Origin of the sequence: Streptomyces sp. NPDC098789 (assembly GCF_044759975.1) — a bacterium.
GTDB lineage: Bacteria > Actinomycetota > Actinomycetes > Streptomycetales > Streptomycetaceae > Streptomyces.
In genome coordinates, this window is the sequence record NZ_JBIWAJ010000027.1 from 1 (window position 1) to 57,671 (window position 57,671).

At 74.5% G+C, this 57,671-nt stretch carries 43 protein-coding genes and 1 pseudogene (1 of these 44 running past the window's edge); 24 read left to right on the forward strand and 20 right to left on the reverse strand.

All coding sequences use genetic code 11. The annotated features are described in order from the left end of the window. Positions 1–159: 159 nt before the first annotated feature. The 3 genes from ACIQWR_RS36720 to ACIQWR_RS36730 are packed head-to-tail and all read right to left on the reverse strand — an operon-like array spanning position 160 to position 2,861. Entirely contained in the window at positions 160–1,425 is a 1,266-nt protein-coding gene (locus ACIQWR_RS36720; protein ID WP_404018964.1) for a multidrug effflux MFS transporter, read from the reverse strand. Positions 1,426–1,428: 3 nt separating this feature from the next. Next, positions 1,429–2,073, reverse strand: coding sequence for an NAD(P)-dependent oxidoreductase (locus tag ACIQWR_RS36725; RefSeq protein ID WP_404018967.1), 645 nt, complete (start codon positions 2,071–2,073; stop codon positions 1,429–1,431). Positions 2,074–2,096: 23 nt separating this feature from the next. Next, positions 2,097–2,861, reverse strand: coding sequence for an MBL fold metallo-hydrolase (locus tag ACIQWR_RS36730; RefSeq protein ID WP_404018969.1), 765 nt, complete (start codon positions 2,859–2,861; stop codon positions 2,097–2,099). Positions 2,862–2,942: 81 nt separating this feature from the next. Here ACIQWR_RS36730 and ACIQWR_RS36735 point away from each other — a divergent pair, with 81 nt between their 5' ends. After that, the gene (locus ACIQWR_RS36735; protein ID WP_404018972.1) at positions 2,943–3,572 is read left to right on the forward strand and encodes a winged helix-turn-helix transcriptional regulator; all 630 of its coding nucleotides are present in this window, start codon (positions 2,943–2,945) and stop codon (positions 3,570–3,572) included. A gap of 258 nt (positions 3,573–3,830) precedes the next feature. On the opposite strand, the gene ACIQWR_RS36740 is transcribed toward ACIQWR_RS36735, so the two are convergent. From ACIQWR_RS36740 to ACIQWR_RS36765, 6 genes and pseudogenes are all read right to left on the reverse strand, one after another. Continuing rightward, positions 3,831–6,857, reverse strand: coding sequence for an alpha-mannosidase (locus ACIQWR_RS36740; protein WP_404018975.1), 3,027 nt, complete (start codon positions 6,855–6,857; stop codon positions 3,831–3,833). 97 nt (positions 6,858–6,954) lie between these two features. Then, entirely contained in the window at positions 6,955–7,764 is an 810-nt protein-coding gene (locus ACIQWR_RS36745; protein WP_404019142.1) for a carbohydrate ABC transporter permease, read from the reverse strand. 176 nt (positions 7,765–7,940) lie between these two features. Then, positions 7,941–8,894, reverse strand: a complete 954-nt coding sequence (locus ACIQWR_RS36750) for a carbohydrate ABC transporter permease (protein ID WP_404018977.1) — start codon at positions 8,892–8,894, stop codon at positions 7,941–7,943. A 71-nt stretch (positions 8,895–8,965) separates the two neighbouring features. Further along, a complete protein-coding gene (locus ACIQWR_RS36755) occupies positions 8,966–10,288 on the reverse strand; it encodes an ABC transporter substrate-binding protein (RefSeq protein ID WP_404018980.1) in 1,323 nt (440 codons plus the stop codon). A gap of 326 nt (positions 10,289–10,614) precedes the next feature. Beyond that, on the reverse strand, positions 10,615–10,995 hold the full coding sequence (locus tag ACIQWR_RS36760; RefSeq protein ID WP_404018983.1) for a hypothetical protein: 381 nt from the start codon (positions 10,993–10,995) through the stop codon (positions 10,615–10,617). 232 nt (positions 10,996–11,227) lie between these two features. After that, positions 11,228–11,524 (reverse strand): annotated as a pseudogene (locus tag ACIQWR_RS36765) (restriction endonuclease); the annotation flags it as partial. 268 nt (positions 11,525–11,792) lie between these two features. On the opposite strand from ACIQWR_RS36765, the gene ACIQWR_RS36770 reads away from it, so the two are divergent. Then, entirely contained in the window at positions 11,793–12,263 is a 471-nt protein-coding gene (locus tag ACIQWR_RS36770) for a universal stress protein (protein WP_404018985.1), read from the forward strand. 70 nt (positions 12,264–12,333) lie between these two features. On the opposite strand, the gene ACIQWR_RS36775 is transcribed toward ACIQWR_RS36770, so the two are convergent. After that, positions 12,334–13,254 carry a serine/threonine dehydratase gene (locus tag ACIQWR_RS36775; protein WP_404018988.1) on the reverse strand — a complete coding sequence of 307 codons (921 nt, stop codon included), beginning with the start codon at positions 13,252–13,254 and terminating at the stop codon, positions 12,334–12,336. A gap of 111 nt (positions 13,255–13,365) precedes the next feature. Further along, positions 13,366–14,013 (reverse strand): TetR/AcrR family transcriptional regulator, encoded by a 648-nt coding sequence (locus tag ACIQWR_RS36780; protein WP_404018991.1) that lies wholly within the window; start codon positions 14,011–14,013, stop codon positions 13,366–13,368. A gap of 232 nt (positions 14,014–14,245) precedes the next feature. Here ACIQWR_RS36780 and ACIQWR_RS36785 point away from each other — a divergent pair, with 232 nt between their 5' ends. The 9 genes from ACIQWR_RS36785 (at position 14,246) to ACIQWR_RS36825 (ending at position 23,830) form a co-directional block, all read left to right on the forward strand. After that, the gene (locus ACIQWR_RS36785) at positions 14,246–15,952 is read left to right on the forward strand and encodes a ricin-type beta-trefoil lectin domain protein (protein WP_404018994.1); all 1,707 of its coding nucleotides are present in this window, start codon (positions 14,246–14,248) and stop codon (positions 15,950–15,952) included. A gap of 336 nt (positions 15,953–16,288) precedes the next feature. Beyond that, a complete protein-coding gene (locus tag ACIQWR_RS36790) occupies positions 16,289–16,609 on the forward strand; it encodes a hypothetical protein (protein WP_404018996.1) in 321 nt (106 codons plus the stop codon). Beyond that, on the forward strand, positions 16,602–17,633 hold the full coding sequence (locus ACIQWR_RS36795; protein WP_404018999.1) for a polyprenyl synthetase family protein: 1,032 nt from the start codon (positions 16,602–16,604) through the stop codon (positions 17,631–17,633). Before ACIQWR_RS36790 ends, ACIQWR_RS36795 begins: the two co-directional genes overlap by 8 nt. Before the next feature lie 95 nt (positions 17,634–17,728). Further along, a complete protein-coding gene (locus tag ACIQWR_RS36800; RefSeq protein WP_404019001.1) occupies positions 17,729–18,919 on the forward strand; it encodes an oxygenase MpaB family protein in 1,191 nt (396 codons plus the stop codon). 91 nt (positions 18,920–19,010) lie between these two features. Next, positions 19,011–19,583 (forward strand): ECF RNA polymerase sigma factor SigK, encoded by a 573-nt coding sequence (sigK, locus tag ACIQWR_RS36805; protein WP_404019004.1) that lies wholly within the window; start codon positions 19,011–19,013, stop codon positions 19,581–19,583. Continuing rightward, positions 19,580–20,410 carry an anti-sigma factor domain-containing protein gene (locus ACIQWR_RS36810; RefSeq protein WP_404019007.1) on the forward strand — a complete coding sequence of 277 codons (831 nt, stop codon included), beginning with the start codon at positions 19,580–19,582 and terminating at the stop codon, positions 20,408–20,410. Before sigK ends, ACIQWR_RS36810 begins: the two co-directional genes overlap by 4 nt. A gap of 129 nt (positions 20,411–20,539) precedes the next feature. Next, entirely contained in the window at positions 20,540–22,144 is a 1,605-nt protein-coding gene (locus ACIQWR_RS36815) for a molybdopterin-dependent oxidoreductase (RefSeq protein ID WP_404019010.1), read from the forward strand. Positions 22,145–22,284: 140 nt separating this feature from the next. Continuing rightward, the gene (locus ACIQWR_RS36820; RefSeq protein WP_404019012.1) at positions 22,285–23,352 is read left to right on the forward strand and encodes an alpha/beta hydrolase; all 1,068 of its coding nucleotides are present in this window, start codon (positions 22,285–22,287) and stop codon (positions 23,350–23,352) included. Positions 23,353–23,512: 160 nt separating this feature from the next. Next, on the forward strand, positions 23,513–23,830 hold the full coding sequence (locus ACIQWR_RS36825; RefSeq protein ID WP_404019014.1) for a hypothetical protein: 318 nt from the start codon (positions 23,513–23,515) through the stop codon (positions 23,828–23,830). A gap of 71 nt (positions 23,831–23,901) precedes the next feature. Here ACIQWR_RS36825 and ACIQWR_RS36830 read toward each other — a convergent pair whose 3' ends face one another. Next, the gene (locus ACIQWR_RS36830) at positions 23,902–25,149 is read right to left on the reverse strand and encodes a putative Ig domain-containing protein (RefSeq protein WP_404019017.1); all 1,248 of its coding nucleotides are present in this window, start codon (positions 25,147–25,149) and stop codon (positions 23,902–23,904) included. A gap of 119 nt (positions 25,150–25,268) precedes the next feature. Continuing rightward, positions 25,269–26,162 (reverse strand): LysR family transcriptional regulator, encoded by an 894-nt coding sequence (locus tag ACIQWR_RS36835; protein WP_404019020.1) that lies wholly within the window; start codon positions 26,160–26,162, stop codon positions 25,269–25,271. Positions 26,163–26,819: 657 nt separating this feature from the next. On the opposite strand from ACIQWR_RS36835, the gene ACIQWR_RS36840 reads away from it, so the two are divergent. The 5 genes from ACIQWR_RS36840 to ACIQWR_RS36860 are packed head-to-tail and all read left to right on the forward strand — an operon-like array spanning position 26,820 to position 40,981. Beyond that, positions 26,820–33,794 (forward strand): SDR family NAD(P)-dependent oxidoreductase, encoded by a 6,975-nt coding sequence (locus tag ACIQWR_RS36840; protein WP_404019023.1) that lies wholly within the window; start codon positions 26,820–26,822, stop codon positions 33,792–33,794. Next, a complete protein-coding gene (locus ACIQWR_RS36845; RefSeq protein WP_404019026.1) occupies positions 33,787–38,508 on the forward strand; it encodes a beta-ketoacyl synthase N-terminal-like domain-containing protein in 4,722 nt (1,573 codons plus the stop codon). The genes ACIQWR_RS36840 and ACIQWR_RS36845 overlap by 8 nt, the downstream gene beginning before the upstream one ends. Continuing rightward, entirely contained in the window at positions 38,498–38,890 is a 393-nt protein-coding gene (locus ACIQWR_RS36850) for an acyl carrier protein (RefSeq protein ID WP_404019028.1), read from the forward strand. Before ACIQWR_RS36845 ends, ACIQWR_RS36850 begins: the two co-directional genes overlap by 11 nt. Positions 38,891–38,897: 7 nt before the next feature. After that, positions 38,898–39,719, forward strand: a complete 822-nt coding sequence (locus ACIQWR_RS36855; protein WP_404019030.1) for an alpha/beta fold hydrolase — start codon at positions 38,898–38,900, stop codon at positions 39,717–39,719. Next, the gene (locus ACIQWR_RS36860; protein ID WP_404019033.1) at positions 39,716–40,981 is read left to right on the forward strand and encodes a glycosyltransferase; all 1,266 of its coding nucleotides are present in this window, start codon (positions 39,716–39,718) and stop codon (positions 40,979–40,981) included. The genes ACIQWR_RS36855 and ACIQWR_RS36860 overlap by 4 nt, the downstream gene beginning before the upstream one ends. 51 nt (positions 40,982–41,032) lie before the next feature. Here ACIQWR_RS36860 and ACIQWR_RS36865 read toward each other — a convergent pair whose 3' ends face one another. After that, a complete protein-coding gene (locus ACIQWR_RS36865) occupies positions 41,033–42,235 on the reverse strand; it encodes an RNA-guided endonuclease InsQ/TnpB family protein (protein WP_404019037.1) in 1,203 nt (400 codons plus the stop codon). Positions 42,236–42,377: 142 nt separating this feature from the next. On the opposite strand from ACIQWR_RS36865, the gene ACIQWR_RS36870 reads away from it, so the two are divergent. The 4 genes from ACIQWR_RS36870 to ACIQWR_RS36885 are packed head-to-tail and all read left to right on the forward strand — an operon-like array spanning position 42,378 to position 47,924. Next, positions 42,378–44,330: a methyltransferase domain-containing protein gene (locus tag ACIQWR_RS36870; protein ID WP_404019039.1), complete on the forward strand. Its 1,953-nt coding sequence runs from the start codon at positions 42,378–42,380 to the stop codon at positions 44,328–44,330. Then, positions 44,327–45,247 carry a galactokinase gene (locus ACIQWR_RS36875; RefSeq protein ID WP_404019041.1) on the forward strand — a complete coding sequence of 307 codons (921 nt, stop codon included), beginning with the start codon at positions 44,327–44,329 and terminating at the stop codon, positions 45,245–45,247. The genes ACIQWR_RS36870 and ACIQWR_RS36875 overlap by 4 nt, the downstream gene beginning before the upstream one ends. A 50-nt stretch (positions 45,248–45,297) precedes the next feature. After that, positions 45,298–46,593: an alkaline phosphatase family protein gene (locus tag ACIQWR_RS36880; protein WP_404019044.1), complete on the forward strand. Its 1,296-nt coding sequence runs from the start codon at positions 45,298–45,300 to the stop codon at positions 46,591–46,593. Positions 46,594–46,604: 11 nt separating this feature from the next. After that, the gene (locus ACIQWR_RS36885; RefSeq protein ID WP_404019047.1) at positions 46,605–47,924 is read left to right on the forward strand and encodes an MFS transporter; all 1,320 of its coding nucleotides are present in this window, start codon (positions 46,605–46,607) and stop codon (positions 47,922–47,924) included. Here the strand turns inward: ACIQWR_RS36885 and ACIQWR_RS36890 are convergent. Beyond that, positions 47,909–48,688: a hypothetical protein gene (locus ACIQWR_RS36890; protein ID WP_404019050.1), complete on the reverse strand. Its 780-nt coding sequence runs from the start codon at positions 48,686–48,688 to the stop codon at positions 47,909–47,911. The two genes, ACIQWR_RS36885 and ACIQWR_RS36890, sit on opposite strands and share 16 nt — an antisense overlap. Positions 48,689–48,807: 119 nt before the next feature. Here ACIQWR_RS36890 and ACIQWR_RS36895 point away from each other — a divergent pair, with 119 nt between their 5' ends. From ACIQWR_RS36895 to ACIQWR_RS36905, 3 genes are all read left to right on the forward strand, one after another. Further along, on the forward strand, positions 48,808–49,251 hold the full coding sequence (locus tag ACIQWR_RS36895) for a MarR family winged helix-turn-helix transcriptional regulator (protein ID WP_404019053.1): 444 nt from the start codon (positions 48,808–48,810) through the stop codon (positions 49,249–49,251). Positions 49,252–49,315: 64 nt separating this feature from the next. Continuing rightward, complete coding sequence (locus ACIQWR_RS36900) at positions 49,316–49,891, forward strand: hydrolase (protein WP_404019056.1); 576 nt, start codon at positions 49,316–49,318, stop codon at positions 49,889–49,891. Positions 49,892–49,978: 87 nt separating this feature from the next. Continuing rightward, on the forward strand, positions 49,979–50,929 hold the full coding sequence (locus ACIQWR_RS36905; protein WP_404019058.1) for an SDR family oxidoreductase: 951 nt from the start codon (positions 49,979–49,981) through the stop codon (positions 50,927–50,929). Here ACIQWR_RS36905 and ACIQWR_RS36910 read toward each other — a convergent pair. Together ACIQWR_RS36910 and ACIQWR_RS36915 are read right to left on the reverse strand one after the other, a co-directional pair. Beyond that, complete coding sequence (locus ACIQWR_RS36910; protein WP_404019061.1) at positions 50,920–51,984, reverse strand: enoyl-CoA hydratase/isomerase family protein; 1,065 nt, start codon at positions 51,982–51,984, stop codon at positions 50,920–50,922. The genes ACIQWR_RS36905 and ACIQWR_RS36910 overlap by 10 nt on opposite strands. Positions 51,985–52,123: 139 nt before the next feature. Continuing rightward, positions 52,124–52,477, reverse strand: coding sequence for a hypothetical protein (locus tag ACIQWR_RS36915; RefSeq protein WP_404019064.1), 354 nt, complete (start codon positions 52,475–52,477; stop codon positions 52,124–52,126). A 339-nt stretch (positions 52,478–52,816) separates the two neighbouring features. Between ACIQWR_RS36915 and ACIQWR_RS36920 the strand changes: the two genes are divergently transcribed. Beyond that, entirely contained in the window at positions 52,817–54,367 is a 1,551-nt protein-coding gene (locus ACIQWR_RS36920) for an alpha/beta fold hydrolase (RefSeq protein ID WP_404019067.1), read from the forward strand. A 40-nt stretch (positions 54,368–54,407) separates the two neighbouring features. Here the strand turns inward: ACIQWR_RS36920 and ACIQWR_RS36925 are convergent, their stop codons facing one another. From ACIQWR_RS36925 to lanL, 3 genes are all read right to left on the reverse strand, one after another. After that, positions 54,408–55,199 (reverse strand): N-acetyltransferase, encoded by a 792-nt coding sequence (locus ACIQWR_RS36925; RefSeq protein ID WP_404019070.1) that lies wholly within the window; start codon positions 55,197–55,199, stop codon positions 54,408–54,410. A 162-nt stretch (positions 55,200–55,361) separates the two neighbouring features. Further along, entirely contained in the window at positions 55,362–55,484 is a 123-nt protein-coding gene (locus tag ACIQWR_RS36930; protein ID WP_404019073.1) for an ALQxL family class IV lanthipeptide, read from the reverse strand. 73 nt (positions 55,485–55,557) lie between these two features. Beyond that, positions 55,558–57,671, reverse strand: partial view of a class IV lanthionine synthetase LanL gene (gene lanL, locus ACIQWR_RS36935; RefSeq protein ID WP_404019076.1) — the 3' portion only. The gene runs 799 nt beyond the window's last position; 2,114 of the gene's 2,913 nt are visible here — the last part of the coding sequence; the start codon falls outside the window, past its right edge; the stop codon is at positions 55,558–55,560.

The window sequence follows — 57,671 nt, forward strand, 5'->3', positions numbered from 1 at the left end:
CGCACCCCGGCAAGCTCCCCAGCCCTCATACAACCAGCGAACTACCAGACACCCGACCTGACAAGACCCGCTAACAAAGCACTACTAGGGAGTGTTTCGTAAACGGTACGTCTGTCACGCTGATCGCGAATCACCCTGTTCGCCAGACGCAGGCCCGATTCACTGGATGCCGGCCCGTCTGCGATCGATGTGCCGGCGCGGTCGCCGGTGCCCGGCAGGTCCTTGGCGAGCCGGTCTGCGCGTGCGCTCACCGGGCATCGACCGGGTGAGGACGCCGAGTGCGAGCAGAGCGAGCGCCGGCAGCACGGCGACGAGGATTCCCATCGGCAAGGCGTCGGTGGCGCCACCCGCGCCGGCCAGCGGAGCGAGTGCCCCGCCGATCATGAACTGGCTGAAGCCGAGCAGCGCGGCGGCCGACCCGGCGTGTGCGCCGTGGTCGGCCAGGGCCTGGGCCGCGGCGTTCGGCATGACGAGGCCCACGCTGGAGACCAGGACGAACAGGCCGATCAGGAGCGCGGGCAGGGGTGCCCGTGTCAGCACCGCGCCCAGGACCGTGGTGCCACCGGCTGTCGCGCCCAGCAGACCGGCGAGCAGCAGCACGCGGGCGCCGGCCCGGGCCACCAGCCGGCCGCTGATCTGGGCGGCCGCGATGAGTCCGGCGGCGTTGACGGCGAACACGGCGCTGTACTGCTGCGGTGACAGGCCGTGGATTTCCTGCAGGACGAACGGCGAGCCGGAGATGTAGGCGAACATCGCTGCGAAGACCAGGCCGTTGGCCAGGACGTACCCGGTGAAGACCCGGTCGCTGAGCAGCTGCCCGACGACAGCCGGCAGCGGCTGGCGTGACGCGGAGGACCGGGTCTCCGGCAGTCCTGCGGCGGAGGCCGCCAGCATCACGGCGCCGAGTACGGCTAGGCCCACGAAGATCCCCGGCCAGGTCGTGACGCGTAGCAGCTGGCCGCCGAGGACCGGCGCGAAGACCGGCGCCAGGCCGGTGATCAAGGTCAGTGTGGAGAAGAGACGTGCGGTGCGGGTTCCGGAGGTGCGGTCGCGGACCATGGCGTTGGCGATGACGATGCCGAACGCCCCGCCGATGCCCTGGACCAGGCGTAGCCCGACGAGGGTCCGGACGTCGGGTGCCACCGCGCAGAGCGCGCTGGCGATCGTGTAGAGGGCGAGGCCCGCCAGCAACGGACGCCGCCGGCCGTAGATGTCGCTCAGCGGCCCGGCGATCAGCTGCCCGATGGCCAGCCCGGCCAGGCAGGCGGTGATCGTGAGCTGGGTGGCCGCGGCGCCGGCGCGCAGGTCGCCGGCGAGGTCCGGCAGTCCGGGCAGGTAGCCGTCGATGGACAGTGGTCCCAGGGCCACGAGCGCTGCGAGCAGGACGACGAATCGGGTGTGCCGGCCGGCGGCGTCATTGCTCACGGCTCAGTACGCCACGGTGATGCGGCGGCGGATCGCGGTGCCGCTCTCGATCGTGTCGGCCAGGGCGATCGCGTAGTCGGCGTACGAGATGCGGCTGTTGCCGTCGTCGTCGGTGAGCAGGGTGTCCCCGGCGCTGCGGTAGGCCCCGGTCCGCTCGCCCGCCGCGATGACTGCGGCGGGCGACACGTACGTCCAGTCGAGGTCGTGCACGCCGCGGTAGAGGTCGAGCGCTTCGGACTGGGCCTCGGCGTTGGCCTTCCACAGCGCGGGGAAGTCCGGGTCGTCCATGACCCGGGCGCCGGTCGGCGTACGGAGGCTACCGGCGCCGCCGATGGTGACCAGGCGGGTGACACCGGCTCGGCGGAGTCCGTCGATCAGCGCACGGGCGGCACCGACGATCGTGGCGCGGTCGTTCTCCTGGCCGATCCGGGGGCCGACGGCCGACAGTACGGCGTCGTGGGAGGCGGCGAGGCCGGCGACGGCGGCGGCGTCGGTGACGTCACCGGTGGTCACGGTCAGGGCCTTGTGCTCGATTCCGTCGATGTGGCCGGCTCGGGTGACCGCGGTGACGGTGTGGCCGCGGCGCAGTAGTTCCTCGGTGGTGGGCCGGCCGATGTTGCCGCTGGCACCGAACAGGACGATCTTCATGTGTTGCTCCTTGTTTCTGCTGGTCACAGGACGGGCTGGCCGTCGGCGACGATGGCCGCGGTGATGCCGCGCTCGTCGGCGGCGTGCTGGAAGCGCTGCTCGATGTCGGGTTGTTCGGTGTAGAACGGCGGGTTGTGGAACAGGCCGTAGTGCATGGCGCAGACGGTGTCGGCGCCAAGTGCGACGGCGGCCTCGACGCCCTGCTCGGGGGTCATGGTCGCCGGGACGTTGGCCGCGTAGCCCTCGAAGTGCGCGATGACGCCGTTGACCGGGACGAACGCGACGTCGAACGGGCCGTGGTCGCGGGCGATCTGCCACCAGCTGCCGTGCCACTGGGTGTCGCCGCAGTGGATGACCCGCCGGCCGGCGCCCTCGACGACCCAGGCGACCTGGTCACAGTCGTTGCCGCGCCAGTCCAGCGAGGTCACCGGGGTGACGGTCAGCTCTCCGATGCGGCGTGACCGGCCCAGGTCCTGGGCGACGGGGGTGATGCCCGCCTCGTGCAGCGCCGCCGCGCTGGGGGTGTGGCAGCCGATCGTGCCGGTGGCCGCGATCCGGGCGATCAGGTCGTGGTCGTAGTGGTCGGGGTGCAGGTGGGTGATGAGGGCGTGGGTGCCGGGCGGGGTATCGACCGGGTCGACCGGCCGGTGCGGCGGCCCCATCACCGGCGCCAGCGGAGCGACGTTCTCGAGCGGGTCGATCAGCAGACGGGTGTCGCCGAGACGGATCTCGACGCCGGCCCAGGCCAGCCGACGCACCGAAAGGGTGGGGGTCAGGGTGGGGGTCATGGGCAGCGACGCTAGACGGACCTTGTTGAGAAAGTCAACAAGAGAGTTTTGAATCTCAACACCGCGATGTAGGCTGGTGGCATGCGCACCTACGGGCAGTACTGCGGCATCGCGAAAGCACTGGACACCATCGGCGACCGATGGACCCTGCTGATCGTCCGTGAACTGCTCGCCCTGGGTCCTTGCCGGCACACCGACCTGCGCAACGGGCTGCCCGGGATCGCCAGCAACCTGCTGGTCGACCGGCTCCGCGAACTCGAGGAAGCCGGCCTGATCCGCCGCGAGGCCGCCCCGCCGCCGGTGGCCACCACCCTGTTCTCCCTCACCGAGCGCGGCCGCACGCTGGAGCCGGTGCTGCAGGAGCTGAGCCGGTGGGGCGTGCCGCTGATGCGTGAGCCGGGCGGCAACGACACCTTCCGCACCCACTGGCTGGACGTGCCCGCCCGGGCACTGACCGACCACTGCCCCGACCAGCCGGCAATCGCCCTGCAACTGCACGCCGATGGCAACGAAGACCTGGTCATCGAAGTCAAGGACGGCTCGGTGCACACACACGCCGGCCGGGTCGACCACCCCACCGCGTCACTGACCGGACCGCCGCACCTGCTGGCCGCGACTCTGCTCGGCGACCTCGATCTGAGCGCCGCGGTACAGCAAGGCCTGCGGCTCAGCGGCGAACGCGCGGCAGTAATGCGCATTCTGCCCCGCTGAACGTTCGCCGCCATGGGCGAGACCGAGCGGGAGAACATCCGCGAGGCCGCCCTCGAAGGACTCGACCCCGCGGCGGGCAAAGGCAAGCACGGCGGCCGACCCGCCGTCATCACCAAGGACATGCTGCACGCCGTGCTGCGCCGTCGGGCCCACGGGCGATCAAGGAGCGCCCCGCCTGACCGTGCGAGCGGGCCGCCCCCGCCCCGGTCGGTGTCGGCGGGGGCGGGGGTGGCTGCAGCGCGGGTCCGGCCGGTGCGGTCAGGCCCGGCGCAGGCGGACCGTGAGGATCTGGAACGGGCGCAGCGCGAGGGTGACCGCTCCGTCCGGCCCCGGCCCGGCGACCGCCGCGGATCCGGGCAGCGGGCGCTCCAGCAGATCGCTCTCGACCGCGGCCGAGACGGCGAAGCCGGGGGTCAAGGTGGCCCGCGCGCGCCCGCCGCGGGACTCGTAGAGGCGGACGATCACGTCGCCGCCGCGGTCCTCGGCCAGCTTGACCGCCTCGACGACCACCGCGTCGTCGTCCACCACGACCAGCGGGGCCACCGGGGCGGCGCCCCTGCGGCTGCGCTCGGGCAGGTTCAGCCAGTGCCCCTCGCGCACCGCGTCCCCGACCGCCGCGCCCGGGGCGAGCGAGAAGCGCAGCGTGTGCTCGCCCTGGTCGGTCTCCGGGTCGGGGTAGCGCGGAGCTCGCAGCAGGGACAGCCGGACCGTGGTGGTCTGGCCGCCGTCCGCGCGCACGTCACGGGTCACGTCGTGGCCGTAGGTGGAGTCGTTGAGGACCGCGACGCCCCAGCCGGGCTCCTCCGCGTGGATCCAGCGGTGGGCGCAGATCTCGAACTTCGCCGCCTCCCAGGAGGTGTTGGTGTGGGTGGCCCGGTAGACGTGCCCGAACTGGGTCTCGGAGGCGGTGCGTTCGGCCTTCACGTCGAGCGGGAAGGCGGCCTTGAGGAACTTCTCGGTCTCGTGCCAGTCCACCTCGGTGACGATGTCGACGGTCTTGGCGCCGGCCCGCAGGGTCATCGACTGGACCGCCTTCGAGGCGCCGAAGGAGCGCGTGACCCGGACCGTGACGGCCTGCGGAGTGTCCTCGCAGAGCTCCATCGCGTCCAGGTCGACCAGGTCGGTGACGTTGTTCCGGTAGAAGGCGTCGATGTCCCAGGCGTCCCACATGTTGGGGAAGTCGGGGTGGATCTGGAGCAGGTTCGCGGCCCCGCCCGGCGCCAGCGACTCGCGGCCCGCCTCGACGTCGTACGCCGAGACGATCAGTCCCCGGGCGTCGACGGCGACCCGCAACCGCCCGTTGTCCAGGACGTGGCCGCCGCCCTCCCGCTCGCGCGCGCTCACCGGCGCGGGCGCCGCGACGGCCGGCGCCGCGCCGCCGGCCGGGACTCCGCTCCGGGCGTGCGGGGCGCAGTTGAAGACCAGCTCGGTGCTCCCCTCGCCGGCCAGGGCGCGCTGGGCCGCGTCGGTGATCGCCTCCAGTTCCGCCCGTACCTTCGCGTAGGTCGCGCGGGCCTCGCGGTGCACCCAGGCGATGGAGGAACCGGGCAGGATGTCGTGGAACTGGTGGAGCAGCACGACCTTCCAGATCCGCTCCAGGTCCGCGTGCGGGTAGGAGAATCCGGGGACCCGGACGGCGGCGGTGGCCGCCCACAACTCCGCCTCGCGCAGCAGGGATTCGCTGCGCCGGTTGCCCTGCTTGGTCTTGGCCTGCGAGGTGTAGGTGCCGCGGTGCAGTTCCAGGTACAGCTCGCCGGCCCAGACGGGCGCGTCCTCGTACTCGGCGTGCGCCTTCTCGAAGAAGGCGTCGGGGCGCTCGATCTCGACCCGGGGCGAGCCCTCCAGATCGCGCTGGCGCCGGGCGCGGGCGAGCTGTTCGCGGGTGGGGCCGCCGCCGCCGTCGCCCCAGCCGAAGGGCGCCAGGGAGCGGGAACCGCGGCCCTTCTCCTGGTAGTTGCGGGCGGCGTGCGCCATTTGCTCGCCGCCCAGATCGCTGTTGTAGGTGTCGACGGGCGGGAAGTGCGTGAAGACCCGGGTGCCGTCGATGCCCTCCCACCAGAAGGTGTGGTGGGGGAACTTGTTCACCTGGGACCAGGAGATCTTCTGGGTGAGGAACCACTTCGAGCCGGAGAGCTTGACGATCTGCGGCATGGCCGCGGTGTAGCCGAAGGAGTCGGGCAGCCAGACGTTCTGGGTCTCGATGCCGAACTCGTCCAGGAAGAACTTCTTCCCGTAGAGGAACTGCCGCGCCATGGCTTCGCCGCCGACCATGTTGGTGTCGGACTCCACCCACATGCCGCCGACGGGCACGAACTGGCCGTCCGCGATCTTCTTCTTGATCCGCTCGAAGAGTTCGGGCCGATAGGTCTTGATCCAGTCGAGTTGCTGGGCCTGCGACATCGCGAAGAGGAACTCGGGGTGCTCGTCCATCAGGCCGAGCATGTTGGAGGTGGTCCGGGAGACCTTGCGGACGGTCTCGCGCAGCGGCCACAGCCACGCCGAGTCGATGTGCGCGTGGCCGATCGCGCTGATCCGGTGCGCCGAGGCGTTGGCGGGGGCGGCGAGGACCCGGGCGAGCCGGGCGCGGGCGGCGCCCGCGGAGCCGGGGACGTCGGCGAGGTCGACCGCGTCCAGGGCGGAGTCGATGGCGCGCAGGATCTCGTACCGGCGGGCGTCGCCCTCGGAGAGCTCCACCATCAGGTGGTGGAGGACTTCGAGGTCCTGGACCAGCTCCCAGACCTCGGTCTCGAAGACGGCGAGGTCCATCCGGGCGAGCCGGTAGAGGGGCTGGTCGCCACTGGTCTCGACGTCGCCCTCGTAGGTGACGCTGTGGTCGACCAGGACGGGGTTGGAGGCTCCCTCCACGTACCACTCGACGCGCTCGCCACCCTCGGCGCGGTCGGCGACGCGGACCCAGTCGTTGTAGGGGTTGAGCGCCTTGACCTCGACGCCGTCCGCCGTGTGGACCAGACCCTCGCACTGGAAGCCGGGCATCATGCGGTCGAATCCGAGGTCGAGCACGGCCTCGACGGTGCGCCCGGCCCACTCGGCCGGGACGGTCCCGGTGAGCCGGAACCAGGTGGTGCCCCAGGCCGGCCCCCACGTGTCCCCGACCGCGCAGGGCCCGTACGGCGCCGCCAGCCCCTCGGCCACGGGGACGGGCTCGCCCGGGGCCTCCCAGCGCTCCACGGTCAGCGGGACGGAGCGGGAGCGGACGGCGGGCTTGATGCGCTCCTTGAGGACGCGGCGGAGGCGGTGTTCGGTGATGCTGCGGTCGTCGTGCATGACGGCTGCTCCAGGTGAGGGGGCGGCGGTGGTGGGGGCGGGGGCGCGGTGGCGGGGGCGCGGTCGTTGTGGCGGGGGCGCGGTGGCGGGGCGGCGTTCAGGTCTTGACGGCTCCCTCGCCGACGCCCTTGAAGAAGAAGCGCTGGAGGGCGAAGAAGAGCAGCATCATCGGGATGAGCGCGGCCATCGCACCGGCCGCGATGATCCGCTGGTCGTTGACGGTGGTGGCGCCGGCCAGGGACTTCAGGCCGAGTTGGAGGGTGTAGTGGTCGCTGTTGGTCAGGACCAGCAGGGGCCACAGGAAGTCGTCCCAGGCACCCATGAAGCTGGTGATGCAGACGACGGCGAGCGCGCCCTTGGCGGCGGGGAGGAAGACCCGGGTGAAGCGGGTCCATTCGTTGGCGCCGTCCAGGACGGCGGCTTCCTCGACCTCCTTGGGCACGGAGAGGAAGGACGCCCGCATGATCATGATGTTCAGGACGGAGACCGCGCCGGGCAGCCAGACCCCGACGAGGGTGTCCACCAGACCCATCTCGCGGACCGTGAGGAACATCGAGATCATCACGGACTCGAAGGGGAACATCAAGGTCGCCACGAGCACCGTGAAGACGGCCTTGCGGCCCTTCCACCCGGCCCGGGACAGGGCGTAGCCGCCCATCGCCGCGAAGAGCATGTTCGAGGTGATCGCGAGCACCGCGACGGTGAGCGTGTTGCCGACGTACTGCAGGAGCGGGAAGGAGTCCGCGACGCGGACGTAGTTGTCGAGCGTGGGCTGCGAGGGCAGGACGCCGTCGTAGACGTTCTCGGTGCGGCCGCGGATCGAGGTGAGGAACTGCCAGACGATCGGCCCGAGCATGACGACGAGCATCAGGACCAGCGTCAGGTAGCGGGCGCCCAGGCCGAGCAGATGGCGGGTCCGGTCGCGGCCGACGCGCTTGACGACCTTGACGGTCCTGGCGCGCTTGGCGGGCCCGGCGCGCTCGGCGCCTTTGGCGGGCCGGGTGGACCCGGTGGACCCGGTGCGTTCGGCGGGCTCGGCGGGCTCGATGGGCTCGGCGCTCCTGGAGTGGGCCGGGGAGGCGCTCAACTCTCGTCTCCCTTCGAAAGACGGCGGCCCAACAGGCTGAAGACCAGCGTCAGGAGGAACAGCAGGATGGAGATGGCGGCCGCGTAGCCGGTCTCGCCGGAGAATCCGAGGCCCACCTGCCGGATGAGGAAGGGCAGGGTGCGGGCGCCGCCGCCGGGACCGCCGCTCTCGCCGCCGAGGATGTAGATCTCGGTGAAGACGCGCAGCGCGGAGATCGCGGAGAGCGTGCCGACCAGCAGCATCATGGGCTTCACCTGGGGGACGGTGATGCTGAAGAACCGCCGGACCGGCCCCGCGCCGTCGATCGCGGCCGCCTCGTAGAGGGAGGTGGAGACGTTCCCCAGGGCCGCGAGGTAGAAGACCATGTAGTAGCCGAGGCCCTTCCACACGGTCACGATCATCGCGGAGACCAGCAGCATGGTGCTGTCGGTCAGGAACGGGATCGGCCCGGACACCACGCCGATCTCCTGGAAGACCGTGTTGACCAGTCCGTCGCTGCGCAGCACCCACTGCCAGATCAGGCCGACGACCACGGCCGAGGCGATCACCGGGGTGTAGAAGGCCGACCGGAAGAACCCGATGCCGGGGATCTTCGTCTGGACCAGGACGGCGAGGGCGAGCGGCAGGAAGACGAGGCACGGGACGACGACCACGAGGTACAGCACGCTGTTGCCCGTGGCGACCCAGAAGTCCGGATCGGCGAAGGCCCGGTCGTAGTTGTCGAAGCCGACGAAGGAGCCGCCGCGCAGGATCTGGGCGTCCGTGAAGGAGAGGATCACGGTGTTGACGAAGGGCCAGAGGCTGAACAGCACGACCATGACCAGGCCGGGGGCGAGGAAGAGGTACGGGGTCCACCAGGCGCGGTGGCTCAGGCCCGGGTCGCCGCCGGCGTCCGGCTTCGCCCTCCGCGGGCGGCGCCGCGCCGCTTCCCCGGCCCGTGTGGTCGGCATCCCCGGTGTGGTCGGCATCCCTGGAGTCGTCGGCATCTCCGGTGTCGTCGGCATCCCCGGTGTCGTCGCCGTCATTTGCGTGCCGTCTTCGCCAGCAGCGCGTTGGCTTCCTCCTGCGCCTTCTTCACCGCGGTACGGGCGTCCTGCTCCCCGTTGATCGCCTTCTGTACCTCGCGGACCACCGCGTCGCCGACCTGGTTGGTCCACTGGACGGGCGTGTTGGCGTCGAGCTGGGCGGTCTTCAGCGATTCGGCGCCGATCGCGCGGGCCGTCGTCTCGGCGTCCGTGCCGTCGCCCCGGTCCGCGAAGTACGGGTCGGCGAGCCCCTTGGCGTTGGACGGGTAGATGGTGGCGTTCTTCGAGAAGGCCACCTGGTTGGGCCCGTTGGTGACCCACTTGGCGAACTCGGTGGCCGCGTCGAGGTGCTTGGTGTCCTTCTTGATGCCGAGGGACTGGGCGTAGATGCCGATGTGGCCGAGGGTGCCGGTCACCGTCCCGGCGACCTGGGTGTGCGCGTAGACCTGCGGGGAGTTCTGCTTGACGTCCTTGATGAAGCCCGGGGAGCCGGGGCCGAAGACCAACTTGCCCGCGCCGTAGAGCTGGTTGATGTCGTCCGACTTCAGCAGGGATTCCTTGGGCATCGCCCCCTTGGCGTACAGGTCCTTCATCCGCTCGACCCAGGCGACGGCCTTGTCGGTGTCGAAGACGAAGCCGTCCTGCTTCTCGTTGAGGATCGGGACGCCCATCTTCTGCCAGTCCCCGGGCAGTCGACCCTTGGGGTCGGCCATGAAGGCGGAGTACTGGCCGCCCGACGTCGCCGCTATCTTCTCCGCGTAGTCGAAGAACTGCTCGACGGTCGTGGGTGGCTTGGCCGGATCGAGTCCGGCCTTGACGAAGAGGTCCTTGTTGTAGGTGAGGATCTCGGGGGTCACGTACCACGGGTAGGCGAACACGCCGTCGCCCTTGCCCGGGAGCTTGAACTGCTCCCAGGCGCCCGGCACGTAGTCCTTGGCCACCTCGCCGTCGAGCTTCGCCACGTCGGCGAGCATCCCGCGGTCGCCGAGGAGCTGGAAGGAGTCGGTGGACAGGTTCACCACGTCCGGGAGGGCCCCGGCCTGGGCGTCCGCGACGAGCTTCTCGTTGTACCCGTCGCCCGGGACGTCCTCCCACTTGACCTTGACGTCCGGGTACTTCTTCTCGAAGGCGTCGATGACGCCCTGCACGTACCCCGTGAACTTCGGCTTCAACTGGAGGGTCCGGAAGGTGATCTCACCGGCCACCTTGCCCGTCTTCTCCGCCTCCTTCACGTCCCCCCCGCCACTCAGGCCGCACCCGGAGAGGGCGCCGGCCAGAGCCACGGCAATGGCCATACGGGTCAGGTTCGAACGGGTCATCGTCGCCGCCTTCGGGGAGTCCCGGCCTCGCTGCCGGTGAGCGATGCCCACGGTCGTCCGAAATGAAGATCGCGTCAATGTGCCCAAGGTCCCGACGGCCGGATGTCCGCACGCCCTGAATCACTACGGACCACTTCCATAGCGCGCAAATGCCCCTCAATCAATAGCACCCTGACCTGCACTGATGCGCTTTAGTTCACATGCACCGTACAGTGGTATCGATTCGATAACGAACCTGCCGCGACGTCACCGTCCAGCCTCTTTCGGACAGTTCCGGAGCGCCGCACTAATGCGCTTTACCTCCGAGCCGACAAAACCGCTTTACCTCACTCCACGACCTGGGTGTGGGCCGGGCCCGAGTCGTAGCGGTCGAGGAACTCGTTCGCCGTGAGGTCGAGCGCGTGCAGCTTGGAGAACACCTCGGTGCCCTCCCCCACCGTCTCCTCGCCGTCGGAGATCCGGTAGACCTGCACCATGTCGAGGACGTCGAATCCACCCTCCCGCGCGTACGCGGCCGACTCCCGCTCGGCCAGCTCGATGGCTTCGTCGAGGGACCGCGCCCGGAACAACACGACGCGCTCCTCGTAGGGCCGGGTCTCCCAAGTGGCCCACTGGTAGAAGGTCCTGGCCCCGTACCACTCCTTCGGCCCATCGGACCCCTCCGGCCCCTGCGACCGCTCCACCCGCTCCTCCACCTGCTCCTCCATCGCCCCTCCGTCACCTCTTCGCGGCGCACCGCGATCGCCACCCCGATCGCCACCGCGGAAGATCCGCCGAGCCACCGACCCTAGGTGCGAAGCCGACGCTCATCCCATCGACGACCCTGCCCGAGTGGGTGTCACGCCCGACGAGCTCCCCGCTACGGCGAGCCGGGTTCGGGCACCGAGCGGGCCCGGGCAGGTGCTTCCCGCCCTCATCGGTCGAGTTGTGGGGCGCCGCTCAGCGACCGGCTGGCGGAAGCGCGCGCAGCAGGTCCCACAGGGGGCGGGAGCCGCCGGCCCATTCGGCAAGGAGATGGCGGTCGACGAGGTGGAGGCGTTGGGACTTCGCGAAGGTGGCGGCGTTGTCGGTGATGCGGCCGTTGGTGAGCATGACCAGGACGTCGCCGTCGTGGATCTGCCTGCCGGTGCCGTTGAGGACGTGCAGGTCGGGGGTGCCAACGGGCTTCCCGGACCATCCGTCCTTCCTGTGTTCGCACTGGATGACCCAGCGCCGTCCGTAGGGGTCGGTGGCTTTGGCTGAGCGCTGCCGCCGCCCCGAGAGCGGCGGGAAGCAGCTGCTCAGGACCAAGCGTTCGGGGACCTCAGGTACGCCACCACCATCGAGCAGGCAGCGGTCGGCCAGTGCTGACCATCCGTTTCGGAGGGTCCGTCCTCGTGTCAGGTGCTACCACCCTCACCGCAGCCGTCGCCCAGGTGCTGATGGTCGGCGTTGCCGCTGTGTGGAGGGAGGGGGGAATAGGGTGCTAAGAGGGAGTATCGGCACGAAACGTGAGGAAGTCATCGTGGTGGAGCAGACCGAGCCCGTGATCGTCGTCGGCGTGGACGGTTCGAACCATTCCAAGGAGGCCCTGCGCTGGGCGGCCGGCCAGGCGCGGGGCGTGGGCGGGCGGGTGCTGGCCGTCATGAGCTGGGACTGGAGCCGCAATCCCTTCGACTTCGGCCCCGGCCTGGCCGACGGCTCGGGGGATGCGGAGGCCGAGCTGGTCGGGGCGGAGGAGAAGGCCCGGCAGAAGCTGAAGGAGACGATCACCGACGCGCTCGGCGCCGACCCCGGGGTGGTGGTCCGTCAGCGGGTGGTCCGGGGAGCACCGGCCCAGGTGCTGGTGGACGCCTCGAAGGGCGCCTCGCTGACCGTCGTCGGCACCCGGGGCTACGGCGGGTTCAAGGGCGCGCTGCTGGGCTCGGTCAGCCAGCAGGTGGTGCAGTACGCGGCGAGCACCGTCGTGGTCGTGCGCGACAACGGCGACGGCTGAGGGCCGCCGCGCCGTCCCGTCCGTCCGGGCGGGCGGGCGGGCGGGCGGTCGGTCGGTCGGTCGGGTGCCGTCAGAGGTCCCCGGGGTCGGTGTTCGCCCCGCACAGGACGACGGCGACCCGCTCGCCCGGTGCGGCCGGCAGGACGCGCAGCGCGGCGAGCGCGGTCGCCGCGCCCGCTTCGACCACGATCCGGTGCTCCTCCCACAGGGCCCGCCGGGCGGCGGTGATCCCCGCGTCGGGGACCAGGACGGAGGTGACGTCCGGGTGCCGGGCCGCGGCCAGGGCGTCGGCGGAGGCGCGCGTGGCGCCCAGCGAGTCGGCGACCACCGACTCCACCGGTACGTCGACCACATGACCGGCCGTCAGGGCGGCGTTCAGGGCACGAGAGTTGTCCGGCTCGGCCGCGATCACCCGTACGCCGTGCTCGCGCGCGGCGGTGGCGACCCCGGCGAAGAGCCCGCCGCCGCCGACCGCGACGACCACCGCGTCCAACCCCGGCAGAGCGGCCCGGATCTCGTCGAGGAGGGTGCCCGCGCCCGCCGCGATGAGCGGGTGGTCGTAGGCGTGGCTGCTCAGGGCGCCGGTGGCCGCGGCGAACTCCTGGGAGGCGGCCAGCGCTTCGGCGTACCGGTCGCCGACGAGCCGGACCTCGGTCCCGTACCCGCGGAGCCGCTCGACCTTGACGCGCGGGGCCGTCTCCGGGAGGAAGACGGTGGCCCGCACGCCCTGGGCGCGGGCGGCCCAGGCGCAGGCCAGGCCGGCGTTGCCGCCGGAGGCTATGGTCACGCCGGCCTCCGGCAGGGTGCCCGCGGCGCCGTGGGCGGCGAGGAAGTTGCGGGCTCCGCGCGCCTTGAAGGAGCCCGTGTGCTGGAGGTACTCCAGGGCGAACCAGACCCCTTCGGCCGCGGGAACGACGGCGGCGGGGCGGACGGCCCCGGCGATCCGGTCCGCGGCGGCCCGGACGGCGGCGTAGTCGAGCTGCGTTTCCATGCGGGTGGCGCTCCGATCAGGTGGGGCCGTTCAGGGTGGAGGCGTGCGAGACGTACGAGGCGTACGAGCGGCGCACGGAGTGCACGGCGTGCGAGGTGTTGCCGTCGCGGCCTACGGGCGGCGGGTGGGGTCCGCCGCCTCGATCAGCTGGCGCAGGGCGCCGTAGTACACCTCGTGGTCGGTGAGCGGGGGCAGTACGTCGGCCACCGCGCCGGTCAGCGCGGGGAAGCGGGCCGGGTCGAGCGCGGCCAGCGCGGCCCGGGACGCCTGGGTCGCCCCGACCGGGTCGCGGTGGTCGACGAAGGCGGCGCTGCCGAGGGTCAGCAGGTACATCCGGCGGTAGCAGGTCATCGCTTCGGCGGCGGTCATGCCGGCCGCGATGCTGTCGGCGATGGCCGGTTCGACCAGCCGGGCCAGCAGCTGCCGGCCGAGCCAGGGGCGGCCGCCGCGCAGCACGAGCAGCCCCGGATGGGCGGTCAGCAGTTGGTAGAAGCGGGTGAAGCGCAGCTCCGCGGCCTCGGCCCAGCCGGTCCCCTCCGGCACCTGCGGCAGCTGGCCCGCGAGGTGTTCGGTGCACAGGTCGAGCAGGCCCGCGAGGTCGTTGCAGCGGCGCTGGACCGTGGCGTGCGAGACGCCGAGCCGGTCGCCGAGGGCGCGGAAGCTCAGGGCCGCGGGCCCTTCGTCGTCGAGGATCCGCAGCGCGGCCACGGCGATGACATCGGGTGTGGCGCGGTCCAGGGCCATTGATCGTCTCGGCATGAGATACATCGTAACATACGTCGTATCCCGAGCCGCCCCGGTCGCCCCGCTCGCCCCGGCTACCTCGATCGCCCCGGTCACCTCGGGGCAACTGCCTTCCCGCGCCCGCGGCTACACCCATATTGCTGGTAATCGATCCCTACACATCGACATATGTTGACACTGGGTAGTCGCCCGGCTGCACTGGGCGCACGACAGTCCCTGTCGGTACGCCCCACGTCAAGGAGTCCCCGTGCCGCCTCGCCTGCGTGCGTCGCTCCCCTGTCTCATCGCGGCCGCCCTGCTCGCGCTCCCGCTCGCGTCCGGTCCCGCCGCGGCCGAGCCCACCGCGACCTGGGACACCCCGCTCGCGCTCACTCCGCCCATGGGGTGGAACAACTGGGCGCACTACATGTGTGCCATCGACGAGCAGACCGTCGTCGCCAACGCCGACGCCCTCGTCGCGACCGGACTGGCCGCCAAGGGCTACGACACGGTCACCGTCGACGACTGCTGGATGACCAAGGCGCGGGACAAGAACGGCGACCTGGTCACCGACCGGGCCAAGTTCCCGCACGGCATGGCCTGGCTCGGCGAGTACCTGCACGGCAAGGGGCTCAAGTTCGGCATCTACGAGGACGCCGGGTACCTCACCTGCGAGCGCTACCCCGGCAGCGGCACGCCGAACGGCGGCGGCCGTGACCACTTCGCGCAGGACGCAAGGCTGTTCGCGTCCTGGAAGGTCGACTACGTGAAGATGGACGGCTGCAACCTCTACGTGCCGCCCGGCACGACGAAGGAACAGGCCTACCGCGACGCGTACGGGGCCGCGGCCCGCGCCCTCAGGGCCAGTGGCCGCGCCATGGTGCTCTCCGCCTCCGCCCCGGCCTACTTCCAGAAGGGCGAGTGGGGCAGCGCCGACTGGCACAAGGTGCTCGGCTGGGTCGGCGAGAGCGGGCAGCTGTGGCGCGAGGGCAAGGACATCCAGGTCTACAAGCCCGCCGCGCCGACCGCATCGCGCTGGGCCTCGGTCCTCGGCAACTACGGCTACAACCGTTGGCTGGACCGCTACGCGAGCCCCGGCAACTGGAACGACCCGGACTTCCTGCTCGCCGGGGCGCCCGGCCTGACCGACGCGGAGGGGCGCAGCCAGGTGGCCCTGTGGGCCATGATGGCGGCGCCGTTCATCCTCTCCTCGGACGTGTCGCAGCTGACGCGGGGCGGGCTCGACGCCCTCGGCAACGAGCGGCTGATCGAGCTGGACCAGGACCCGATGGGTCGTCAGGGCGCCGTCGTGGCCTCCAGCGGCGGGTACGACGTCCTGGTGCGGCCGCTGGAGAACGGCGACCGGGCCGTCGCCGTGCTCAACCGCTCGGGCAGCGCCAGGGACGTGTCGCTGCCGCTCGCCGACCTCGGGCTCGCCGACCGCGGGCTCGCCCGCTGCTCGGCGTCCGCGCGCGACCTGTGGTCGGGCGCGGAGGAGGACGTGGCGCACACCCTGGCCGCCACGGTCGACGCGCACGACACGGCCGTCTGGCGGCTCGCCCCGGGCGCCGGCTGCGCCGAACCCGTGCCCACCGGGCAGCTCACCGGCGACGGCGCGCGGTGCCTGGACGGGGTGAACACAGTGGGCACGGACGCGGTCGTCCTGTCCGCCTGCACCGGCGCCGACGACCAGCGCTGGGTACTGCGCCAGGACGCGACCGTGCGGCTCGGGGGCAAGTGCCTGACCGCGACGAGCGCCGACGAGCCGGTGACACTGGGCGCCTGCCCGGCCGAGGACACCGGGACGACGGCGCGCAGCAGCCGGCACTGGATGGCGCAGCGCGACGGCTCGCTGGTCGAGAGCGGCACCGGCAAGTGCCTCCAGGCACCGGGCGCGGCCGACGCCACCGGGCAGCTGCGGCTGGCCGACTGCGGCGACCACCGGATCGACCAGACCTGGGCGTTGCCGGTCTGACCTGGGCGTTGCCGGTCTGACCCGGTCGGTGCCGTGCTGAACCGGGCGTTGCCGGTCCGACCTGGGCGATACCGGTCCGACCCCGGCACGTCGGCGCCATGTGCGTACACCACCACCACTGCGGCGATCACGTCATACGGTGGTCATCACCCTCCCGTGGGAATCTCGGAACCCGTGCGAGGGAGAGGGCCACATCCGGTTGGCCGTACGGGCGGCCGTACGGGTTCACTGGCACGGACGCGATCAGGGGCGGTCGTCGGAGACATCCGGCGGCCGCCCCTTGTGACGCCCGTGCATCCCATCCCGCCACCATCCCGCCACAGGAGTGAACCCATCATGTCCGAGACCGAGCAGGAGCGGACGACGCCGACGGATCCGGCCGCCGACGGGAGCCGGCGGCCCGCAGCGGCCCTGGAACTGCTGACCTTCCTCGCCGCCGGAGTAGCCGACCTGGCGCTCGACCAGTTACGCCAGTCCAGCGAGCGGGCCCAGGACGTGATGCGCCGCTCCGATCTGCGCGAGCTGCTCACCGACGGCGTCGTCGAACTGCGCAAGCGCGGCGAACTGGCCACGCAGCGCGCGACCATGGGCTCCGAGAACTACCTGGAGACCATGGCACGCCGGGCCGCCGAGCGGGCCGGTCACCCGCGTGCATGACCACTCCGGCTTCAAGGTGCGCATCGACGAGGTGCTCGTCCGGCTCGCCGACGAGGAGGAGGCCGCGCTCCTCGGCCTGCACGTCGAACTCTCGCCGCTCTCCGAGCAGTTGCGCCGTTCCTTGGCCCGGGGGAAGCGGATCCGGGCCGCGTTCCTGTACTGGGGGTGGCGGGCGGCGGGCCAGCCCGACTGCGAAGGCGTGATCCGGGCCGCGGCGGCGATGGAGCTGGTGCACGCCGCGGCCTGCACCCACGACGACATCATCGACGACAGCAGGATGCGGCACGGCCAACTCACCGCGCACGCCGCCTTCGCCGCGTCGGGGCAGCGGTCCACCGCCCTCGCGATGATCCTCGGCGATCTCCTGATGGGGTACGCGGGGCACGTCTTCACCTCGTGCGGACTCCCCGGCGCCTATCTCGCCCGCACCGGACCGCTCTGGTCGGCCCTGCTGCGCGAGACGATGGCGGGCGAGTTCCTGGAGGTCCTGCGCACCGACGCACCGGCCCGCCCGCTCCAGGTCGCCGAATCGCTGGAGGTGGCCCGGTACAAGACGGCCAAGTACACGGTGGAACGGCCGCTGCACCTGGGCGCCACGCTCGCGGGCGGATCACGGGCCCTGCTGGACGCCTTCTCGGCCTACGGGCTCCCCCTCGGCGAGGCGTTCCAGCTGCGCGACGACCTGCTCGGCACCTTCGGCGACCCGTCCGAGACCGGCAAGTCGAACCTGGACGACCTCCGGGACGGCAAACCGACCGCGCTGCTCGCCCTCACCGCGGCGGCCGCCGACGAGGACGACCGCAGACTGCTCGCCAAGCTCGTCGGCAATCCCGCCCTCGGCGAGGAAGAGGCGGCGAGCGTACGGGAGTTGATGGAGCGCTGCGGCGCCCGCCAGCAGGTCGAGTCGATGATCGCCGAACGCATCGCCCGGGCCGCGGACGCGCTGGACGCCGTACCGATGCCCGCCGAGGCCCGCTCCGCGCTGCGCGCACTGGCCGACGCGGCGGCGCTCCGGACGATCTGACCCCGGCCCCGCGGATCCGGCGTCCCCCGCGCGTCCCCGGGGCGTCCCCGCGCGTCCCCGCCCGCCCCTCCCCCGTACCGAAGAGAAGGACTCACGTGAACGCGAACACCACCGCTCCACCCCGCGCCCGTTACGACGACGCCGTCCTCGACGCCCTGCGCGAGCAGGGGGATCCGCTCGCCGACGAGACCGTCGCCGCGATGTTCGAGCGCAAGGAGGTGGGGGACCTCAACACGCTGATGCGGTTCTTCTCCACCACCGGGGACAAGCTGCCCGAGAAGCTCCCGGCCGCCGCCGCCGCGTACTTCGAGGCGACCGCCATGCCCCCCAGCTGGGTGGACTGGGACGTGATGGAGCAGGCGCGGCTGTTCTTCATGGACAACGCGGCCCACATCAACACCGGCCTGTCCTTCGCGGCGATGCCCGCCACCTACGCGATCCCCCGGCTGTCGCGGCTGCTGTCCTCGACGCACTCGCTCTCCTACCCCTCCCGACGGATGGCGAACACGGGCCAGTTCGTCACCTACCTCATGCAGACCAACTCCTTCGCCGAGGGCAGCAAGTTCATCCCGGCCGCCCAGAAGGTGCGGCTGCTGCACGCGGCGGTCCGCCACCACCTGCGCAGCGGCGGCCACTGGGACGTCGCCCGGGACGGCCTGCCCATCTGCCAGGAGGACATGATCGGGGGACAGATCTGCTTCTCGATCCTGGTCCTCGACGCCATGCACCGGCTCGGGGTGCACATGAGCGAGGACGGCGCCGACGCCTACTTCTACGCCTGGCGGGTCGTGGCGTACATGCTCGGCTGCGACATGTCGGCCGTCCCGGAGAACCTCACCGAGGCCCGCGCCTACTGCGACCTGTACCTGCTGCGCAACCTCGGCCCCTCCCCCGAGGGCGTCGCGCTCAACGCCCAGCTGATGCGGATGTACGAGGACGTGGTCCCGGGCACGCTCTTCGACCCGATGGTGCCGGCCACCGTCCGGTTCCTGGTCGGGGACACCATCGCCGACTGGCTGGAGATCCCGCGCAGCGGCTGGGACACGGCGGCGAAGGCCGTGCCCGTCGTCCTCGGACTGCTGGAGACCATCGAGGACAGCAGCCCGTACGCGGAGTGGGCGCTCGACAAGGCGGGCTCCCTGCTCGCCGGGTTCGAACTGACCTCGCTGACCCGGGGGCGCGTCATGCACCACGCGATCCCGGCGGAGCTGAAGACCGAGTACGACGTGCGGTCGCCGCGCACCGGCCGCTGGGTCCCGCCGCCGCCGACCTCCGTCGGCCTGTAGCGGGCCACCCCCAGTCGGTCCCCGTCCGTCCCGGCCGAACTCCGGGCGGTGTCGACGGGTACGGCCCGCCGTACGGTGGCAGGATCGCCCCGTGGAAGACGTGCTGCGCGCCGACGGGGCCCTGTCCGCCCTCCTCGGACGGGTCGCCGAGGGTGACGAGGCCGCCTTCGTCTCGGTCTACGAGGCGGTCAGCGGCTCCGTCCTGGGCCTGGCCCGCGCGGTGCTGCGCGACCGGGCCCAGGCCGAGGAAGTGGCCCAGGAGGTGCTGGTCGAGGTCTGGCGCACCGCCGGGCGCTACCGCAGTGACCGGGGCGGCGCGATGGCCTGGATCCTCACGATGGCCCACCGCCGGGCCGTGGACCGGGTCCGCTCCGCGCAGGCCGCCGCCGACCGGGACCGCCGGGCGGCCCGCCTGGAGACCGCGCTGCCGGCCTTCGACGAGGTCAGCGAGGCGGTGCAGGACCGGCTGGAGCAGGACCGGGTGCGCCGCTGTCTGGCCGCGCTCACCGAGTTGCAGCGCCAGTCGATCACCTTGGCGTACTACCGCGGGCTCACCTGCCGCGAGGTGTCCGACGCGCTGTCGGTGCCCTTGGGTACCGTCAAGACACGGCTGCGCGACGGACTGCTGCGGCTGCGGGGCTGCCTGGGGGTGAGCGGGGAATGAGCACGGACGGGACCGCCTCGGGCCGCGCGGACGCGGCCGGGCACGAGGACCCGCACGGGGCGAGCGGCGCGTACGTCCTGCACGCGCTCGACCCGGCGGAGCGCGCCGCCTTCGAGGCGCACCTGGAGACCTGCCCGGCCTGCGCGCGAGAGGTGCGGGAGCTGTCCGGGACGGCGGCCCGGCTCGCCCTCGCCGTCGCCGTCCCCCCGCCCCCGGAGCTGCGCGAGGCCGTGCTGCGGCGCATCCGGGCCGAGGGTCCCCCCGTACGGACCCCCGCCCCCGGGTCGGCGTCCGCGCCCGGAGCGCCCCCCGGCCCCGCGCACCGCAGGGCACCGGGCCGAACGACCGGGTGGACCCGGTGGGCGCTGGCCGCGTGCCTCGTGGCGGCGGCCGGGCTCGGCGGGCTGGCGCTGTGGCAGTACCAGCGGGCGGACGACGCCGTGCGGGCGGCCCGGACCGCGCAGGCCCGGGCCGCCGACCTGGCCGGGATCCTGTCCGCACCGGACGCCCGGCTGGCCACGGGCCGGCTCGCCCCCGGCGGCGCCACCGGGACGGTGGTGCTCTCGCGGGAGCGGGACCGGGCGGCCTTCGTCGCCGCGGGCATGACGACCCCGCCCGCGGGCCGGGTCTACCAGCTCTGGTTCGCCGATCCGGCCGGGTCGATGCGCCCGGCGGGGCTGATGGACCCGGCCCGGCCCGACGCCCCGGCCCTGCTGGCGGGCCCGGTGGGCGCGGCCACGGGTGTCGGTGTCACCCTGGAACCGGCGGGCGGTTCGCCCGCCCCGACCTCGCCGCCCCTGATGGTGCTGGCCTTCCCGGCCGCCTGAGCGGTCGACTGGAGGGCCGCCGGAGAGCCTCCGGAGAGCCGGTTCCGGCCGGGCGGTGCGGGCGCGGCACCGGTGTGCGGTCGTCGGGTGTGCGGTCGTCGCACCAAACCGGGCGGGCGGTGGCTCCGAATGACCCGTGTGAAGGCGGTCGGACAGCGACGGCAACGCGTCTACGGCGCCCTCGGCGGTGTGGTCGCCGGCTACGCGGGGCTGAGCCTGTCGGAACTGGCCGCGGCGGCCGTGCGGCCCGAATCGGGCCCGGTCACCGCGGTCGGGGGCGCGCTGGTCGACCGCACTCCGGCCGCCGTCAAGGACTGGGCGGTCCGCCAGTTCGGCACAGCGGACAAGACCGTGCTGCTGCTGGGGGTGCTCGCCGTCCTGGCGCTGGTGGCCGCCGCGGCCGGGGTCCTCGCGCTGCGGCGGCGCGCCGCCGGGGCCGCCGTCGTGTGCGGCTTCGCCGCCGTCGGGGCGGTGGCCGCGCTGAGCCGACCCGAGGCGACCTGGCAGGACGCGCTGCCCTCGCTGGCGGGCGGGGCCGCCGCGATGTGGGTGCTGTACCTCCTGACCGGCGCGCTGACCCGCCCGACGGGCCGCCCGCCGGCGCCCGGCTCCGGCGCGGACCGGGAGCCGGCGCGGGGGCTGGACCGGCGGGGCTTCGGCCGGATCGCCGCCGCCGCGCTGGCCGGGTCGGCCGCGGCCGGGTACGCGGGCCGGCGGCTGACCGCCCACGGCTCGGCCGGCGCGACCGCCTCCCGGGCCGGGCTGCGGCTGCCGCCGCCCGCACGGCCCGCGCCGCCGGTGCCGGCCGGCGCCGACGTGGGTGTCCCCGGGGTGTCGGCGTTCCTCACCCCCGTGGCCGACTTCTACCGGGTGGACACCGCCCTGGTGGTCCCCCGGATCGACGCCGACGGCTGGCGCCTCGACATCCACGGGGACGGGGTCACCCGGCCCCTCAGCCTCGACCTGCGGGAGCTGCTGGCCCGACCGCTGGTCGAGCACGACGTCACGCTCACGTGCGTGTCCAACGAGGTCGGCGGACCGTACGCGGGAAACGCCCGCTGGCTCGGCGTGCGCCTCGCCGACCTGCTGCGCGAGGCCGGGGTCCGGCCGCCCTCCCGGGGCGGTCCGGCCGACCAGCTGGTGGCCCGTTCGGTGGACGGCATGACCCTCGGCACCCCCGTCGAGACCGTCATGGACGGCCGGGAGGCGCTGCTGGCCGTGGGGATGAACGGCGCGCCGCTCCCCTTCCGGCACGGGTTCCCCGTGCGGATGGTCGTACCGGGCCTGTACGGGTACGTCTCGGCCTGCAAGTGGCTGCGCGAGCTGCGGCTGACCACCTTCGACGCCTACGACGCGTACTGGGTGCGCCGTTCCTGGGCGGCCCGGGCCCCGATCAAGACCCAGTCGCGCATCGACACCCCGCGCCCCTCGGCCGAGCCCCGCGCGGGCCGGGTGCCGGTGGCCGGGGTGGCGTGGGCGCAGCACCGCGGGATCGCGCGGGTCGAGGTCCGGGTCGACGGCGGCGCGTGGCAGGAGGCCCGGCTCGGGGCCGAGGACGGCACGGACACCTGGCGCCAGTGGGTGTGGGAGTGGCCGGCCACCGCGGGCCGCCACACCTTGGAGGTCCGCGCGACGGACCGGTCGGGCGCCGTCCAGCCGGGGCTGCGCTCCGACACGGTCCCGGACGGGGCGACCGGCTGGCACGCGGTGGAGGTCCGGGTGCGCCCCGCCTGAGGGCCGTCCGCGCCCCGCGAACGACCGCCCTGGTCCCGCGCGCCCGCCGCGCCGGGGGCGCCCGCCCGTCGTAAATTGGCGGGACAGGCGCGTCGCACCGCGGTCGGGCGGGCGCGTCACGCACGTCAGGAGCCGATGCCGTGGAGCTGACCAGCACGTCGTTCCTCGTCACGCTGGTCGTCGTCACGGCGCTCGCCATGCTGGCCGCACTGCTGCTGTGGAACCGCGTCCCCGGCCCGGCCTGGGTGCGGTGGCCCGCGCGGTTGCTGATGCTGGGGCTCTGCCAGCTGACCGCCATCTGCGTGGTGGCCACCTGGATCAACGGCAGCTACGGGCTCTACGCCTCCTGGGACGACCTGCTCGGCACCGAGAACGGCCAGGGCTCCGCCACGATGACCGGGCCGCCGCCGGGGCGCGCCAAGTTCACGCTGGGCTCGGACGGCACCCGCAGCACCTACTTCCGGGGCACCCACTCCAAGCTGGCCGGCCAGGTGATCGTGTGGACTCCCCCGGAGTACGACGCCCCGGGCGCGGAGAAGACCCGCTTCCCGGTGCTGACGCTGCTGCACGGCTTCCCCGGAACGCCCCGGTCGTGGTTCGAGGCGGGGTCCATGCCGGGCGCCCTGGAACAGCTGGTCCAGCTGGGCGCGGCGCACCCGTTCATCCTGGTGGTGCCGGAGATGTATCCGGGCGGGGTGAACACGGACTGCAGCGACACCCCGGGGCACAAGGTCGCCACCTGGCTCGCGGACGACGTCCCGGCGCTGGTCGCGCGCAACTTCCGGACCCTGCCCGAGCCCAAGGGGTGGGGCCTGATGGGCTACTCGACGGGTGCGTTCTGCGCCGCGAAACTGCCCTTGCAGTACCCGAAGGTGTTCGCCGCGGGCGCCGCCCTGGATCCGGACCCGCTGACCGGGGATCCGGAAGTGCTCACGGACCCCGTGCTGCGGGAGCGCAACAGCCCGCTGTGGCTCGTACGGCACGCGCCGAAGGCGGACGTCGGACTCTTTCTCGCCACTTCGGCGCAGGACAAGGACAGTCCTCCGCAGCAGTTGGACGACTTCGTCAAGGCGGCGGCGGGCACCGGGGTCCGGGTCAGGACACTGGTCCGCCCGGCGGGCGGTCACAACTTCCAGACCTGGGCCGGGATGTATCCGGACGCCCTCGGCTGGCTGAGCACGGAGCTCTCCCCGCCGGGCGGCGGTTGAGCCGTCGGGAGCGCGGGCGGGGCGTCCGCTAGGCCGCTCGATGATCGCCGGAACTGATCGCTGCACTTGATTCAACTCCCTTGAACGACAAGCCCGTTCGGCTAGCGTGTGGCCGCGGCAGCCGATCGGCGGCCGGACTTCGATACGGGAGACCCCCCACATGTCGTTCATACGCAAGGCCGCCGTCGTGGCCGCTTCCATGATCGCCGCGACGGCGGCCGCCGTGATGCCGGCGAGCGCCGCGACCGCCGCGAGCCCTGGGTGCGAAGTCCAGGTGTCCTCCAACCAGCACATGGCACAGACCAGGTGTTACGACATCGGGTACACGCACTACGCCGTCAGGGTCACCGTCTGCGACGGGCGGGCCTGCGCGGAGCGCACGGGCCCCTGGCGGAAGACGAACAGCGGCGAGTGGTCCAGGCTTGAGGACAATGCCACCTGGATCTTGGAGGGCAAAGTCGTCTACGCCAACAAGTAGCCGTCGCGCCAGGGCCGTACGTCGCGGTACCGGGATTCCGGCGGATCCCGGTGCCGCGGCCGCGTTCCGCCTCAGAACCAGTTGATGGTGAGGGGGAAGGTGGTGGTGGCGTTGGTGGGGGTGGTGTCGGTGGCGGTGATGGTGATCTGGGTGGTTCCGCTGCTCCAGGGTTTGCCGGTGATGCGGCCGGTGGTGGTGTCGAGGGTGAGGCCGAAGGGCAGGCCGGTGGCGCTCCAGCGGATCGGGGTGCGGCCGCCGGTGGCGGTCAGTTGGAGGGTGCAGATCTGGTTGAACTTGCAGGTCTGCGGGCCCGGGTCGGTGACCTTGAGGTCACCGGAGGTCGGGGTAGGGGTCGGCGTGGGAGTGGGAGTAGGGGTCGGCGTCGGCGTCGGCGTGGTGCCGCAGCCCGGGGCGGCTTCGGGCGGGAGCGGGACGCGCCAGATCTGGGGGTCGTTCTCCGAGCCCACGAGCAGGGTCGAGCAGTCGGCGTACGTCACGGTCTCGCCCTGGGACTGCGCGGGGAGCGGGACGTCCGCGAGCTTGGCCCCCGTGGAGGCGTCGTACACGGAGGCGGTGTCGGCGCCCAACGGCCCGCCGCTGCGCAGTGCGTAGGACGCGCCGGAGGGTGAGAACGCGCCATCCGTGGCGAACACGGGGCCGGGCCGTACCGGGGTGAGGGTGTTCACCTGACCGGGCCGGGGCGGCAGGGGCGCCTTGTACAACTGGCCCGCTGCTCCGAAGAGTTTGCTGGCGACGTACAGCTGCCCGGTGAGCGGGTCGGCCAGCAGGGACTCCGCGTCGTGTCTGCCGTCGGAGTAGGTGAAGCGGTAACTGACCGGTGTCACCTCGGCGTTCACGAGCCGGTCGGGCTCGGGGAAGCTGTGGACGGTGATCTCCGACCGGCCGGAGAAGTTGTCCCCGATGTCACCGACGAGGAGCACGGGGGCGCCCGTCGCGTCCCTGCCGAGGGCCAGGGCCTCCCAGTCGGTGTTGGGCACGCCGGAGACGGTCAAGGTGGCCTTGAGCTGCCCGGTGGCCGTGGAGCAGTCGACGGCGAAGACCTGGTTGGTGTTCCCGCTGTCGTTGACGGCGTAGAGGATGCCGGGGTGCTTGTGGCTGGCGGCGAGGCCGCTCAGTTCGGTGAGCCCGCCCGGCATGACGCACTTCTTCTCGGGCGCGGACGCCGGCGCCGCGGCGGGGGCGGCGGCGGACGGGGCGGGACGGTCGGCGCCGGCCGCCCAGGCCACCGTGGGCAGGACCGTCGCGAGGGCCGCCGTCGCCAGCGCGGCCGCCCAGGGGGATGTGAGGAGTCGAGGCATGCGCTCAATGTGACGGCCCGTCACTCAGCGGGCCAGGGCGGTCCGCCCACTGTTTGAGCATGGTTCGATGCCGACCGGGCATGGCGCGCCCGCCACGACCGGGCTCGCGGCGCCCGGCGTCAGCGGGCCGGCTCCCGCACCGGCGCCTTGTGTCGCGCGTGGGCGATGAACGCCCGGGCCGCCCGGCTGAGCGGCCGCCGCGCGTGCGCGATGCCGACGGGCCGCAGCAACGGCGGCGTGAAGGACCGGACCTCGGCCCGGTGCCCGAAGGCCCGCGCCACCACGTCCCGGTACCAGATCAGGGAGCCGCGCCCGTCCGTCACGCCGGTCACCCAGGCCAGCCGCTCGTCGACCTCCAGGCAGGGCACGGGACGGACGCCGAGGCAACTGAACATGGCCTCCATCTCGGTGCGCCGACCCGTCCCCGGCGACGGCAGGACCATCTCCAGCCCGTCGAGCACCCGGAACGGCAACGGATCGGGGAGCCGGGAGCCCGGCGGGGAGATCAGCACCACCTCGCGCTCCTGGATGTGGTGGGTCGTCAGTTCCTTGTCCACCGGCAGGTCGACCAGGGCCAGCTCGGCCCGCCCTTCGAGGAGTTCCCGGGTCAGCACCTCGCGGCTGTCGTACTGCTGGAGCCGCACGTCGATGCCCGGGTGCCGTTCGGTGAAGGCGGGGACCAGGTCGGCGGCCAGGTCCAGGGCCAGCGTGGGGGTGGCGACGACCACGAGGGTGGCCCGGGCGCCGCCGGTGGTGGCGGCGCCGATGTCGTCGATCGCTTCGACGGCGTCGAGCACGGTCCGGGCGAGCCGCACGACCCGGGCCCCTTCGGGGGTGAGGTCCACCCCCCGCCCCCGGCGGGCGAGCAACTCCACCCCCAGGTCCCGCTCCATGGCCTGGACGGCCCGGGAGAGCGCGGACTGGGCGACGAAGACCGAGGCCGCGGCGCTGGTGATGGAGCGGCAGTCCGCGACGGCGACCAAGTAGCGAAGCTGCGCGAGTGTGGGGGTCATGACCGGACGGTAACCGCGCGATGACCCAGGTGTAAGGGGCTACGGGGTGAACAACTTCCCGCCCCCGCACCGCTGTCATACCCGGTCGGCGACAAGACGTACCGCCGCGGCATGACTCGCGCCGGGCCGGTGGGGCGAGCCGCGCACCGCCGCGTCCCGCTCCCTCGGACGAACGTGCAGGCCAGCATGGTGCCAGCGGCCGGATCCCGGCCCAACGGCGCGCTCCGGCGCGGCGGTCCGGAAATCGACGGGTGCGAAAGCCCCTCCTCCGCATGCCCGTTGACAGTGCAGGACGCCGACCGCACGATGCATCGCGGCGCCAGGGAATGTGACCACCGTTCAAGCCCGCCGGGTCCGTGGCGGGTCGCCCGCAACCGCGTACGTCCGAACCCCGTACGTCCGAACCGCGGTCACCCCGTACCGCGGACGCCCGAACCGTGGCCGGCGCGGCCCGCCCCGCACCCCGCCACCCGGCGGCCCCGGTCCGTGGCCCCGGTCCGTGGGGTGCCCGGTCCGTGGGACCGGTCCGTGTCGCCGTCCGTGCGCCCCGGGCGCCCGATGCCGACCGTACTGCCGTGCCGCGTCACGCCAGCGTCACCACGCACTGCGACATGTCACACAGCACTGATTCTGTCCCCCACCGGAAGAGGAACGCCCGTGACCCCCCAGGCCGCTCCGTCCGCCGCCACCCGTGACCTGGTGGTCGCCCTCAGCCCCTTCGAGGAGCCCAACCAGCGGATCGTGACCGCCGCCGAGCGGGCCGGGGCGCTCGGCCTCCTCGACCTCGGCCGGGACCCCGCCGCGGCCCGGCGCGCCTTCACCGAGCTGGCCCGCCTGCTGGGTCGCCCGTACGGGGTCCGGGTGCCCCACGGCTGCCCCCTCGGCCCCGCCGACCTGCCCGCCGAAGTGGACACCGTGCTGCTGGCGGACCCGCGGACGGCGCCGGGCGGCTGGGCCGTGGCCGGGCGGCGGGTCTGGGCGGAGGTCACCGGACACGGGGAGGCCGTGGCCGCGGTCGCCGCGGGGGCGGTCGCGCTCGTGGCCAGGGGGCACGAGTCGGGCGGCCGGGTCGGCGGCTCCACCACCTTCGTGCTGCTCCAGCACCTGCTCGGTGAGCCGCGGATCACGGTTCCCGTACTGGCCTGCGGCGGGATCGGCCCGCACACCGCGGCCGCCGCCGTCGCGGGCGGGGCCGCCGGCGTGGTGCTCGACGCACAACTCGCCCTGACCACCGAGGGCGAGGCGGCCCTGCCCGCCGACGTGTGCGACGCGCTGCGGGCGATGGACGCCTCCCAGACCCGGCTCACCGACGGCCACCGGGTGTACGCGCGACCCGACCTGCCGCTGCCCGAGGGGCCTCCCGCGCTCCTCCTCGGGGCCCGCGGCCTCGCGCGGCAGCTGCTGCCCGTCGGCCAGGACGGAGCCTTCGCCGCCCGGCTCGCGGCGCGCCACCGCACCACGGGCGGGGTGCTCCAGGCCGTCCGGGCCACCGTCCTGGAACGGCCGGCGACGGCGGCGCGCTGCGCACCCCTGCGCCCGCGCCCCGACGGCCACCACCTCCCCGTCGCCCAGGGGCCGATGACCCGGGTCAGCGACCAGGCGGCCTTCGCCGAGGCCGTGGCGGACGGGGGCGGGGTGCCGTACCTGGCGCTCGCGGTGATGGCGGGCGCGGACGTACGCCGCCTGCTGGCCGAGACCGCCGACCGGCTGGCCGGTCGCCCCTGGGGCGTCGGGCTGCTCGGTTTCGCCCCGCCCGAGCTGCGCCGGGAGCAACTGGCCGCGGTGGCCGACGTACGCCCTCCGTACGCGATCGTCGCAGGCGGCAGTCCGGCGCAGGCCGCTCCGCTGGAGGCGGCGGGGATCGCCACCCACCTGCACGTGCCCTCGCCCGCGCTGCTGGAGCGCTACCTCGCCGAGGGGGCCCGGCGCTTCGTCTTCGAAGGGCTGGAGTGCGGCGGGCACGTGGGGCCGCGCGCCTCCTTCCCGCTGTGGGAGGAGCAGCTGGAGCTGCTGCTCGCGGACGGCGAACCGGGCTCCCTGGACGTGCTGTTCGCGGGCGGGATCCATGACGCCCGGTCCGCGGCGATGGCGGCCGCCGCGGCGGCGCCGCTCGTGGAGCGCGGCGCCCGGTTCGGGGTGCTGATGGGCACGGCGTACCTGTTCACCGAGGAGGCCGTCGCGGCGGGCGCGGTCCTGCCCGGATTCCAGCGGGCCGCCCTGGAGTGCGTGGACACCGTCCTGCTGCACACCGCGCCGGGCCACGCCACGCGCTGCGCGCCCACCCCGTACGCCGGGGCCTTCGCGAGCACCCGGCGGCGACTGGAGCGGGAGGGGGCCGAGCCGCGTCGGGTGTGGGAGGAGCTGGAACGGCTCAATCTCGGCCGGCTGCGGATCGCCAGCAAGGGTCTGGGGCACCCGGCGGGCGGGGCGGCTCCGGAGCCGGTCGGCGAGGAACAGCAGTGGGCCGAGGGGCTGTTCATGCTCGGCCAGGCGGCGACCCTGCGCAGCGGCACCACGACGGTGGCCGCACTGCACCGCGAAGTGACCGCGGATGCCTCGGAGTTGCTTGAGGAGCGGGCCCGGCAGTTCGCGCGGGTCGCGGAGCCGGGCGGGGACGGCGGGGCGGCCGATCCGCTGGACGTCGCGATCGTGGGGATGGCCTGCGCCTATCCGGGTGCGCTCGACCTCGACGCCTATTGGGCCCAGGTGCTCGCCGGGACGGACGCGGTGACGGAGGTCCCGGCCGGGCGGTGGGACCCGGAGCTGTACTACGACGCCGACCCCGCCCGGGCCGGGGAGCGCACGCCGTCCCGCTGGGGCGGCTTCCTCCCGGCGCTGCCCTTCGACGCGCTCGCGCACGGCATCGCGCCCGCCTCGCTGTCCGGGATCGAGCCGGTGCAGCTGCTGGCCCTGGAGATCTCCGCGCGGGCCCTGGCGGACGCGGGCTACGGCGCGGGGCGCGCCTTCGACCGGGCGCGCACGTCGGTGGTCTTCGGCGCGGAGGCCGGTACGGAGCTGGCGGGGGCCTACGGGTTGCGCGCCCTGCACCCCGCCTATCTGGGCGCACTGCCGCCCGAGCTGGACGAGCAGCTGCCGCGGCTGACGGAGGACTCCTTCCCCGGTGTCCTCGCCAATGTGATCGCGGGGCGGGTCGCGAACCGGCTCGACCTCGGGGGCGCGAACTGCACGGTCGACGCCGCCTGCGCCTCCTCGCTCGCCGCCCTCGACCTCGCCTGCCGTCAACTGCGCGACGGGGACAGCGACATGGTGCTGTGCGGCGGTGCGGACGTGCACAACGGGATCAACGACTACCTGATGTTCGCCTCCGTGCGGGCACTGTCCCCCGGCGGGCGCTGCCGGCCCTTCGACGCGGGCGCCGACGGGATCGCGCTCGGCGAGGGCGTCGGCGCGCTGGCGCTCAAGCGGCTGGCGGACGCGGAGCGGGACGGCGACCGGGTGTACGCCGTGATCAAGTCGGTGGGCGCGTCCAGCGACGGCCGCTCCCTCGGCCTGACCGCGCCCCGCCCGGAGGGGCAGCGCCGGGCCCTGGAGCGGGCGTACGCGCGGGCCGGCGTCACTCCGGCCGAGGTGGGGCTCGTGGAGGCGCACGGCACCGGCACGGTGGTGGGCGACAGTACCGAACTGGCCGTGCTCAGCGAGGTGTTCACCGATGCGGGAGCGCGGGCCGGCGGGTGCACGCTGGGGTCGGTCAAATCACAGATAGGGCACACCAAGTGTGCGGCGGGGCTGGCCGGGCTGATCAAGGCCGCCTGGGCGGTGCACACGGGCGTGCGGCCGCCGACCGCGCTCCTGGAGACGCCGAACCCGGCCTGGCAGGGCGCGTCGAGCCCGTTCCGCTTCGACACCGAGGCCCGGCCGTGGCCGGTACCGGTGGAGCGGCGGTTCGCGGGGGTCAGCGCCTTCGGCTTCGGGGGTACCAACTACCACGCGGTGTTGGCCGGTTACCCGGGGGCACATGAGCCGCGGCACGCGGTGGCGGCCTGGCCCGTGGAGCTGTTCTGCTTCCGGGGCGCGGACCGCCGGGCCGCCGGGCGGGCGATGGCCCGGCTCGCCGCCCGGCTGGAGGAGAACGAGGGCGCCGGGCGGCCGTGGGCGCTGCGGGACCTGGCGGCGGAGGCGGGGCGCGACTCCGGTCCGGTGCGGGTGGCCGTGCTCGCGAGCGGGCTTCGGGAGCTGGCGGACCGGCTGGAGCGGGCGCGCGCCTTCACCGCGGGCGAGGGGGTGTACGTCCGGCCGGAGGGGACCGACCCCGGGCGGGTCGCCTTCCTCTTCCCCGGCCAGGGCAGTCAGCGGCCCGGCATGCTGGGCGACCTCTTCGTGGCGTTCCCGGCGCTGCGCGGGCTGCTGGACCGGGCTCCCGCGGCGGTCACGTCGGCGATGTTCCCGCCGACCGCCTTCACCGGGCCGGGCCGCACCGGCCTGCGGGACGCGGTGACCGACACCCGGATCGCGCAGCCCGCCCTCGGGCTGGCCGGGGCGGCGGCGCACCTGCTGCTCGCGGAGCTCGGCGTACGGCCCGACTGCGTGGCGGGGCACTCGTACGGCGAGCTGACGGCCCTGTGGGCGGCCGGCGCCTACGACACGGACGGCCTGCTGCGGCTGAGCGCGCGCCGGGCCCGGGCGATCCTCGACGCGGCCGGGGCGGATCCCGGGGCGATGGCCGCCGTGGCGGGCGCGCCCGAGGAGGTCCGGGCGATCGCGGAGCGGGCGGGCTGCGTGGTGGCCAACCACAACGCGCCCCGCCAGTGCGTGGTGTCGGGCCCGACGGCCGCGGTGGACACGGCGGTGCGGGAGCTGCGGGCCGCGGGGCTCTCGGCCCGACCGCTGCCGGTGGCCTGCGCCTTCCACAGCCCGGTGGTCGCCGGGGCCGCGGACGCCCTCGCCGCCGAACTGGCCGCCGTGGAAGTGACCGACCCCGCCGTGCCGGTCTGGTCGAACGCCACCGCGCGCCCGTATCCGGCGGGGGCGGACGCCGTGCGGGAGGAGCTGGCCCGTCAACTGGCCCGTCCGGTGCGGTTCGTGGAGCAGATCGAGGCGATGTACGCGGCGGGCGTGCGGACCTTCGTGGAGGCCGGGCCCGGGCGGGTGCTGAGCGCGCTGGTGGAGAAGATCCTCGGTCCCGAACGCCCGTGCACGGTGGTCCCGTTGGAGGTGCCCGGCGAGCACGGCCTGGTCCGGCTGGTCACCGCGCTGGCGGAACTCGTCGCCGCGGGGGTGCCGGTGGCGCCGGACGCGCTGTGGCGGGGGCGGACCGCCGCCCTGCCGGAGCGGGCTCCGCGCCGGCCGGGCTGGCTGGTGGACGGCCACCTGGTCCGCACGGTCGACGGCGAACCGGTGGCGGGCGGCCTGCGACCGGCGCGCCGGGTGACCCCTCCCCCGGCGGCCGAGCTGCCCGGGCCGGCGGGGAGCGACGCCGGCGCCCGGGAAGCGGCGGTACTGGCGTACCTGAACGGCACCCGGGAACTGGTCGCGGCCCAACGGGACGTCCTGCTCGGCTTCCTGGGTGCGGGGGCGGGGGCGAGTGCGAGTGCGGCCACGGGTGCGATGGTCCCGGCCGCCCCCACCGCCTCGGATTCCGTGGCCGCGGCGGCCGTGCCGGTGGCCGCGGCGGACCCGGCCGCCCCCACCGTCGTGACGGCCGCCGGGGTGATGGAGGTGGTCCTCGACATCGTCCACCGGCGGACCGGCTACCCGCTGGACATGCTGGACCCGGAACTCGACCTGGAGGCGGACCTGTCCGTGGACTCCATCAAGCGCGTCGAGATCATCGGCGCCCTGGCCGACCGGATCGGACTCCCCCGCACCGCCGACGGCTCGACGGAGTCCGCCGTCGAGGAGCTGGCCCGGATCAAGACCCTGCGCGGCATCGTGGAATGGATCACGACCCGCCGCGCCGCGGACCCCGACCGGGCACCGACCGAGGGGACCGACCCCGCCCGGGGCGCGCCGCGGGAGCGGTCGACGCGGACGGCGGACCGACCGCCGGAGCCGGTACGGTACCGGGTCCGCGTGCGACGGATGACGCCGGCCGTGGTGCCCGCCGAGCCGACCCGGCCCGCGGTCGACGACCTGGCCGGACAGCGGTACGCCGTGGTCGGGGACGGCCAGGGCGTGGCCCTGGCACTGACCGCCCTCCTGCGCGCCCGCGGCGCGGAGGTCCACGGCCTGCCCGACCGCCCGGAGGCACCGGCCCCGGTGACCCCGACGGGCGCGCCGGACGGGCTGGACCGGCCGGATGCGGCGGGCGGCTCGGACGGCTCGGGCGGCTCGGGCGGCTTCGATGGGATGGTGGATCTCAGTGCCCTGCGGGGCGGGGCCGAGGCGGTGCTGCCCGGGAGGTTCGCGGCGATTCGGCGGGCGCTGATCGGCGGGGTGCCGCGGCTGCTGTTGGTCAGCGGGGGCGGAGGGAGGTTCGGGCACCGGGCGGGCGGCGCCGCCGATCCGACCGCCGGGGCGGGGCTGCACGGCTTCGCGCGCAGTGCGGCCCTGGAGTACCCGGGCGTGCTGCTGCGCGCGGTGGACGTCGACCCGAAGGACCGTCCCGACCGGCTCGCGGCCCGGCTGCTCGCCGAACTCGGTTCCCCCGGCGGTCCGGTGTCCGTGGGGTACGGCGCCGACGGGGCCCGGGTATGCCTGCGTGCGGTCCCGGCGGACCTCGCCCCCGACACCGACCCCGACCCCGACCTCGCCCCCGGCTCCGACTCCGACCGGCCGCCATTGGGCCCGGACTGCGTGGTGCTGCTGACCGGCGGCGCCCGCGGGATCACGGCGCGCGCGGCCCTCGCGCTGGCCCGTACCACCGGCTGCCACGTCGAGCTGCTCGGGCGCAGCGCCGAACCGGGGCCCGAGGAGGCCGCGTTCGCCCAGGCGCACGACCGGGTCGCGCTCCGCGCGGCGCTGATCTCCGCGGGGCTGCGCAGGCCCGCCGAGATCGAGGCGGCCGCCTCGCGCATCCTCGCCGAGCGCGAGGTCCGCGCCACGCTGCGCGCCCTCGACGGGTCCGCCGCCTCGGTGCGCTACCACCGTGCGGACGTCACCGACGAGAGCGCGGTGCGGGCCGTCGTGGCCGACGTACGCGCCCGGCACGGCCGGCTCGACGGCATCGTCCACGGCGCCGGCAGGCTGCGCGACGCGCTGCTGGCCGACAAGGAACCGGACGCCTTCGCCGAGGTGTTCACGACGAAGGTGGCCGGGGCCCGGCACCTGGCGGCCGCGGCCGCCGAGCACGGCCCGACCCCGCCCCCCTCGTTCCTCGTCCTGTTCGCCAGCGTCGCCGGCGCCTTCGGCAGCCGCGGCCAGTGCGACTACGCCGCCGCGAACGACGCCCTGGACGGCTTCGCCCACACCTGGGCGGACACCTTCCCCGGCCGGGTGCTGGCGATCGACTGGGGGCCCTGGGCCGCCGCATCGGGCGGCATGGTCACGCCCGAGCTGGAGCGCGACTACGCCCGGCGCGGCATCCCGCTGATCGGCCCCGAGGAGGGGACGCGGGCCTTCCTCGCCGAGATCGCGCGCCTCACCGGGCCCGCCGGACGGGCGGACGCGGAGCGGGACGCGCAGGTGGTCCTGATGGCCGACGCGGAGCCGGGCCAGGTGGACGGCCGTGGCTGAGCCGCGCCGCGGACCCCGCCCGACGGACGCCGCGATCGTCGGCATGGGCGCCGTCTTCCCCGGGTCCGCCGACCTGTCCGCCTACCGCCGCAACCTGTTCGCCGGTACGGACGCCATCGGCGACGTGCCCCCGGACCGCTGGGACCCGGAGGTCTACTACGACCCGTCGGGCGCCGAGGGGCCCGCGGTCGGCGACCGGTTCTACTGCCGCCGCGGCGGCTTCGTGGACGGGCTGGCGACCTTCGACCCGACCCGGTTCGGCATCATGCCCGCCACCGTCGAGGGCGCCGAGCCCGACCAGTTGCTCGCCCTGCACGCGACGGCCGAGGCGATCGCGGACGCGGGCGGGGACGACCGGCTGCCCGCCGACCGGTCCCGGATCGGGATGGTGCTCGGGCGCGGCGGCTTCATGGGGGTCGCCACCGCACGGCTCGACCAACGCGTGCGCACCGCGCACCAGTTGGCGCAGACGCTGCGCGAGCTGGCGCCCGACCTCGGCGAGCGGCGGATCGCCGAGGTGCGCGCCGCCTTCCAGGACGCCCTGGGCCCGGAGCGCCCGGACGCCTCCATCGGGCTCGTCCCCAGCTTCACCGCGGCCCGGACGGCGAACCGGCTGGACTTCCGCGGACCCGCCTACACCCTGGACGCCGCCTGCGCCTCCTCGCTGCTGGCGGTGGACCAGGCCGTGGCGCTGCTGGCGGGCGGGCGGTGCGATCTGGTGGTCGCGGGCGCCGCCCACCACTGCCACATCGCCACGCTGTGGAGCGTGTTCACCCAGCTGCGCGCGCTGAGCCCGAGCGAGCGGATCCGCCCCTTCGACCGCCGGGCGGACGGCACCCTGCTGTCGGAGGGCACCGGGGTGGTCCTGCTGAAGCGGCTGGCGGACGCGGAGCGGGACGGCGACCGGATCTACGCCGTGGTCCGCGGCACCGGGGTGGCCGGGGACGGCCGGGCCGCGAGCCTGATGAGCCCGCTGGTCGAGGGGCAGGTACGGGCGTTGGAACGGGCCTGGCGGGAGGCCGGACTGGACCCGCTGGCCGCCGACGCGGTCGGCCTGCTGGAGGCGCACGGCACCGGCACCCCGGTGGGTGACGCCGCGGAACTCGACACCCTGGCGCGGGTGTTCGGGCCGCCCGCGGCCGGGCGGCGGCCGGTGGGGCTCGGCTCGGTGAAGTCGATGCTCGGGCACACCATGCAGTCCTCGGGCATGGCGGGCCTGATCAAGGCGGCGCTCGCGGTGCACGAGGGGGTGCTGCCACCGACCCTGCACCTGGAGGAGCCGCACGAGGCCCTCGCGCGCACCCGGATGCGCCCGGTGACGGCGGCCGAGCCGTGGGAGCGGGGCACGGCACCCCGCCGGGCGGGCGTGAACGCCTTCGGCTTCGGCGGGATCAACGCGCACGTGGTGCTGGAGGAGGCCCCGGGGGCGGGAGCCACCCGGCGCGCGGTTCCCGGGCGCCGGTTCCTGCCGCTCGGCGCGGGACCCGGCGCAGGCGGGTCGGGGGGCACATCGAACACCGGCGCGCGGGACGGCGTGCTCCTGCTGGGCGCGAGCACCCCGGAGCGGCTGGCGGAGCTCCTCGCGGAGGCGACCCGGTCCGGTGGGGCCCTGGACGGGGACCGGGGCGCGGGCGCGGGCCCGCACGAGGGCCCGCACGCGGGCGCGGGATCGGGCGCGGGATCGGGCGCGGACCAGGGGGGTCCGTACCGCCTCGCCGTGCTGGGACCGACCCCGCAGCGGCTCGCGCTGGCCGCGAAGGTGCTGGCGCGGGGTCGGGCCTGGCGCGGTCGCGGCGACGTGTGGTTCACCCCCGAGCCGCTGCTGGCCGGGTCCCGCGACGGCGCGCCCCGCGGCCGGGTGGCCTTCCTCTTCCCCGGCCTGGAACCGGAGTTCACGCCCGTCCTCGACGACGTGGCGGACCTGTTCGCGCTGGAGCGGCCCCGGCTCGGCCGGGGCGGCGAGCTGATCGAACGGGCCCTCGACGCCATCGCCACCGGCCGCTTCTTCGCCCGCGTCCTGCCGGAACTGGGCATCGAGGCCGATGTGTTGGCGGGCCACAGCCTGGGCGAATGGGCGGCGATGGTGGCCGCCGGGATGTATCCGCAGCAGGCCGTGGACGGCTTCCTCGGCTCGCTGCGGCCCGGCTCGCTCACCGTCCCCGACCTCGTGTACGCCGCCCTCGGCTGCGGGGCGCAGCGGGCCGGGGCGGCCCTGCACGGTGCGGACCGGGTGGTGGTCAGCCACGACAACTGCCCGCACCAGTCGGTGATCTGCGGAGACCCCGTGCAGGTCGCCGCCGTGCTGGAGCGACTGGCCCGGGAGGGGGTGCTCGGTCAGGAGCTGCCGTTCCGGTCCGGGTTCCACACCCCGATGTGGGAGCCGTACCTCGGGCAGGTGCGCGCCGCCTTCGACCGGCTCCCGTTGACGCCCGCCACCGTACCGGTGTGGTCGGCGACCACCGGGGCGCCCTTCCCGCAGGCGCCGGGCGAGGTGCGCGAGTTGGTGGTGCGGCACCTCCTGGAGCCGGTCGACTTCCGGACCCTGACCCTGCGGCTGTACGAGGAGGCGGGGGTACGGGCCTTCGTGGCCATGGGCCCGGGCAGCCTGCCGGGGTTCGTCGAGGACACCCTGCGCGACCGGCCCCACCTGGCGGTCGCGACCTCGGCCCCGCGGCTGACGGGCACGGCGGCGCTGCGCCGCACGGCCGCCGCGCTCTGGGCGGAGGGATCGGCCCCGCGCTGGGAGCGGCTCGCCGGGCCGGCGACCGAGCCGCCGAACGGGCCACCGGGGGAACCGGTCGCCCGACCCGCTCCCCCACCCGCCGCCGCGCGGCCGGCCCGGCCCGCGGTGCCGCTGGACCTCGGTTCGCCGCTGGTCCGGCTCGGTGGCGCGGCCCGCGGGCTGCTGGCCCCGGCGGCCGGCGCGGAGACCACCCGCGCGGCGGACCCCGCCCCGCCCGGGCCCGTGCGCCCCTCGGCGGACGCGACACCCGCCCCGGCCCTGCTGTCCGCCCTGGACGCGGTCCTCGACGAGGCCCGCGCGGCCGCCCGGTCGGTCACCGAGGCCTGGCGCCCACCGACGCCCGGGTCGCGGCCGCGGGCGGCCGCCTCCCTCACGCTCTCCCTGGAGACGCTGCCGTACGTCCGGGACCACTGCGTCTACGAGCAGCCCGCCGGCTGGCCCGTGGACTCCGACCGCTTCCCCGTCGTCCCCATGACCACCATGCTGGAGCTCGCGGCCGACGCGGCCCTGCGCACCGCGCCCGCCGGCAGCGTGGTGCTCGGCTACGAGGACGTGCGGGCCCTGCGCTGGCTGGCCGTCGAGCCGGCCGTCCGGATCGAGGTCGGCGTGCGGTCGGACGGGCCCGGCCGGGTCCGCGTCACCCTCGGCGACGGCGCCGTGCTGACCGTGCTGCTCGGCACGCGGTACGACCGCCCGCCCGCCCCGCGGGAGCCCGGCGGGCCCCGGCCGCTCACCGACGAGCAGCCGGCCCCGGTGAGCGCGCGGGCGCTCTACCGCGACCGGTGGATGTTCCACGGGCCGGGGTTCGCCGGGGTGCACGAGGTCGGCGCGGTGGCCGCGGACGGCATCCGGGGCGTGCTGCGCGCGCTCCCCGCCCCCGGCGCGTTGCTCGACGCCGCCGGACAGCTCTTCGGCCACTGGATGCAACTGCGGCTCCCGGTGGACCGGTTGGTCTTCCCCGCCACCATCGAGCGGATCCGCTTCTACGGCCCCCCGCCCGCCCCCGGCACCCTCGTCGAGGCGGTCGCCCGGGTCCGTGAGGTCCGCGACCTGACCGTGCTCGGCGACGTCGAGCTGCGGTGCCCGACCGCCGGTGCCGGGGGCGGCGGCCGGGCCTGGGACGCCACCCGCGGCGCCCTGTGGGCCCGGATCGAGGGGTGGACGTACCGTCGCTTCGCCGCCGACGAGCGGGTGTGGCCGATGAAGTTCACCCCGGAGGTGTGCGGGATCGGCGAACCCCAGCCCGGTGGCTGGTGCGCGGCCCGGCGCCGCTGGACCGACCCCGCCTCGCAGGAGCTGGTCATGCGCCGCTACCTCGGCGCGGCCGAACGCGCCGTCTACGAGGGGCTCGCGCCGCGGGCCCGCGCCCCCTGGCTGTTGGGGCGGATCGCCGCCAAGGACGCGCTGCGCCGGCTCCTGTGGGACGGCGGGGCGGGTCCCGTGTTCCCGGTCGAGGTGCCCGTCGGCAACGACGCGCACGGCCGGCCGGTGCCCGGGGGGCCGCTCGCCGCCGGGGTGCACCTCTCGCTCGCGCACAAGGACCGGCTCGCCGTCGCCCTCGCGCACCCCACCGGCCCCGTCGGCATCGACGTGGAGACGGTGAGCACCGACCCCGCCGCCCTGCTCCGGATCGCGTTCGGGCCCGAGGAGGAGGGGCTGGCACGGCAGTTGGCGGAGCGGGACGGCGTCGGTGCGGCGACCGCGCTCACCGCGCTGTGGTGCGCCAAGGAGGCGGCGGCCAAGGCGGCGGGCACCGGGCTGGGCGGCCGGCCGCGCGCGTGGCGGGTGACCTCGCTGGAGCCCGACGGACTGCGGGTGCTGGCCCCGGACGGGCGCGCCCGGCTCGTACGCACCGCGGTACTGCCCGCCCCGAGCGGCCCGCCCCTCGATCACATCGTGGCGTGGACCACGCCCCCGACCGGATCCCCCCGTCCCCCCGCCCACCCAACGGAGTTCAGCCATGGCATCTGACGCCCCCGTCCCCGCTCCCGGCCGCACCCTCCCTGCCGCTCCCGGCGCGGCCCCTGCCCACGCCCGGATCCTCGCCGAGATCACCGGCATGCTCGTGGAGATCGTCGGCGACGAGTTCCTGCTGGCGGAAGAGGTCTCGATGGGCACCACCTTGAACGACGACCTGGCCCTGGAGAGCATCGAGTTCGTCGCCCTCGCCGAGCAGCTCCACGAGCGCTACGGCGCCGACGTCGACCTGATGGGCTTCCTCGCCGAGAAGGACATGGAGGCCATCCTCGCCCTGTCCCTGGGCGACCTCGTCACGCACATCGGGCGCGTCGCGCACCGCTCGCCCGCCGGATCCGGCGGGGCCGCCGCCGCACGCACCGTCACGGCCGGCTGAGGCCGCCGTGGCACACGTCCTCGCCGACGCCGTCGACTTCCACGTCCAGCGACTGCCCGCCGCCGCGGGCTCCGACGACGCGGACCGGCCCGTGGTCGTCTTCCTGCACGGGCTGGTCGTCGACAACCTCTCCTCCTTCTACTGCCCGCTCGCCGTGCCCGTCGCCCGCTCCGGCCACGAGGTGGTCCTCTACGACCTGCGCGGCCACGGCCGCACCGGGCGGCCGACCTCGGGGTACGACAGCGGTACGGCCGTGCGCGACCTGGTCGCCCTGCTCGGCGCCCTCGGCCTGGCGCACCGATCCGTCCACCTGGTCGGCAACAGCTACGGCGGCACGCTCGCCGTGCACGCCGCGCTCGCCAGACCCGACCTCGTCGCGGGTCTCACCCTGCTCGAACCGCCGCTGAGCGGCGCCTGGGTGGAGAACATGGTGGACACGCTGTCGGCCGCCGCGCTGAGCCTGGAGGACAGCGACGTGCCCGCCCAGCTGCGGGCGCTGCGGCTGCGCAAGGCGGCCGCCCTCACCTCGATCGCCGATGAACTCCTCAACCGCACCACGCTGATCGACGACGTCGCGGCGGGGCGGGTGTTCACCCCGGCCGACTACGCGCGACTGCGCTGCCCGGTGCTCGCGGTCTGCGGCGAGCACTCCGAACTAGTCCCGGGTGTCATCGAGTTGGCCGAGCACGCGACGGGTCCCTGCTGCGTCGAGATCCTGCCGGGCCTCGGGCACGACGTGCTCAAGGAGAGCAGCGGGGCCCTGCGCAAGTCCGTACTCGCCCACCTCGACGAGGTCGCGGCGCTCCGGACGGGAGCCCTGGTCCGATGAGGGTGCTCTTCGTGGTTCCGCCGCTGGCGGGGCACGTCAATCCGACGGCCGCCGTCGGCGCCGAGCTCGCGGCCCGCGGGCACGAGGTCGCCTGGACGGGGCCGGGCGCGGCGCTGGCCGCCCTGTTGCCCGACCACGCCCGCGTCCTGCCCGCCGGGGACGCGGTCCCGTCCGGGTCGGGCTCCGCGGGCGGGGGCGGGTACGCCGATCTGCACGAGCGCTGGCGCGACCTGCGCGGGGTCGGCGCGCTGCGCTTCCTCTGGGAGGAGGCCCTGGTGCCGTTGGCCCAGGCGATGGCGCCGGGGGTGACGCGGGCGGTCCGCGACTTCCGGCCGGACCTGCTGGTCGCCGACCAACAAGCGCTGGCCGGACCGGTGGTGGCGCACCGCCTCGGCGTGCCCTGGGTCACCTCGGCCAGTACGTCGGCCGAGTTCGCCCGCCCCTTCGAGGGGTTCCCACGGGTCGGGGAGTGGGTGGCGCAACAGATCGCGGGCCTACTGGCCGAGCTGGGGGCCGGCTCCGGGACGGGCGGGGGCGCCCATGGCGGCGACGGGGCGACGGGCTGGGACCCGCCCTTCTCGGACCGGCTCGTCCTGGTCTTCTCCACACCGGAACTCGTCGGTGCGCAGGGTGGTTTCCCCGCGCACTACGCCTTCGTCGGGCCGGCCTTCGGGGCGCGTCCGGCCGGGCCCGACTTCCCCTGGCGGCGACTCGATCCGGACCGGCGGCGCGTCCTGGTGTCCCTCGGGACGCTCAACGGCGCCGCGGGCGCCCGGTTCTACGCCGCCGTGCTGGGCGCGGCCGAGCGGCTGGGCGGCTCGGTGCAGCTGGTCCTGGCCGCGCCCGCCGACCTGGTGGGACGACTGCCCGGGCAGGCGCGTCCACAAGCTGCCGACGGGGCCTTGCCCTTCGACACCGTGCTGCTCCAGGAGCGGGTCCCGCAGCTGGAGTTGCTGCCGCACCTGGACGCGGTGATCTGCCACGCGGGACACAACACCGTCTGCGAGGCCCTCGCGCACGGACTGCCCCTGGTGGTCGCGCCGATCCGGGACGACCAGCCGATCGTGGCCCGCCAGGTCACCGACGCGGGCGCCGGGGTACGGGTGCGGTTCGGCCGGGCCCGGGCCGAGGAAGTGCGCGACGCGCTGACGGCCGTGCTGGACGAACCCGGCCCGCGCCGGGCCGCCCGGCGCATCCAGGCCTCCTTCGCCGCGGCGGGCGGAGCCGCCGCCGCGGCCGACCGGTTGGAGAAGACGCTTTGACATCCTCCCCTCCCTGAAGGGAGGGGATTCCTAGCTCACTTCGCCTGACACCTAGCAGGTGGCGGGGCTTACAAGATCAGCACCAGCCGGGTTGAGACCAGCCCGGACGAGCATTACGCGGGCGGAGTTCTTGTCCCTGGGGGACACGGTTCCGCAGGCAGTGCACGTATATGTTCTCTCGGAGAGGGGGAGGCGGTGCTTGGCTCTCGCTCCGCACTGTGCGCAGTCCATGGTGGTGTGCGCGGGGTGGACCAGGTGGACGGTGCGGCCGTGCTTTCGGGCCATTTCGACCAGGATGGTCTTGACGACGCCGATCGCGGCGTCGGCGGCCTTGCGGGCCATGGTGGACTGGGCGAGGAACTTCGGCTTGAAGTCTTCGACGGCCAGGGTGTCGTGGTCGCGGACCACGGTCTTGGCCCATTTGCGTCCGGTGTCCTGGCGTTGCCGGGCGATCTTCTTCGAGACCTTCGCCGCCGCGCGGCGGGCCTTCTTGTATCCGGCGGTGTCGGGCCGGTTCTTCGGGGTCCGGCGGCGGGTCATCTGCCGCTGATAGCGGGCGAGTTTCGCGGCGGCTGTCTTGCCGTGCTGCGGGTGGGGCAGATCGTGGGTGTCGCTGGTGGTGGTCGCGGTCTCCTTGACTCCCCAGTCAATGCCGATCACACGGCCGGTGGCGGGCAGCGGCTCCAGGGCGGTGGGAACAACGAAGCTCGCATACCAGTGTCCGAGGCTGTCCCGGTACACCCGCACCGACGTGGGCGCGGACGGCAGTTCACGCGACCACATGATTGTCAGCACGATGCCACCGGCCAGGTGCAGACGCCCGTCCCGGATACGGAATCCGCGCTGCGTGTAGTTCAGCGACGGGGCGGCCTCGCGCTTCCGCTTGATGCGGGGCATCCCGGCCCGCTGCCGCATCGGCAGCTTCGCCTTGATGTCCTTGAGTGCCGTGGCCCGGGACTTCGCGAAGTCCCGGATGATCTGCTGCTGCGGAACCGAAGCGCCCTCACGCAGCCAGTTCATCGCGGCACGGGCCTCGGTCAGCATTTTGTCCAGCTGGGTCGGCCCGCACGTGATCTTCTCGTCGGCGGTGTTGTTCAGGCGGTGGACCTTGCGGGACATCGCGACCGACTCGTTCCACACCCAACGGCACCGCGCCCACTCCCCTTCCAGGGCTATGAGCGCGGTGGACGACACGCGCATCCGGTAGGTGTACCGGGCATGCCCGGCCCCCTCGGCCATCGCTGTCGTCGTCATGATGCTGAAACTATCCGACCCCACTGACAACGAATGAAAGTGCAGGTCAGCAGATGCGCAGAGAACTCCGCCGCTACGCGGCTCCGCCCCAAGGGCCCGTTCCTCCCCGGCCTGAAGGCCGGGGCGTCCTGAGAGAAATCAGGTGAATGACGCTGTGAAGCCGATCGTCACGCCCCGCTCAGCGGCCCGCTCGGCGGCCCGCGCGCCCTGGGTCTCCGCACTGCTGATCGCCGCCCTCGGCGCGGGCACCGTGCGCGCCCGCCGCCGGCTCGGATCGATCCCCGTCCTCGCCGGCGGAGCGGCCGCGGTCGGGGCGCAGCGGCCCGCCGGGTGGCGGCTGTTCACGGCGCGCGGGGTCGAGCCCGACTCCGCCACCTTCCGCAGCGCCTGCGCCCACGCCGAACGGGAGGGGCTGCGCGTCCTGGACCTGCTCCCGGGCGACCTGGGCGCCGAATCCGCCCTGGGCCTCCTGCGGCTGGTGGACCCGGCCGGGTACCGGGACGACCGGCTCGCGCGGGGGTGCGGGGCCGGCTACGCCGTCCTGGTCGCCGAGGAGGTGCTCGCCCGGGCCGGGCTCGACCTCGACCCGGGGGCGGGGGCCGACCCGGCACGGCTGGTCACCCTCGTCCGCACGCTGAAGGAGTACGCCCCGGACGCCACCTCGATGGCGATCGCCCCGGGCCTGTCCTGCGGTCCGGGGCCACGGCGGGCCGGCGCCGCCGAGCTGCGCGCCCACGGGCTGGCGCCGGGACCGCTGGCCGCGGCGCAGTGCGCCGGGCTGGCCCTGCTCGCCTGGGCGTCGCTGCGCCGGGGTCCGTGGGGCAAGGTGGCGGCGGGGCTGTACTGGCTCCAGCCGTACGCCGTCCTGGGCGGCCCGGCCGGACCCCTGCGGCCCGCTTCACTGGCCCGGGACACCGCCGCCCGGCCACTGCGCTCCATCGACGCCGCCCTGCGCACCGCCATCGCCGCCGCGGCCACCACGGCCACCGGCGAGGCCGATGCGGACGGGGTGCGGGGCGGCGACCACCGCGACCGCAGCGACCGTTACGGGCGCGAACTCGCGGCCGGGACCGACCGGTTCCTCGAACCGCGCCGCACCGACTGCCCCTGGTGCGGATCGGAGCGGCTCGCCGTCCGGGTCACGGTGCCCGACCTGCTCCAGGGCAAGCCGGGCCGCTTCGTCCTGGAGCAGTGCGGGGACTGCGCCCACGTCTTCCAGAATCCCCGACTGACCCCGGAGGGGCTGGAGTTCCACTACCGGGACTTCTACGACGGCCGGGGCGGCGAGGGCGCGGGCACGGTCTTCGGCAGCATGGGAGGCACCTACCGGGACCGCGCCGACATGCTGCGCCCGCACGTCGGGGCGACCGGTCCCGGCTCCTGGCTCGACGTCGGTACCGGGCACGGCCACTTCTGCAACGCGGCGCGGTCCGTCTGGCCGCGGACCCGGTTCGACGGCCTGGACATGGGCGACGGGGTCCGCGAGGCGGAGCGCCGCGGCTGGGTGGACGTCGGATTCCAGGGCCAGTTCCCGGAGTTCGCGGCGAAACTGGCGGGGCAGTACGAGGTCGTCAGCATGTACCACTACCTGGAGCACACCCGGGACCCCTTCGCCGAGCTGGACGCGGCCCGCGCCGTGCTCGCCCCCGGCGGGCACCTGGCCATCGAACTGCCGGACCCCACCTCCCGGATGGCACGGCTGCTCGGCCCGGCCTGGCTGCCCTGGTTCCAGCCCCAGCACCAGCACCTGATCCCGGCGGCGAACCTGCGCGGGGCACTGGCCGAGCGCGGGTTCACCGTGCTGGCCGAGGAACACGGGCCGGCGCACCAGGGCAACGACTTCCTGGGCGCGGTGGCGCTCACCGTGACCCGGCTCGCCCCGGATCCCGACAGCCCCTGGTCGCCCGCCGTCCCGCGGGGCCGGCGGGCCCTGCGCCACGCGGTCCGGGCGGCCGCGCTGCCCTGCTTCGCCGGCGCGGCGGTGCTCGACGCGGTCCGCAGCGCCGCCGCCCGCCGCGGGGACGGCGGCAACGCCTACCGGATGCTGGCGCGCAAGGACCACCCCGCGGCCGGGGCCCCGGGAGCCGGGCGATGACCGGCGTGGCGGGCGGGCCGGACCTGGCCCGCAGCGCCACCGCCGACCCGCTGTTCCGCCTCGTCGCCTACGCCCTGGAGGCGGCGCACGGCAGGCCGCCCACCGCCGTGTGGAGCGCCCCGCACGCCTTCCGTCTCGGTGCGTCCGGACTGGTCGCGGCGGCCGGGTGGCCGGTGGCCGCCGCGGCGGCGCCCCGCGAGGACGGCGTCGTACGGCTCAGCTCGCTGAGCCATCCCGCGCACGGCTGCGATCTGCCGCTGGCCCTGTCGGGGCCACCGGCCACCGCCCCGGCCTGGGCCGAGCGGCCCTACGCCCTGCTGCGGGCCCTGGCCCTCGCGGGGTACGGGCGCGGCGGGACCGACCTGCACGTGCAGGGCTCGCTCACCGCGGCCGCCGGCCTGGCCGTCGCGGAACCGGCGGACTGCGCGGTCGCACTGGCCGTGGCCGACGCGCACCTGCGGGCCGATCCGGACGCGGAGCCGCCGCGGGCCGGCCTCCGCCGGCTGCTGGCGCGGGCGCTGCCGGACGGGGACGACGCGCTGCGCCGGGCCGTGCTCTTCGCCCGGCCGGGCCACGCCCTGCGGACCGCCGCCGGGCCGGACGCCGGCGGGCCCCCGCACCACGTCGTCCTCGACCCCGCCGGGTCGGGGAGCCGGCTGGTGCTGGTCGCCCTGCGCGGGGCGCCTGCCGATCGGGCCGCGGACCGGGACCGGGCCGCGGCCGGCGCGCGGCGGGCCGGGGCCCTGGACGTCTGGCAGCCGGGCGCCCGCCCGGGGCGGGCGCTGCTGCTGCGGCTGCCCGAGGAGCGCGTGGCGCACGTACGGGCGGCGGTGGCGGCGGAGTTCCGCACGCTCGACCGACCCGTGCCGCGGTTCCTGAACATCGCCGTGGCCGGTGCGGCCCGGCGCGAGGAATGACCGGAGCACGAGAATCACCCGTCACCACCCCTCACGAAGGAGACCCGCCCATGCCCGTACCGGTGCCCGAGACACCGCCCACAGCCGTTCCCACCTCCAGACGCGCACCGAGCGGCGCGCCCCGACGCGGGGTCCGGACCTCGCGGGCCCGCTGGACCGGGCTCGGCGCGGCGCTCGGCGCGCTCGGCCTGCTCGGAGCGTTCGCCGTGGCCAACTCGCAGGCCGCCGTGGCGGGTTCCGCCGCCGCTGCCGCGCTCCCCGGCTACGACCACGTGGTGGTCGTCGTCTTCGAGAACAAGCAGTACGGCGACATCATCGGCAACTCCGGCGCGCCCTACATCAACCAGCTGGCGAACGGCGGCGCGAGCCTGACCGGCATGAAGGCGCTGACGCACCCCAGCCAGCCGAACTACTTCGACCTCTTCTCCGGGGCCACCCAGGGCATCACCGGCGACAGCTGCTACACCGCGCAGTCGATGACCGCGGCCAACCTGGGCCAGGAGGTCATCGCGGCGGGGAAGACCTTCGCGACGTACAACGAGGACCTGCCCGCCGAGGGGTCCACCACCTGTTCGAGCGGGAAGTACGCGCAGAAGCACAACCCGTGGTTCGCGTTCAAGAACGTACCGCTGAACACCGGGAAGACCTGGTCCCAGTTCCCCCAGGGGAACTACGGCGCGCTGCCGCGGCTGTCGTTCGTCGTGCCCAACCTGTGCAACGACATGCACGACTGCGCGGTCGGTACGGGCGACACCTGGACGAGGAACGGGCTGGACGGCTACGCGCAGTGGGCCAAGGCCAACAACAGCCTGCTGGTGCTGACCTGGGACGAGGACAACTACCTCGGCTCGAACCAGATCGCGACCGTCTTCTACGGCGCCCAGGTGAAGACGGGCCGGTACGCCACCGCCTACAGCCACCACCACCTCCTGCGCACCCTGGAGGACCTGGCGGGGAGCACCACCCACGCGGGGAACGCCGCCAACGTCCAGCCGATCAGCGAGGTCTTCGCGGCGGGCACCGACCCCACTCCCACGCCGACTCCCACTCCCACGCCTACCCCCACCCCCACCCCGACCTCCGGTGACCTCAAGGTCACCGACCCGGGCCCGCAGACCTGCAAGTTCAACCAGACCTGCACCCTCCAACTGACCGCCACCGGCGGCCGCACCCCGATCCGCTGGAGCGCCACCGGCCTGCCCTTCGGCCTCACCCTCGACACCACCACCGGCCGCATCACCGGCAAACCCTGGAGCAGCGGAACCACCCAGATCACCATCACCGCCACCGACACCACCCCCACCAACGCCACCACCACCTTCCCCCTCACCATCAACTGGTTCTAGGAAGGCCCCCCGTGTACCTGTCGACCGGCCGCGCGGCGGACGCCGCCCGGGGCCTCCCCGCACCCGCGGCGGCCCGGCGGCGGCCCGTGCCCGCCACCGTCCTCGCGCTCGGTCTGGTCAGCATGGTCACGGACGTCTCCGCGGAGATGGTCACCGCCGTCCTGCCGCTGTACCTGGTGACCGGGCTCGGCATGTCCCCGCTGGCCTTCGGCGCCCTGGACGGCCTGAACCAGGGCGCCACCGCCCTGTTCCGGCTGGCCGGGGGCCGGATCGCCGACCGTACCCGGCGCCGCAAGCTCGTCGCGGGCGCCGGGTACGCCCTCTCCGCGCTGTGCAAGGCGGCCCTGCTCGCCGTCACCACCCCGTGGCAGGTGGCGGCGGTGCTGGCCGCCGACCGCACGGGCAAAGGGGTGCGCACGGCTCCGCGCGACGCGCTGATCTCGCTGTCCTGTCCGCCGGGGGAACAGGGCCGGGCCTTCGGCGTGCACCGGGCGATGGACACCGCGGGGGCGCTGCTGGGGCCGCTGGTGGCCTTCGGGGTGCTGTGGCTGGCCGCGGACGGCTACGGAGCCGTCTTCACCGTCAGTTTCTGCGCCGCCGCGCTGGGCGTCGTCCTGCTCGCGCTGTTCGTGCGCGAGGGTCCGGATCCGGCGCCGCGGCTCCCCACCTCCGCTCCCCCGGCCGCGCTGCGGAGCCTGCTGCGGATCCCGGGGCTGCGCCGCCTGTGCGCCGCGGCCGCCCTGCTCGGCCTGTTCACGGTCGGCGACGCCTTCGTGTACCTCCTGCTCCAGCGCTGCCTCGAACTCCCCTACACCGCCTTTCCGTTGCTCGCGGCGGATACCGCGGTCGCCTTCCTGCTCGGCGCGCTGCCGATGGGGCGGCTGGCCGACCGGGTCGGGCGCCACCGGGTCTTCCTCGGCGGGCACGCGCTGCTGGCGGGGGCCTGCCTGCTCCTGCTCGCGCCCGCTCCGGCGGGGTCACCGGTCGCCGTGGCAGCGCTCGTCGCGGGGGTGCTCGCACTGGTCGGCCTGTTCTACGCGGCGACCGACGGCGTGCTCATGGCCGCCGCCGGTCCCCTCCTGCCGGAGGAGGCCCGCACCACCGGGCTCGCGGCGCTCCAGACCGTGCAGGCCCTGGCGCGCTTCGCGGGATCCCTGCTCTTCGGCGGGGCCTGGACCCTCTGGGGACCCGGCCCCGCCGTCGGCGCGGCGGCCGCCGCCCTCCTGCTGTCCCTGGTCGCGCTCGGCACCCTCGCCGCGCTCCCCCGAGCCCGCTCAGGGCCCGGCGCGACGCCCGGCTCCGGCTCCCGCTCCGGTCAGCGGCCGACGTAGAGCCGGGAGTGGTACCACCCCTCGCTCTCCTTGCCCGTAGGGTCCTCGCCCAGCGCGATGACGGTCTCGACCGCGCGCCGCTGCTCGTCCTCGTCCGTGAAGCGGCGCTGCGGGTAGGTACCGTCACTGCGCTCGACGGTCAGCCCGTGCTCCTCCAGCCGGGCGACGACGCCCCCGAAGTCGCAGGTGCGCAGCACGAAGGCGGCCACCGGCACCGGGTGGCCAACCGCGGAGAGGAGCCGGCCGAAGGTCCGCTCGGTGAGGAAGGCGACCCCGCCGGTGACGGTGATCAGACCGACCCCGCCGGCGGCCCGGCGCAGCTCCTCGTCCGGCTCGCCCGTCTCCAGGTCCTCGCAGTAGCCCTCGTCGAGGAGCCCGACGGCGAGCGCGTACGCCACGGCGGGCCGCGACACGTCGATCCCGATGGATCCGACGGCTTCGGGCAGCCGTCGGGCGGCGTAGAACTCCCGGTCCCACTCGATGAGTTCGCCCGTGCTGAGCTCGGCCGCCTTGGTGGAGGTGTAGCGCTGGTAGAGCTCGTCGAGGGTCACGTCGTGGTTGACCAGTGCCGCGTTGATCCCGTAGGAGCAACAGATGTCGAGCATCACCCGTGCGTCCGGCGGCAGTTCACCGATCAGTTCTCGAAAGACCCGCTGCCCGTGGTGCGGCGCGCGGTAGTCGTACGGGCCCAGTTGGGCGAAGTACCCGCGCGGGTCCGGCAGTCCGTAGACCTCGTCGAAGCTCGTCATGTCCGATGCCGTCATGGCCGCAGGTCTATCCGGCGTACGCCGGGCGCGGAAAGACAGCCGTTCCGGCCACCCGCCCGACAGGAGATCGACAGGCAAACTTGTCAGTTTGCCTGTCGATCACCTACGGTTGCGGCATGGCTGACGAACAGCGGGAGCTGCGGGAACTGCGGGAGACCGCCGAGGACCTCCAGCTCGCCGTGCGCATGGTGGTGCGCCAGATGCGGGCCGCGACCTCCGAGGGGTTGTCGTTGTCGCAGGTGGCGGTGCTCAAACAGCTCGACAGCCGCGGCCCCGCGACCGCCGCCGAGCTGGCCCGGGTCGAGCGGATCCGACCGCAGTCGATGATCGCCACGGTGCATGCGCTGCGCGCGGCCGGATACGTCGAGCGCAGCGCCGACCCCACCGACGGACGGCGACAGATCATCGCGCTGACCGAGAGCGGCCGTGACACCGTCCGCGAGCGCCGGGAGGCCGGCTACGAACGCCTCGCCGAACTGCTGGCCGAGCGCCTCAGCGAACCCGAGCGCGCGACCCTGCGCGAGGCGATCGGCCTGCTCATACGGCTCGCCGAAGGCTGAGCACCCTCGGTCACCCGGCCCATCCCCGCCCGATCCCCGACCACGAGAAGGAACCGAGATCCTCATGAGCGACCTGCTGCTGGACGCGCGCACCGCCCTCGTCCTGATCGACCTCCAGCAGGGCATCCTGGCCCTGCCGACCGCACGCCCCTCCGACGAGGTCCTCGCCAGGTCCGTCGAGCTCGCCCGGGCCTTCCGCGCCGAGCGGCTCCCGGTGGTCCTGGTCAACGTCGCCTGGTCCGCCGACGGCGGCGACCTGCCCGTCGCCACGACCGACCGCCCCGGTCCGCTCGCCGCCCCGCCCGCCGCCTTCAGCGAGATCTCCCCCGCGCTCGCCGCCGAGGGCGACATCCGCATCACCAAGCGCCACTGGGGCGCCTTCACCGGCACCGAGCTGGACCTCCAACTGCGCCGTCGCGGGATCACCCGGATCGTCCTCGCGGGCATCTCCACCAGCATCGGTGTCGAATCCACGGCCCGCGCGGCCTGGGAGAACAGCTACGACGTGGTCTTCGCCGAGGACGCCACCACCGACACGGACGCGGACTCGCACGCGCATTCCTTCGGCAAGATCTTCCCCCGCCTGGGCCGGGTCAGCACCACCGCCGAGATCATCGAGGCCCTCGGCGCCGGCGCCTGAGGCCCCGTACCCGCCGCGCACCCGTCCCGGACCCGCCGCGCACCCGAGCCGTCCGCCCGGGACGGCGCGGCGCCGTAGGCTCCCGGCATGACGGAATCACTGGCTTCACCGCCCGGCCCGCACCCGCCCGGGGCGCTGACGGGAAGGGTCGCCCTCGTCGCGGGGGCGACCCGGGGCGCGGGTCGTGGCATCGCCGTGGAACTGGGTGCGCGCGGCGCCACCGTGTACGTGACGGGGCGCAGCACCCGGGGCAGGCGTTCGGAGTACGACCGGCCCGAGACCATCGAGGAGACCGCCGAGCTGGTCACGGCGGCCGGTGGCAGGGGCATCGCGATCGTCGCGGACCACCTGGTGCCGGAACAGGTCGAGGCGGTGGTCGGCCGGATCGACGCCGAGCAGGGCCGGCTGGACGTGCTCGTCAACGACATCTGGGGTGCGGAGCGGCTCTTCGAGTGGGAGAGCCCGGTGTGGGAGCACGATCTGGACAAGGGGCTGCGGCTGCTGCGGCTCGCGGTCGAGACCCACGCCGTCACCAGCCACTTCGCGGTGCCGTTGTTGCTGCGCGAGCCGGGCGGGCTGGTGGTGGAGATGACGGACGGCACCGCGGAGTACAACGCGAGCCGCTACCGGGTCTCCTTCTTCTACGACCTGGCCAAGTCGTCCGTGCTGCGGATGGCGTTCGCGCTCGGGCACGAGCTGGGGCCGCGCGGGGCGAGCGCGGTGGCGCTCACCCCGGGCTGGATGCGCTCGGAGATCATGCTCGACGCCTTCGAGGTGACGGAGGCGACCTGGCGGGACGCCCTGGTGAAGCAGCCCCACTTCGCGATCTCGGAGACCCCGTCGTACGTGGGCCGGGCGGTGGCGGCGCTGGCCGGCGACCCCGAGCGGGCGCGCTGGAACGGACAGTCGCTCTCCAGCGGGCAGTTGGCCGGGGTGTACGGCTTCACGGACCTCGACGGGAGCCGCCCCGACGCCTGGCGGTACATGGTCGAGGTACAGGACCCGGGGCGCCCGGCCGACGCCACCGGCTACCGCTGATCGGTACGGCTCACCAGGCGCAGTTCGCGGTCGGCGCCGAGCGGGGCGAAGTACCGCTCCACCTCCGCGTCGGACACCCCGGCCAGCTCGGCCGGGGACCAGCGGGGCGTGCGGTCCTTGTCGACGACCTGGGCGCGGATGCCCTCCACCAGGTCGGGCGAGCGCAGGGCGGCGCAGGACACGCGGAACTCCTGCTCCAGCGCCCGCTCCAGCGAGCCGAGGCCGCGGGCCCGGCGGACGGCCGCCAGGGTGACCTTGAGCGCGGTCGGGGACTTGGCCAGGATCGTCTCGGCGGTCTGCTCGGCCCGCGGGTCGCCGTGCCGGGACAGCCGCTCGACGATCGCCTCGACCGTGTCGGCGGCGTAGCAGTGGTCGATCCACTCCCGCTGCCCCGCCAGTTCGCCCTCCGGGGCGGGGACGGCGTACCGGGGCAGTACGTCGGCCACGGGCGCGGCGGCGAGGTCCGCGGCCAGTTCCGGCAACAGGCGGGCGGGCACGAAGTGGTCGGCGAGCCCGCACAGCAGCGCGTCGGCGGCGCCGATCGCCGCGCCGGTGAGCGCGAGGTGGGTGCCCAGTTCCCCGGGGGCCCGGGCCAGCAGGTGGGTACCGCCGACGTCGGGGACGAAGCCGATTCCGGTCTCGGGCATGGCCACGCGGGAGCGTTCGGTGACGATCCGGACGCTGCCGTGGGCGGAGATCCCGACCCCGCCGCCCATCACGATGCCGTCCATCAGGGCGACGTACGGCTTGGGGTAGCGGGCGATCCGGGCGTTGAGCCGGTACTCGTCGCGCCAGAAGTCCACCGAGGCCGTGCCGCCCGCACGGGCGTCGGCGTGGATCGCCCGGATGTCGCCGCCCGCGCACAGGCCGCGCTCCCCCGCCCCGACGACGAGCACCTGGGTGACCCGCGGGTCGTGCTCCCAGGCGGTGAGCGCGGCGGAGATCCGCAGCACCATGGGGCGGGTGAGGGAGTTGAGGGCTCCGGGTCGGTTGAGGGTGATCCGGCCGGTGCGGCCCTCGGTGGTCACCAGGACCGTGTCGTCCCCGTCGCTCATCGGCGTTCCTTCCCTCATGATCCGAACCGACATTATGTCCGGGGGCGGAGGCGGGGGCGGGACGCGGAGGCGGAGGCGGTCGGCCGGACCCGTTCCCGCCGCGGAGCCGTGGGCCGCCGCGACGGGAGCGGGGATCGGGTCAGCTCGGGCCGTGGAACCACACCGAGCGGACCTTCAGCTGCTCGGTGGCCGGCTTGCCGTGGGCGCGCAGCTTCCACTCCGGGCCCGTGCAGTTGGCGCCCCTGAAGACCGTCACCAGCTCGTCCGTGGAGTTGTGCGGCGAGTGGCCCGGCTCGACCCACTCGCTGCCGACGTAGGGCAGGTTGACGCACTCCTCGCTGCTCGGGTCGTGCAGGGCGACGGTCAGTACCCGGCCCTGGTCATCGGTGAAGGTGTAGCTGAACTGGCCGGTCGCGGCGAAGGCGGAGCCGGGGACGGCGAGGGCGAGCACCAGCCCGGCCAGGCCCGCGGTGACGGCACTGCGAAGCTTCACGGAAGGTCTCCTCAAGATCGGCGAGGGGTTCGAGGCGGACCGTACGCCGCGCCCCGGCAGCGAATCGGTTCTCCCTGCGCCGACCGCCGCGGGTTCCACCGGGACGGGTGAAACCGCACGGCGACGACGGGTGGCGCGCCGTCCCGGGCGGCCCGAGCTGGTAGTCCGGGGAGCACGACCCCCTGGTCCCCCCACCAACCACCGCCGGATTCCGGCCGATTGTCCTGATGCGAGCTCGTCCGCACGGCGGATACGGACCGACGCTTCGGGATGATTCGCCCGCTCGGCCCGTAGGCGAAGGTGGCAGGGAACCGACTCCTCCGAAAGGAACGGCTCCTCGTGCGCACGAAACGCATCGCGCCCCTGCTCGTCGCCGCCGGACTCCTCGCCACCACCGTCCCGCTCCTCTCCGCGACCGGGGCCGCCGCGGTCGACCACCGGCCCGCCCCGCCCTCGTGGCACCGCTGCGCCGCCGACCGTCCGGCCTCCTTCGAATGCGCGACCATCAAGGTCCCGCTCGACTACGCACGCCCCCGGGGCCCCTCGCTCGACCTCGCGATCTCCCGGGTCCGCAGCGAGAAGCCCGCCGAGCGGCGCGGTGTCCTGCTGCTCAACCCCGGCGGACCGGGCGATCCCGGGCTCGACCTGCCCCTGGGGATCCTCGACGTGCTGCCCCGGGAGGTGCGCGACCAGTACGACCTGATCGGCTTCGACCCGCGCGGCGTCGGGGCCAGCAGTCCGGTCGGTTGCGGGCTGCGCGACGACGAGGAGGGCCTCGACCGGCCGTACCACCCGGAGACCTTCGCCGCCGACGTCGCCTGGGCGCGTACGGTCGCCGACAAGTGCCGGGAGAAGGCGGGGGCGGTCCTGCCGTACCTCACCACCCGCAACACCGCCCGCGACATGGACGCGATCCGCTCGGCCCTGGGCGAGCCGAAGATCTCCTACCTGGGGTACTCGTACGGGACCTACCTCGGCGCGGTGTACACGCAGCTCTTCCCGGCCCGCACCGACCGCTTCGTCCTCGACAGCGGGGTGGACCCGCACCGCGTGTGGCGGGACACGATCCGGACCTGGGCGACCGAGGCGGAGCCCGCGTTCGCCCGGTGGACCCGGTGGACCGCCGAGCGCGACGCCGAGTACCACCTGGGCGCCTCGCCGGCCGCGGTCTCGCGGACGTTCTGGGACCTGGTGGCGCGGGCGGACCGCGACCCCATCGAGTACCACGGCGAGAAGCTGACCGGCGACACGATCCGGTCCGTCCGCGCGCTGTTCTTCTACCCGGCCCGGGCCGCTCCCCTGATCGCCGCGGTCAAGGCGGCGGCCGACGGGACGCCGCCGCCCGCGTCCGTCCCCTCCCTGCGGGACGCGCTCGCCGGCGCGCGGTCGGCGGCGGGCGAGCCGCCCTCCGACAACGGCATCGCCGTCTTCTGGTCGGTGATCTGCGGGGACTCCGACAGTTGGCCGCGCGACCCCGAGCAGTACCGGCGCGACGCGGTCCGGGACAAGGCCGCCTACCCGCTGTACGGCGACTTCGCCTCCAACATCAAGCCGTGCGCCTTCTGGCAGCGGCCCCGCGAGGCGGCGACCCCGATGCGCACCCGGGCGAACGTGCTGACCGTGCAGAACGAATGGGATTCCCAGACCCCGCTGGCCAGCGGCGAGGGGCTGCACCGGGCGCTGAAGGGCTCGCGGATGGCGCTGGCGCTGGGCGGCGAGGGCCACGGCGTGTACCTGGCCGATCCCGACTCCTGCGTGACCGCGACCGTGACCGGTTACCTGGCCACGGGCCGGCTCCCGGCCCGGGACGTCAACTGCCGGGCCACCACGCCGCCGCCGGGCGGGCGAGCCACGCCGCTCCCCCTGCTGCCGACCCCGGACCGCTTCTGACCCCGGGCGGGGTGGGACCCGTACGCGAGGCGGTGGCGCGTCAGGCGCCGTCGGCCACGGCGGGTCCCGCCCCGTGCCGGATCCACACGTTGGGCTCGACGTAGACCGCGTACCCGTGCGCGGCGTCGCAGCGCAGCGGGACGAGCGCGCCGGGCACCTCGACCGCGCCGTCCGCTTCGAGGGGGAGGCCGGTCCACGCGCGCCACTGGTCCAGGGAGCCGCTGACCGTCATCGACGCCGGGGCGATCCGTTCGATGACCCCGCCCGCGCGCACGTGCACGCGCAGCCACGGGTCCTGCGGCAGCCCGTCGTCGCGCACGAGCCGGACGTACTCCGTCATGGGCAGGTGCGGCCGCAGGTGTTTGGCGGTCGGGCGGACCGGGGCGAGGAAGTCCCGGTGCCCCTGGTCCCCGGCCGCGCCGCGCAGGGCCGCCAGCATGCGGTAGGAGAGTCCGCGGCCGAGGTAGTCGCGGTCCACGGTGATCTCCAGCGCGCTGGCCGCGGTCACTGCGGCGCCGCCGCGCCGGTCGCGCATCGCCCACACCAGGACCCGGTCCCACCCCTGGTCCGGCATCTCCTCGCGCCCGTCCGACGCCGCGTCGAAGGGCACGCCGAAGCCCCGGGCCACGACGCGGTCGCCGTCGGTCGCCACGACGCAGTACTGAGGGAACTCCTCGGGAACCCGGCTCAGCAGGGCTCCGGCGACCGGCTCGTGCGGGATGAACGCGGGCCAGTCGTCGGCGATCTCGTAGAGCCGGCGGGTCAGTTCCGGGCGCTCGGCGAGGGTGCTGATCTTCAGGCCGTCGGCAGGGGAGGTCTCATGAGGTGTCACAGGTCGAACCTGTCACAGCTGCATGACCGTGACCAGCGGATTCCTCCGCGCCTCGGGAGACCGGCAGCGCACCCTCACGTCACCGAGGAGGGGACCAGCCCCCCCGGGCCGGTCCCCTCCTTGAGTGCGGGCTCGGGGCCCGCCCTTCAGTCGTTACCGACTTCAGCAGCCGCTGAAGTGGATGCGGCAGCCGGTGATGAGCGCCGCCGCGTGCTCCTCGCCCAGGTCCTCGCTGGCCAGGTCGGCGGGGAGGACCTGCAGGGCGTCGATGTCGTGCTCCATCATGATGGGCTCCTTCTGTCGGGAGGTGTACCGGTCCGTGCGGACCGGCTACCGGTGGCCGGCGGCCACCGGAAGTTCAGAGGTGGGTGCGCGCACCCTCGGGCAGCCAGGCGCGGGGCCCGCCGGAGCGCATCCGCAGCAGCAGCGAGAGGCTCCCGGCCAACCCGGTGGCGTACTCGGCGAGTACGCCCCTGCGGTTGTCGTCGGGCACCAGCAGCCGGCCGTCGCGCAGGACCGCCTGCGCCGCCAGGTGCTCGACCAGCAGTTCCGCGCCCGCCCGGTGCTCTTCGTCGCCCGTCAACTCGGCGGCGTCGAGCAGGAACTCGGCGTTGCCCGCCAGCCCGTGGCACGCGGCGGGCGAGTCCCCGAACCGTCCGGCCCGCACGGCGAGCGCCGCGCCCTCGACCAGGCCGCGGGTGACGTCGTCGGTCCCGCCGGTCGCCGCCCAGAGCCGGACCAGGAAGGTGGCGACCCCGGAGGAGCCGTTGCACCAGTGCCGGGCGAGGTCCGGCGAACCGGCGAGGTGCCGGGCCCGGTCCACCGGCCACATCGTGCCCGCCGGCCCCTTGCGGGCGGCGGTCGTCAGCGTGGTCCCCGCCTCGACGGCCGCCTTCAGGAAGCGGTCCTCACCGGTGGCTTCGGCGGCGAGCAGCAGGAAGGTGGCGACTCCGGCGACGCCGTGGGCGAAGCCGTAGTGCCAGGCTCCCGCCAGCCCGGAGTCGAAGTCCTCCGGCACCGGCCAGAAGATCCCCTCGGGGGTGTGCCGGGCCGCCGTGAGCAGCCCCTCGGCGACCTGGGCGGTCCGCTCCAGGAAGCGCGGGTCGCCGGTGGTCCGCCAGAAGTGCAGCTGGGCCAGGCCGGATCCGGCGGCGCCGTGGCAGACGTCGGGGTTGGGCCACTCGACGGGCAGCGTGAGGGCCAGCGCGGACGCCCGCCCGGCCAGGGCCGGGTCGTCCAGCGCCCCCGCGGCGTCGAGCAGCGCCCAGGCCGTTCCGGAGCGGCCGAAGTGCAGTCCGGGCAGGATCCAGGGCAGGGCCTCCTGCCGGTCGGCCGTCCACAGCGCGGCGGTGCGCAGCCCCTCGCGCAGGGTCTCCCGGGTGAGTGCGCCCGGCCCGTCCGGCGCCCCGGAGAAGTGGTCGTCCCAGCCGTTCAGGGCCCGGGCGAGTACGGCCACCCCGCCGGCCGAACCGTGTTGCACGGCCACCGGGTCGCAGGTCACGCCGAAGGTGTCGGACGGCCAGAGCCGGTCGGCGTCCCGCGCGGCGGCGGTGGCCAGGAGGTGGGCCACGCCGTCGCGCACCAGACGGGCACGGACGTCCTCGACGGGGGTGCCGGTACGGGTGCCGGTACGGGTGCCGGTCGGCTCGCCGGCCGGGTGCGCGGCGGGGCGGTCCGCGGCGCGGAAGGAACGGGCCGCCTCCAGCGTCCAGCGCTCGGCGGGCTCGTCCCGCATCAGCCCGAGGACCAGCGGGGCGAAGCGGCGCACCGCGCTCTGGTCCCGGGCGAGCAACTCGACCAGGTGCGCGAGGCGTTCCTCGTCGGGCCGGGCGGCCGCCGCGGGCCGGTCCGCCGCGAACAGCGGGTCGGCCCCGCTCAGTGCGTGCAGGACGGTCGCACCCAGGGCGTACAGGTCGACGGCGGGGCCCATCGCGGGCGCCACCTGGGGGGCGGCGCGCAGTTCGGGGGCGGTGTAGCCGGGGGTGGCCCCGAGGACCCAGCGCTCGCCCTCGCGGGCCGCCATCTCCAGGTCGATCAGCAGGAGCCGGCCGTCCGGGGTGACCATGACGTTGTTCGGGTTGAAGTCGTGCAGGGTGACGCCCAGTTCGTGGGCGGCGGCGACCAGTTCGTGGGCGGCGGCGACCAGTTCGATCAGCTGCCGGACCAGCGAGTCGGCCGTGGCGTCGTCCGGGCAGGCCGCGCCGGTCCGGACGAGGCGCTCGGCGACCGTACGGCGCAGCGTGGCGCCGGGGACGGTCCCCGCCGCCAGGAACACGCTGCCCTGCTGCTCGAACACCTCGGCCAGCCGCGGGACCCGGTCCGGGAAGACCTTGCCGAACCGCTCCAGCAGGGTCGCCTCCCGGCGCAGCAGGTCCCGTACGTCGAGCCCCTCCAGACCGGCGGCCACGTGGGGCCGGGCCTGCTTGAGGACGACCTGCGCACCGGTCTCGGTGTCCTCGGCCCGGTACACCC

Excerpts from the sequence above, each read along its gene's own strand:
- ACIQWR_RS36725 (WP_404018967.1), bottom strand. The coding sequence starts at position 2,073 with ATGAAGATCGTCCTGTTCGGTGCCAGCGGCAACATCGGCCGGCCCACC.
- ACIQWR_RS36730 (WP_404018969.1), bottom strand. The coding sequence starts at position 2,861 with ATGACCCCCACCCTGACCCCCACCCTTTCGGTGCGTCGGCTGGCCTGG.
- ACIQWR_RS36735 (WP_404018972.1), top strand. The coding sequence starts at position 2,943 with ATGCGCACCTACGGGCAGTACTGCGGCATCGCGAAAGCACTGGACACC.
- ACIQWR_RS36740 (WP_404018975.1), bottom strand. The coding sequence starts at position 6,857 with ATGCACGACGACCGCAGCATCACCGAACACCGCCTCCGCCGCGTCCTC.
- ACIQWR_RS36750 (WP_404018977.1), bottom strand. The coding sequence starts at position 8,894 with ATGCCGACCACACGGGCCGGGGAAGCGGCGCGGCGCCGCCCGCGGAGG.
- ACIQWR_RS36755 (WP_404018980.1), bottom strand. The coding sequence starts at position 10,288 with ATGACCCGTTCGAACCTGACCCGTATGGCCATTGCCGTGGCTCTGGCC.
- ACIQWR_RS36760 (WP_404018983.1), bottom strand. The coding sequence starts at position 10,995 with ATGGAGGAGCAGGTGGAGGAGCGGGTGGAGCGGTCGCAGGGGCCGGAG.
- ACIQWR_RS36775 (WP_404018988.1), bottom strand. The coding sequence starts at position 13,254 with ATGGAAACGCAGCTCGACTACGCCGCCGTCCGGGCCGCCGCGGACCGG.
- ACIQWR_RS36780 (WP_404018991.1), bottom strand. The coding sequence starts at position 14,013 with ATGCCGAGACGATCAATGGCCCTGGACCGCGCCACACCCGATGTCATC.
- ACIQWR_RS36790 (WP_404018996.1), top strand. The coding sequence starts at position 16,289 with ATGTCCGAGACCGAGCAGGAGCGGACGACGCCGACGGATCCGGCCGCC.
- ACIQWR_RS36810 (WP_404019007.1), top strand. The coding sequence starts at position 19,580 with ATGAGCACGGACGGGACCGCCTCGGGCCGCGCGGACGCGGCCGGGCAC.
- ACIQWR_RS36815 (WP_404019010.1), top strand. The coding sequence starts at position 20,540 with ATGACCCGTGTGAAGGCGGTCGGACAGCGACGGCAACGCGTCTACGGC.
- ACIQWR_RS36825 (WP_404019014.1), top strand. The coding sequence starts at position 23,513 with ATGTCGTTCATACGCAAGGCCGCCGTCGTGGCCGCTTCCATGATCGCC.
- ACIQWR_RS36830 (WP_404019017.1), bottom strand. The coding sequence starts at position 25,149 with ATGCCTCGACTCCTCACATCCCCCTGGGCGGCCGCGCTGGCGACGGCG.
- ACIQWR_RS36835 (WP_404019020.1), bottom strand. The coding sequence starts at position 26,162 with ATGACCCCCACACTCGCGCAGCTTCGCTACTTGGTCGCCGTCGCGGAC.
- ACIQWR_RS36850 (WP_404019028.1), top strand. The coding sequence starts at position 38,498 with ATGGCATCTGACGCCCCCGTCCCCGCTCCCGGCCGCACCCTCCCTGCC.
- ACIQWR_RS36860 (WP_404019033.1), top strand. The coding sequence starts at position 39,716 with ATGAGGGTGCTCTTCGTGGTTCCGCCGCTGGCGGGGCACGTCAATCCG.
- ACIQWR_RS36865 (WP_404019037.1), bottom strand. The coding sequence starts at position 42,235 with ATGACGACGACAGCGATGGCCGAGGGGGCCGGGCATGCCCGGTACACC.
- ACIQWR_RS36875 (WP_404019041.1), top strand. The coding sequence starts at position 44,327 with ATGACCGGCGTGGCGGGCGGGCCGGACCTGGCCCGCAGCGCCACCGCC.
- ACIQWR_RS36880 (WP_404019044.1), top strand. The coding sequence starts at position 45,298 with ATGCCCGTACCGGTGCCCGAGACACCGCCCACAGCCGTTCCCACCTCC.
- ACIQWR_RS36890 (WP_404019050.1), bottom strand. The coding sequence starts at position 48,688 with ATGACGGCATCGGACATGACGAGCTTCGACGAGGTCTACGGACTGCCG.
- ACIQWR_RS36895 (WP_404019053.1), top strand. The coding sequence starts at position 48,808 with ATGGCTGACGAACAGCGGGAGCTGCGGGAACTGCGGGAGACCGCCGAG.
- ACIQWR_RS36900 (WP_404019056.1), top strand. The coding sequence starts at position 49,316 with ATGAGCGACCTGCTGCTGGACGCGCGCACCGCCCTCGTCCTGATCGAC.
- ACIQWR_RS36905 (WP_404019058.1), top strand. The coding sequence starts at position 49,979 with ATGACGGAATCACTGGCTTCACCGCCCGGCCCGCACCCGCCCGGGGCG.
- ACIQWR_RS36910 (WP_404019061.1), bottom strand. The coding sequence starts at position 51,984 with ATGAGCGACGGGGACGACACGGTCCTGGTGACCACCGAGGGCCGCACC.
- ACIQWR_RS36930 (WP_404019073.1), bottom strand. The coding sequence starts at position 55,484 with ATGATGGAGCACGACATCGACGCCCTGCAGGTCCTCCCCGCCGACCTG.